The sequence below is a fragment of the Candidatus Nitrospira neuquenensis genome, from assembly GCF_979578155.1.
Genome location: NZ_CEFZDU010000037.1, coordinates 51,354 through 105,976, shown reverse-complemented (window position 1 = coordinate 105,976; position 54,623 = coordinate 51,354). Strand labels below are relative to the sequence as shown.

Below are 54,623 nucleotides of genomic sequence, written 5' to 3'. Positions count from 1 at the left end.
GACCACCCCCTTCACGTACTCCTCGAGGTCCACCTCGTTGACGACCGCCAGGGCTCCGCCTCGCGCCGTGACCGTGACCCGGCCGGCTACCACGACCGGGCCTTCGGGCGGCGGGTGGGCCCCGCCGTTCTTCCCGCCGCCGACGGCGGTCAGGGTCAGCTCGCCGCCCTCCGCGTGCAGCGTCAGGCTGCCCGCCCGCAGGCCGCGGTCCTTCACCTCCACGGCACCGCCCGAGGCCTGGAGCACGAGGGGAGCGGCGGACGTCCGCTCCGTGCCCCCCGCCAGCCGGATCGCGATGCCCCCCTCCGAGGCGACGGTCAGACGACGGGTCTCCTCGAACAGGAGCACGCGGACGTCCTCCCCCGCCAGAGCCGGCGCCGCGGCGGCGACCGCCGTGCAGGCGAGGAGCCACGCCGCCGCCCGTGTTGCCGTCTTCACCATTTCGAGAGCAGGTACAGGATGAGGCTCAACACCACGCTGAGCAGCAGGCTGGTCGCCAGGGGAAAGTACAAGGTGACGTGATCCTGTTTGATGAAGATATCGCCGGGGAGCCGGCCGAGCCAGCCGAGCCCGCCGCTCCCGAGAAACCGCCCGGCCAGCACGAGGAGCAGGCCGATGAGGACGACGAACCCGCCGGCGACGATCAGCGCCTTACCCAGGCCGCTCCAATCCGACATGGTCACCTCGTCAGCAGCTCGGCGATCTGGACGGCGTTCAACGCCGCTCCCTTCCGGAGATTGTCCGCGACGATCCAGAGGTTCAGGCCGTTGGGGATGGACTCGTCCTCCCGGATCCGTCCCACGTAGACCTCGTCCTTCCCCGCCACGTCCAGCGGCATCGGGTAGACCTTGCGCGCGGGATCGTCGTAGAGCTGGACGCCGGGAGCGATCGAGAGGACGGCGCGTGCCTCGTTGGCCGTCAGCGGGCGTTCGGTCTCGATGTTGACCGCCTCCGAGTGCCCCACGTAGACGGGCACCCGCACCGTCGTCGCCGTGACCTGGATCGAGTCGTCACCCATGATCTTCCGCGTCTCGTGGAGGAGCTTCATCTCCTCCTTCGTGTAGCCCGAGGGGAGGAAATCGTCGATGTGCGGGAGGCAGTTGAACGCGATCTGGTAGGGGTAGACCTTGGGCGCCGGCTCGCGGAAGCTGAGCAGGTCCTTGCACTCCTCGAACAGCTCATCCATCGCCTCCTTGCCGGTCCCGGAGACGGACTGGAAGGTGGTCACGACGACCCGCCGGATCTTGGCCCGATCGTGGAGCGGCTTGAGCGCCACGACCATCTGGATCGTCGAGCAGTTGGGGTTGGCGATGATGCCGCGGTGGCGCTCCACGTCGTGCGGGTTGACCTCGGGCACGACCAGGGGCACGTCCTTTTCCATCCGCCAGGCCGCGCTGTTGTCGATGACGACCGCCCCGGCCGTTGCGGCGATGGGCGCGAACTCCCGGCTCACGTCGCTCCCGGCCGAGAACAGCGCGAGGTCCACCCCCTCGAAGGCGTCTTTGGTCAGCACTCGGACGGTCACCTGCGCCCCGCGAAAGGTCACGGTTCCTCCGGCCGAGCGCGAGGAAGCGAGCGGGACGAGGGTCCCGACCGGGAACTTCCGCTCCTCCAGCACCTCGATCATCTCCGCGCCGACCGCGCCCGTGGCCCCCACGACGGCGACGGTGTACGAATCCTTCTTCTGGAACATGATGGCTGTCAGGTCCTCCTTCAGACGGCCGCGATCACGCGAACCCGATGGTTGAACGTATCCGCGACGTAGATGTTCCCCGCCTCGTCCACCGCCACGCCGAAGGGATAGTTCAAGCCTCCGCTCGTCGGCGGCCCTCCATCCCCCGAGAACTGCGCGACGCCGGTCCCCGCCACCAGCGTGATGATTTTCTTCCGACGATCCCAGCGGCGGATGAGGTGGCTGTCCGAGTCGGTGATGAGGAGGTGCCCCTCCCGCTCGATCGCGATGCCGTAGGGCCGGGAGAGGCTCGTCGAGAACTCGCCCGGATGGCCCTGGTACCGATACTCGCTCCCGTCCCCGGCCACGGTGCTGATGAGGCCGGACTCTGGATCGACGCGGCGGATCCGCCCGTTGAAGGTGTCCGCGATGTACAGGGCGCGGTCCGGCCCGACCGCCAGCCCGCTCGGGCCGGCGAGCGAAGCCTCCGTCGCCGACACGCCGTCGCCGGAGTAGCCCGACTCCCCGTTGCCGGCCACCGTCCGGATGGTCCCCGTCGCCAAATCCAGGCGGCGGACCCGGTTGTTGCTCTGGTCGGCAATGTAGAGGCCTCCGCGACCGTCGAGGGCCAGGGCCGAGGGCTCGTTCAACGCGGCCGCCGTTCCCGGTCCCCCGTCGCCCCCGAACCGCCGCTGGCCGGTGCCCGCCACGGTCGTGATGGTCCCCGTCGTCGCGTCCACGCGCCGGACGCGGTGGTTCATGGTGTCGGCGATGTAGAGGTGGCCCTCCGCGTCCACCGCCACCGCCGAGGGAAAGTTGAGCGTCGCCCGCAGCGCCGGACCGCCGTCGCCGTGAAACCGCCCGGCGCCGGCCGTCCCCACGACGAACCGCACGGTCCCGCTCAGGTCCGTCACCTGCACGTAGTGATCCGACTTCCGCGGAACCGGGTCCGCCAACGGATCGTCCTCCGCCTCGGGCGGGGGCCCACCCGGCACCGGCCCCGCGGCCGCCCTCTCCGCGCCGTCGCGCGAGCCGGCCACGGTGACGATCACCCCGGTCGCGAGGTCCACCCGCCGCACGAGATGGTTCTCGGCGTCCGCGATGAACAGGCCGCCCAGGCCGTCGAGGGCGAGGCTCTTGGGCTCGTTCAGCCTCGCAGCGACCGCCGGGCCGCCGTCGCCGGCACATCCCGGCTCGCCGGTCCCGGCCAACGTCCCGATCGTGCCGGCACGGATCATGAACGGCCGGGCGAGCGCCGCCATAGTCAGACCTGCGGCAGGTTCTTGACGATCGCATCGCCCATCTGGGCGGTGCCGACGAGAGTCGTGCCCGGGCCGTGGATGTCCTTCGTGCGGTAGCCCTGCTCCAGCGTCCGCACGATCGCCCGCTCGACGGCCTCGGCCTCCTTGTCCAGCTTGAAGGTGTACGAGAGCATCATGGCGACCGAGGCGATCGTCGCGATGGGATTGGCGATGTTCTTCCCCGCGATGTCCGGGGCGCTCCCGTGGATCGGCTCGTAGAGGCCCGCGTGGGCGCCGAGGCTGGCGGAGGGGAGCATCCCGATTGAGCCCGTCAACATGGCCGCCTCGTCGCTCAAGATGTCGCCGAAGAGGTTGGTCGTCACGAGGACGTCGAACTGCTTCGGGTTGCGGACGAGCTGCATCGCGCAGTTATCCACGTACATGTGGTTGAGCTGGACGTCGGGATAGTCCTTGGCGACCTCGATGACGACCCGCCGCCAGAGCTCCGACGACTCCAGCACGTTCGCCTTGTCCACCGAGGTGACGAGCTTGCGCCGCCTGCGCGCCGCCTCGAAGGCGACCGTGGCGATGCGTCGGATCTCCGCGGTCGTATAGACCTCGGTGTTCACGCCGCGCTCGCCGTCGGGGGTCTTCTCGATGCCCTTCGGCTTGCCGAAGTAAATCCCCCCCGTCAGCTCGCGCACGACGAGCAGGTCGATGCCCTCGATGACCTCGCGCTTGAGCGTGGAGGCGTCGGCGAGCATCGGGTACAGCTTGGCCGGCCGCAGATTGGCAAACAGGCCGAGCTGCTCGCGGAGGCCGAGCAGCGCTCGCTCCGGGCGCACGCTGTAGTCCAGCCCCTCCCACTTCGGCCCCCCCACCGCGCCGAGCAGCACGGCGTCGCTCCGCTTGGCCAGCGCCAGGGTCTCCTGCGGCAGCGGCACGCCGAATTTGTCGATGGCGCGCCCGCCCACGTCGGCCGGCGCACACTCGAAGCGGTGCCCGAACCGCTCCCCCACCGCCCGAAGCGCCTTGATCGCCTCCGGCACGATTTCCTGTCCCACGCCGTCGCCGGCCAGCACCGCAATCGTCGCGTTCACGCTGATCGCTCCTCCCTCTGTGGGGCTCCGCGCCGCGCCACTCTACCCCGCCCCTACTGCCAAATCAAGCCGGCCTTCTGCTCCGGGTCGAAGTGCTTGGAGGCCCAGAACGCCAGCTTGTTCAAGGCGTTGAGGTAGGCCTTGGCCGAGGCCACGATGATGTCCGTGTCGGCCCCATGACCCGTCGTCGTCTTGCCGCCCTCTTCGACCCGGACCGACACCTCGCCCTGCGCCTCCGTGCCGCCGGTGATCGCCTCGACGGCGTACATGAGCAGCCGGCTCTTGGTCTTGGTCATGGCAGCGATGGTGCGGTACACCGCGTCCACCGGCCCGTCGCCGGTGCCAGTCTCGCTGACGGCCTTCCCCTCGATCTCCAACTCCACCCGGGCCGTCGGCACCCGGCTGGTCCCGCTCTCGACGTGGAGGCCCTTGAGCACGAACCGCTCCGGCACCTTGGCGAGCTCCTCCGACACGATCGCCTCCAGGTCCTCTTCGTAGACTTCCTTCTTCTGGTCCGCCAGGCGCTTGAAGCGCTCGAACGCGCGGTTGAGCTCCGCGTCGGTCAGCTTGTACCCGAGCTCCTCCAGCTTCTGCCGGAACGCGTGCCGGCCGGAGAGCTTGCCCATCACGAGCTTGCTCTGCACCAGCCCCACGGACTCTGGCCGCATGATCTCGTAGGTGCTCTTCTCCTTGAGCAGCCCGTCCTGGTGGATGCCGGAGGTGTGCGCGAAGGCGTTGGCGCCGACGATCGCCTTGTTCGGCTGCACGACCATGCCGGTGACCTTGCTCACCAGCCGGCTGGTCTTGATGATCTCCTCGGTCCGGACCCGGGTGTCCGCCCCGTAGAAATCCTTGCGGGTCCGCAGGCCCATCGCGATCTCTTCGAGCGAGGCGTTGCCGGCCCGCTCGCCGATCCCGTTGATCGTGCACTCCACCTGTCCGGCGCCCGCGAGCACGGCCGCCAGCGAGTTGGCAACGGCCAGGCCCAGGTCGTTGTGGCAGTGGACGGAGATCACGGCGCGGTCGATGTTCCGGACCTTCTCGCGAATACCGCGGATCAGGGCGCCGAACTCCTGCGGCGTCGTGTAGCCGACCGTGTCGGGAATGTTGAGCGTCCCGGCGCCGGCCTCGATGACGGCTTCGAGGACCTCACGCATGAAGGCGGGGTCGGAGCGGGTGGCGTCCATCGGCGAGAACTCCACGTCCTCGACGTAGCTGCGGGCGAGCGCCACCATTTCCACGGCTCGCTTGAGCGCCTCCTCCCGGGTCATCCGGAACTGGTGCTTGAGATGGATGTCCGAGGTCGAGAGGAAGGTGTGGATGCGCACCTTCGGCGCGCCCTTGAGCGCCTCCCAGGCCCTGGTGATGTCCTCGGGCCGCGCCCGGGCGAGGCTGCAGACCGTCGGGCCCTCCACCTCCTGCGCGATGCGCCGCACTGCCTCGAAGTCGCCCGGCGAGCTGTAGGCGAACCCCGCCTCGATGATGTCCACGTTGAGGCGGGCCAGCTGCTTGGCGATCATCACCTTTTCTTCGACGTTCATGCTGGCGCCCGGGGACTGCTCCCCGTCACGCAGGGTCGTGTCAAAGATCCGGATCATGCGCGTCATGGCCCCGCCTCCCTCCGAAAAACAAAAAGCCTTCCTCCCGGCCAGGGACGAAGGCTTGCGCGCTCCGTGGTACCACCCTGATTCGGCGACCGGCGCCCCCTCGCGCCGCCGCCCTTCATTCGACCCGTGACGCGGGTCCGGCGGGGTCCGCTACTCGACTTCACGGACCCGGCTCCGAGGCGAGTTCGGCGCTTCGCGGGCTGGCTCGCACCGCGTCCGCCACGGCGGCGGACTCCGCCAGCTCTCTCCATACCGCGATCGACGCCTACTACTCCTCTTCCCAGCCGTTCTGCCGTCGTGCCGTCAGTCCTTCGTCTCCGTCGACGTCTGGTCCACGCCGGACGGTCCTCGTCTGCCGAGGGCCTTCCCCACCAGCGAGACGCCCTTCTCCACCGGCCCGAGCAGCGCGTAGCCGCCGGCCAGCACGAACAACATCACCTGCGGCCAAGCGATCACGAGCATCAGGCCCAGGATGGCCCACACGAGATAGTCGAAGTGTTGTCCCCCGCCGAACTTCAGGTCCTTGAAGCTCCGGTACTTGACCGTGCTGACCATCAAAAAGGCCAGCAGCAGGGTCATGATCAGGAGCGCGACCGGCTTCGTCTGGCCGCCCATGCGCAGGATGTGACGGTCGAAGATCACGAGCGTCGCGACGACGCTGGCCGCGGCCGGAATCGGCAGCCCCGTGAAATACTTGCTCTCCGAGGCCGCCACCGTCACGTTGAAGCGGGCCAGCCGCAAGGCGCCGCAGGCCACGAACGCGAACATGACGGCCGCGCCGGCCATGTCGTTCGCGCTCAGCGCCCAGGAGTAGACGAGCAGCCCCGGCGCGACGCCGAAGGAGACGAGGTCGGCCAGCGAGTCGTACTCCACGCCGAACTGGCTGGTGCTGTTCGTCCACCGCGCCGACTTGCCGTCCAGCATGTCAAAGACGATCGCCACCAGGATCGCGATCGCGGCCGCCTCATAGTTGGCGTTGAACACGGCCAGGATCGCGAACAGTCCACTGAACAGGTTGCCGGTCGTCAGCAGGTTGGGGATGAGATAGACCCCCCGGCGCCGCCGGGGCTCCTTCAGGAACGTTGCGCGCATGTCGCCCCTCCCTCCTGCCGCGGCGGAAGCTCCGCCAACACCGTCTCGCCGCCCTTCACCCGTTCCCCCACCCTGACGCGCACCCGGCTGCCGCGGGGAAGAAAGGTATCCATCCTCGACCCGAAGCGGATCAGCCCGTAGCGCTCCCCCCGGCGCACCGTCTCGCCGGGCCGCGCCCAACACACGATCCGTCGGGCGATCAACCCCGCCACCTGTACGCAGAGGAGCTTGTGGCCCTCCGCGGTGCGGATCATCAGGGCGTTCTGCTCGTTGTGCAGCGTCGCCTCCGGCCGGTTGGCCGCCAGGAAGCGCCCCGGCTGGTAGGCGATGTCCGCCAGCGTGCCGTCGCAGGGAACGCGGTTCACGTGCACGTCGAAGACGTTCAGGAAGATGCTGATCCGGATGCCCCGGTCCTTGAGGAACCGCGGTTCATCCTCTTCCTCGACGGCGATGACGCGGCCGTCCCCCGGCGACACCACCAGGCCGGGTCCGACGGGCGGCACGCGCGCCGGATTCCGGAAAAACCAGGCGGCGAACAGGGTGCCGGTCGCGAGCAGCAACGAGGGAACGCCCCACCCCGCCAGGCCGGCCGCCGCCGCCGCCGCGCCCGCGCCGGCCACGAAGGGCAGGCCCTCCCTGACGATCGGAATGCCCTCTGCACGGTCCGCCATCGCTTCGCGTACCCAGGTCGTCAGTCTTCAGCGCTCACGGGTCGGTCGAAGACGCCCCACTGACGACCGACAACGTCTCTGGCAGGCTGTCGAACAACTCTTTTCAGTCTCGCACAGCCACCACGGCCCAGGATTCCAGACGGAACCGGAATCGCTCGCCGGATGGTCAAAAAGGCCGCCCAGCAAGGCCGCCTGCCCGCCGGCAGGCAACGAGCGAAGAGGCGAGGCGTACTCTTTGCCGTCCGTTGAGCCTCTGAGCGAGGTGAGCACGCCGCTGGCGGACGTTTTCAACATCTTGCCAGTATTGCGTCCCACAAGTTCGTGGCATCGTCATGCCGGCGGAAGCCGCCGTCCAGGACCTTGCCACGTCCCTGGATTCCGGCTCGCGACCGCTCAGCGGCCTTGGCCGGAACGACAAAAGGAATTTCCGGGACCCCCACACTAGTTCTTGCTCTTGTCCACGAGCTTGCCCTGCTTGAGCCATGGCATCATCGCGCGCAGCCTGGCGCCCACTTCCTCGATGGGGTGGGCCTCGCCCTTCTTGAGCAGGGCGTTGTACACGGGCCGATTGGCCTGGTTCTCCAGCACCCACTCCCGTGCGAAGCGGCCGCTCTGGATCTCGTCGAGGATCCGGCGCATCTCCTGCTTGGTCTCCTCGGTGACGATGCGCGGCCCGCGCGTCACGTCGCCGTACTTGGCGGTCGTGCTGATCGAGTACCGCATGTTGGCGATGCCGCCCTCGTAGATCAGGTCCACGATCAGCTTGACCTCGTGCAGGCATTCGAAATAGGCCATCTCCGGCGAATACCCCGCCTCCACCAGCGTCTCGTAGCCGGCCTGGATCAGGGCGGTCAACCCACCACAGAGCACCACCTGCTCGCCGAAGAGGTCGGTTTCGGTCTCCTCGCGGAACGTCGTCTCGATGATGCCGGCCCGGCCCCCGCCGACGGCGCTCGCGTAGGCGAGCCCGACCTGCCGCGTGTTCCCGCCCGGGTCCTGGTGAATCGCGAGCAGCACGGGCACGCCGCTGCCCTTGACGTACTCGGAGCGGACCAGGTGGCCGGGGCCCTTGGGGGCGACCATGAACACGTTGACGGTCGGCCGCGGGACGATCTGGCCGAAGTGGATGTTGAACCCATGGCCGAAGGCCAGGTAGCCGCCGTCCTTGAGGTTCGGAGCGATGTCCGTCCGGTAGATGCCCGCCTGCGCCTCGTCGGGTGCGAGCAGCATCACGACGTCAGCGCCGCGCACCGCGTCGGCCGTCGGCATGACCTTCAGTCCGCTCGCCTCGGCCTTCTTCCACGAGGGCCCCTCGCGCAGGCCGACCACCACATCCACGCCGCTGTCCTTGAGGTTCAGCGCGTGGGCGTGGCCCTGGCTCCCGTACCCGATGATGGCGACCTTCCGGCTCCGAATCTGCTGCAGGTCGGCGTCCTTGTCGTACTGAATCTTCATCATGATGGTCGGCTCCAGTTCGGATTGGGAGGGCGGTGTACGGCGAGGGACCGGGGAACCCGCCGCGGATAGCCGGCCCCGCCTCTTGTCCCGGGTCCCCGGCCCGGGTTCAGTCCTTGGCGACCCGCTTGGGCTGCGAAACCGCCGGGCGGATCGGCTCGCGCGCGATCGCGACCCGTCCGGTCCTGACCAACTCCTTGATCCCGAGCGGCTGCAGCAGGTTGATGATCGCCTCGATCTTCTTGATGTCGCCCGTCACCTCGATCGTGTAGGTGCTCGGCGTCGAGTCGATCACGTTCGCGCGGAAGATGTCGGTGATACGCAACGCCTCGGCGCGGTCCTCCGGCTTCGTGTGAACCTTGATGAGCGCCGTCTCGCGCTCGACGAACTCGCTCTCGTTGAGGTCCACCACCTTGATGACGTCGATCAGCTTGTTGAGCTGCTTGACGATCTGTTCGATGATCCGATCGTCCCCTTTGGTGACGATGGTCATCAACGAGGTCGTGGGGTCGAGCGCCGGGGCGACGGACAGGCTCTCGATGTTGAACCCGCGCCCGCTGAAGAGCCCGGCCACGCGAGAGAGCACGCCGAACTTGTTCTCGACCAGCACCGAGATGATGTGTTCCATGCGTCCAGCGCGCTCCGTCAGGCCGTGAGGACCGTATCCTTGTCTTCGGGCACGACCGGCGCGCCCGCCGCCTGCTTCTTCTTGAGCTCCGGCGGATCCTCCAGGATCATCTCGTGGTTGCACCCGCCGGCCGGGATCATCGGGTAGCAGTTTTCGAACTGGTCCACCGGCACGTCCACCAACACGGGTCCCGGCGCCGCCAGGGCTTCCTTGATGATGTCGTCCACTTCCGACACCTTGGAGGCCCGGAGCCCGACCGCACCGTACGCCTCCGCCAGCTTCACGAAGTCCGGCACCCGGTCCAGGTAGCTGGAGGCGTAGCGTCCTTCGTAGAACAGGTCCTGCCACTGACGGACCATGCCGTGGAAGCGGTTGTTGATGATGAACAGCTTCACGGGGAGCTTGCTCACCACGGCCGTCGCGAGTTCCTGCATGTTCATCTGGACGCTGCCGTCGCCGGCGATGCAGAGCACCAGCTTGTCCCGGAAGGCCGCCTGGGCGCCCCTGGCGGCCGGGAAGCCGAATCCCATCGTGCCGAGCCCGCCGGAGGTCAGCCATCGCCGCGGCTTTGCCAGCTTGAAGTACTGCGCCGACCACATCTGGTGCTGTCCCACGTCGGTGGAGACGACGGGGTCACGGTCCTTGGTCAGCTCGTAGAGGCGCTTGATCACGTGCTGGGGCTTGATCGCGCCGTCGGGGTCCTGGCGGTAGGCCAGGGGATGCGCCTGCTTCCATTCGTTGATCTGGTCCCACCAGGGTTTCCGGAGCGCCTGCTGATCCCCGTTCACCGACGCCTTGAGGATCGTGTTCAGCTCCCGGAGCACGCGCTTGCAGTCACCCACGATCGGGATGTCCACGTGGATGTTCTTGCGGATGGACGTCGGGTCGATGTCGATATGGATGATCTTCGCGTGCGGGCAGAACTCCGACACCTTGCCCGTCACCCGGTCGTCGAACCGTGCGCCCACCGCGATCACGAGGTCGGAGTAGTGCACCGCCATGTTGGCCCAGTAGGTGCCGTGCATACCCATCATGCCGAGGCAGAGCGGGTGCTCGCCGGGGAAGGCCCCCAAGGCCATGAGCGTGAGATCCACCGGGATGTTCGTCAGCTCGGCCAACTCGATCAGTTCCTCCGACGCCCCGGAGAAGACCACGCCACCGCCCACGTAGAGGACCGGCTTCTTCGCCTTCGCGATCGCCTCGGCCGCCTGCTTGATCTGCCACTTGTTCCCGTCGTAGGTCGGGTTGTACCCGCGGATGGACACGGAGCCGGGATACTTGAACTCGGCCTTGTCCATGGACACATCCTTCGGGATATCCACCAGGACGGGGCCCGGGCGTCCCGTCGTGGCGATGTAGAAGGCTTCCTTGATCGTCACGGCCAGGTCGTTGACGTCCTTCACCAAGAAGTTGTACTTGGTGCAGGGGCGGCTCAGGCCGACGTTGTCCGCCTCCTGAAACGCATCGTTGCCGATCAGGCTGGTCGGGACCTGCCCCGAGATGCACACGAGAGGAACCGAATCCATGTAGGCGTCGGCCAGGGCCGTGATGACGTTGGTCATGCCGGGGCCAGAGGTCACGAGCGCCACGCCGGCCTTGCCGGTCGCCTTGGCGTAGCCCTCGGCCATATGGCCGGCCGCCTGCTCGTGCCGGGTCAGGACCACCTCGATGTCCTTCTGCTGGTGCAGCACGTCGAAGATCTTCAGCACGACCCCGCCCGGCAGGGCGAAGATGGTCTTGACCCCTTCCCGCTTCAGACACTCCAGGAAGATTTCGGCGCCGGTGAGTTTCATAGGCCCCTCGTCAGTGCTAGAGTTACGGTCACACCTTGTAATCCCAGGACCCTGTCGGCCGAACACCGCGCGAGAATCGACGGGCCACGGAAGGCGCTGAAAAACAAAGGGATAGGGTTCGCCATCCTACCATCGTGCCTTGCGGCGAGTCAATGGAAAACTCCCGTCCCGGGCCCGGTTGAGCCCGAAGCCGGCCCCTGTCTCCACACCCAGTCAAGTCGGGGAACGGCTTGAGCTGACAGGGAAAATCCAGTACGGTGCGGTCGTTCCGCGCCGCTCCCTCAATGTCCCTGGCCCTCTTTGAGGAGACATGGTCACGGTCACCGTCCTCTCCCGGCCCGGCTGCCACCTGTGCGAAGTGGTCCTCGCGACGGTTCGGCTCGTCAACCTGACGCACCCCTTCGTCCTCGAGCACGTGGATGTCGAGAGCGACCCCCGGCTTGAGGCTCGCTACGGGACGAGAATCCCCGTCATCCTGATCGACGGAGCCGAGGCCCTTTCGGGGCGGGTCACCGACGGGCAGTTGCGGTGGGCGTTGAAAAAGGCGCGCTGGAGCCGGCCTGTAAGCCGGATTCTGTCCCGTCTGAAGGAGACCCTCAGACGGCGGTGATCATTTCTCTGGGACCCGGATTGCTCCGGGCCTCAAGCGACCTACCCGAGGACTTTCGGCCGGGCCAGCCGTTCCTGGACCCGCCCGAGGGCGGGTCCAGGGCGTCCTCCTATTTGGTCTTGCTCCGGGCGACGCTTACCGTGCCGTCTGTGTCGCCACAGACGCGGTGGGCTCTTACCCCGCCGTTTCACCCTTGCCTGATCCGAAGGCGACGCAGATGGGGCCCATGTCACCCCGGCCATCGGCGGTCTGTTCTCTGTGGTGCTGGTGTCGGATCGCTCCGCCTGGGGATTACCCAGCGCCCCGCCCGTGGAGTCCGGACTTTCCTCCCACCGGGGAACCCGATGGGCGACCACCCGACCTGCTCCAGCGCGCGGGATGAGTATACCGGCCGGGGGCGGTCGGTTCAAGGCATTTGACCGCCCGCGGACGCTCTGCTAGAGTGCGCCCCCCAGTGAGCCGCAACCCGCCCCAGTCGCAACGATCACCATGACCCCGCCCGACATCAGCACCGCCCCGAGCCGGATCGGCATCGACGAGTCCGGCAAGGGCGACTATTTCGGCCCCCTCGTGATCGCCGCGGTGTTCGTGGACCGGGCGGCGGAAGGGGACCTCAGAGTCATGGAGGTCCGGGACAGCAAGCGCATCTCCGACGGCCGCATCCTGGAGATGGCCCCGGACATCCGGCAGGTGTGTCCGCACAGCGTGGTCGCCATCGGCCCGCAGCGCTACAACGAGCTGTACGCCAAGATCAAGAACCTGAACCGGCTGCTCGCCTGGGGCCACGCCCGCGCGCTGGAAAACCTGCTGGAGCGGGTGGACTGCGGGCTGGCCATCTCCGACCAGTTCGGCGACGAGCGGCTGATCCTCAACGCGCTCCAGCAGCGGGGCAAGCAGGTCGAGCTGCAGCAACGCCCCAAGGCCGAGTCGGACCTGGCCGTGGCCGCGGCCTCGATCCTGGCGCGCGCCGAATTTCTGCTGCGGCTGAAGCGGCTGTCCGACGAAGTGGGGACGACGCTCCCGAAGGGCGCGTCGAGCGCGGTCGAGCTGGCGGCACGGATGGTGATCAAGAAACACGGGCGGGAGCGGCTCGGCACGGTCGCCAAGCTGCACTTCAAGACCACGCAGGCCGTGCTGGCGGGAATCGAAGCAACCGGGGCGGGTTAATCGTCGGTGCGGCTCGCGGCGGGAGCCGAGGCCGCGCCGACCGCAGGCCGCTCCCCTTCCCAATAGAGCATCCGGTGGCAGTAGCTGCAGGAGAGCAACTCCTGCGCGCGCTTGACCTCCGCCACCAGTTGCGGCGGAAGCTGCAGCCGGCAGCCGGTACAGATGCCGTTCCGCACGGGCACGACCGCCACGTCCTTCCGCATCGCCTTGATCTTGTCGTAGCGCTCCAACTGGGCGGGAGTCAACGTCGCCGCCACCGTGCGGCGCTTCTCTTCGAGCTGGGCCAGCTCGGCGACGAGCTCGGCCGAGAGGGCCCCCAGGCGGTCTCGCTCGCTCGTGAACTGCCGTTCGGCCTCGGCCGCGGCCTCCCGCGCCTGCTTGACGTCCTGCTGCAGCTTCTCCAGCCGCTCCATGAGCAGGAGAATCTGCTCCTCCACCTCGCCCTTCTTCTTGTTGGCGACCTCGATCTCGAACTGGCGGGCCTGGTACTCCTTGTTGCTTTTGAGCTCGCTGAAGTCCCGCAACTTGCGGATGTGCGCCTCCTGCATCTCCAGGTCGCGCTCCTTGTCGCGCCGCTCCTTCGCCAGCGCCTCCGAGGACGACGTCGCCAGCTTGAGCCGGGCCTGGGCCTCCTTGAGGGGCGCCTCGGCGGCCTGCAGCAGCTCCGGCGTTTTGCGTTCCTGGTCCTTGATCTCTGTGATCCGGCGATCGAGAGTCTGGAGTTCGATGAGCGACGCCAGGTGTGCGTTCAATGCGACCTCGGCAACGATAGGAACCGTGGATGGTGGGCCCACCAGGACTTGAACCTGGGACCAACTGATTATGAGTCAGCCGCTCTGACCACCTGAGCTATGGGCCCCCGTGCGATCCAGGGGATCAGCGACACAGCCGGGCCATCAGCGGGCGCGGCATTGTAGGCGGCGGGGCCGCCCCTGTCAACGTCCGGACCGGCCCGGCGCGCGGCCGACTACAGGCTCTCGACGAAGCTGCGCAGTTTCTTGCTCCGGCTGGGGTGGCGGAGCTTGCGCAGGGCCTTGGCCTCGATCTGCCGGATCCGCTCGCGCGTCACCTCGAAGTCCTGCCCCACCTCCTCGAGCGTGTGGTCCGTGCTCTCGCCGATCCCGAACCGCTTCCGCAACACCTTCTCCTCCCGCGGTGTCAGCGTCTCCAGCGCGTTGTTGATCTGCCGCTGCAGGTCGTAGCGGATGGCCGCGTCCAGGGGCGAGATCGCCTTCTTGTCCTCGATGAAGTCTCCCAGGTGGCTGTCCTCCTCCTCGCCGATGGGCGTCTCCAGCGAGATCGGCTCGCGGGCGATCTTCAGGATCTTGCGCACCTTGTCGAGCGGCAGGTCCATCCGCTCGGCGATCTCCTCCGGCGTCGGCTCGCGGCCGAGCTTCTGGACCAGGTGGCGCGAGACGCGGATGAGCTTGTTGATCGTCTCGATCATGTGCACGGGGATCCGGATCGTGCGCGCCTGATCGGCGATGGCCCGCGTGATCGCCTGCCTGATCCACCAGGTGGCGTAGGTGCTGAACTTGTAGCCGCGGCGGTACTCGAACTTGTCCACCGCCTTCATGAGCCCGATGTTGCCCTCCTGGATCAGGTCCAGGAACTGCAGCCCGCGGTTCGTGTACTTCTTCGCGATGCTCACGACGAGCCGGAGATTGGCCTCGACCAGCTCCGCCTTGCCGCGCTTGACCCGCTCCTCCGCCAAGTCGAGACTGCGCACCGCCTCCTTAACTTCCTCCGCGGACACCAGGGCCTGCTCGGTCTCGAGCTGGCGGATCTTCTGGCGCGCGCCCTGGAAGATACGCTTGATCTCCTGGAGCGCTTCCTCCGAGAGACCGGTCTTCCGGCGCACCGCCAGGAAGTCACGGCGCGACCGGCCCAGCTTGCGCAGCAGCTCCAGGCCCGCCTCGCCCGACACGCCCAGCCGGCGCTGGCTTGAGGCCACTTCGCGCTCGGCCTCGCGAATCTCCTGCGCCAGGGCCCGGACCCGCTGCACCAGCCGGTCCTTGAGCGCGGGGTGGAGGTTGATCGCCTCCATCTTCTCGACCACCTCGCGGCGGGCGTCCTTGATCTGGCGCTTGATCTTCGCCTGTTTGGCCGGATCGTTGCCGGTCTTGCGGGCCTTGTCGTACAGGAGCATCAGCGACTTGGACGTCTTGCGCATCCGAGAGAGGGCGTCGAGCGTGCGCGCCTTCAGCTCCTCGTCGTCGTGCTCGACGACCTCCTCGGCGGACTCCTCGAACTCCTCCTCGCTGACCGAGACGATCTCGCGGACGTTGACCTTGCCGAGCTTGAGCTGGTCCCGCAGGGAGAGGACGTACTCGATCGTCATCGGCATGCCGAAGACGGCCGACGCGATGTCCTTCTTGCCCTCCTCGATGCGCTTGGCGATCTCGATCTCGCCCTCGCGGCTCAGCAGCGCCACGCTGCCCATCTCTTTGAGATAGAGCCGGACCGGGTCATCGGTGCGACTGAGGACGCCGGGCGTGAGGTCGATCTCCTTCTCGTTCTCCTCCATCTCCTCGCCGTCTTCGGACTCCTCGGCGGCCTCCTCGGCCTCCGCCTTCTCCTGGTAGCGCTCGCTGTCGGCCGCGTCGATCACCTCGATGTCCATCTCGCCGAAGATGGTCATGAGGTTGCTGAGCTGCTCGGACGACACCATCTCGGCGGGCAGGCTGCTGTTCAGCTCGTCGTAGGTGAGGTACCCCTTCTCCTTGCCGATGGAGATCAGTTTCTTCACTTCCCCGAGCAGTTCTTCTTTCGGCATGGCCGCTCCTAATCGCATCACGACACCCGTACCGTCTGCACGACCGACGTACCCGCGACGGGAGGACGGGCCGATTTGCTGCGGCGCAGCTCGTTCACCTCGACGTTGAGCCGCCGCGCCTCCTCGGTCCGGCCTTCCCGCTCGGCCGACCGCAGCCGGGCGATCAATTCCTCCAGCCGCGCCTCGCGGCGGCGCCGCTCCAGCGTCTCCAGGCAGCCGGCCACGTGGGCCGCCAGGTCGTCGTCGTGGCGTTCGAGCAGGGACAGCTCGGTCGCCAGCGGCCCGCACAGCGGGTCGGGCACCGCCGCCGCGAGGACCTCGCCGACCAGCACCCGTCCGTCGCGGTCCAGCCGGCCGAGCGCAAGTTCCACGATCCGGCGACAGGCCGGGTCGGTGAAGGCGTCCGCTCCCAGCCCCCGGACCTGGGCCGGGTTCAGTTTGCCCTGGAGCAGCAGGTGCACGAGTTCGCGCTCGGCCGGCTGGACCCTGCCGCGCGCGGGAGCCGCCGCGACCGGCGTCGGGCGGGTGGGCCGGGCCCCCGGAGCCTCAGCCAGCGTCGGGTACCGCTCGATCAGCCGCTGCTGGCTCACGCCGAGCCGCTCCGCGACCCGCCGCAGGCATTCTTCCTTTTCCAACCGATCGGAGGCGCGCTGGATGATCCGCAGCACCTCATCCACGCCGCGGATGCGGTCCTCGATGCTCCCGGAGGCCGCGCCGCCCAAGGCGTGCTCGACGGCGAAGTCCAGCAGGCTCGGCGCCGTCTCCTGGAGTCGTTGAAACGCCTCCGCCCCATGCGCCCTGACGAAGTCGTCGGGGTCGAGGCCGTCGGGCAGGGTCACGACCTGCACGCCGAGGCCGCTGCCCACGAAGAGGTCCAGGGTGCGGAGCGCCGCGCGCACGCCGGCCGCGTCCGGGTCGAACAGCAGCACCACCCGGCCGACGAAGCGGCGCAGCAGCTTGAGGTGGTCGGGCGTCAGCGCCGTGCCCAGCGTGGCCGCGACGTGGGTCACGCCAGCCTGATGCAGGGTGATGGCGTCGAAATAACCCTCGACGACGACGAGCGTGCCGAGCCGTGACGCCGACTCACGGGCCCGGTCCAGCGCGTAGAGCGAGCGCCCCTTCTGGAAGAGCGGCGACTCGGAGGAGTTCAGGTACTTGGGCATCCCTTCGCCCATCACCCGCCCGCCGAACCCCATCACCCGCCCCCGCAGGTCCATGATGGGAAACATGAGCCGGCCGCGGAACCGATCGTAGTAGCCGGCGGCCTCCGGCGCGCGACGGCCGGCCGTCTCTCGCGGCACGGCCAGGCCGGCCTGGCCGAGCTCGGCGGGCTTGAACCCCTCGCGGAGGAGGCACGTCATCAAGCCGTCCCAGGCGGGCAGCGACACGCCGAGCCGGAACGCCTCGATCGTCTCCCGCGTGATGCCCCGGCCGGCCAGGTAGGCCCGCGCCTCCCGGCCCGTCGCTTCATCCAGCAGCGTGCGGTGGAAGTAGTCGGCCGCCGCCGCGTTGATCCGCTCCATCCGGTCGCGCACCGCACCCTCGGGGCCCCGCGTCCCCGGGCTCGCCTGCGGCACGGCGATTCCCGCGCGGCGGGCCAGCTCGCGCACGGCCTCGGGGAACTCCTTGCCCTCGATCTTCATCAGGAACGTGATGACGTTGCCCCCGACGCCGCAGCCGAAACAGTGGAAGATCTGCCGCGAGGGGCTCACGTTGAAGGAGGGGGTCTTCTCGGAGTGGAAGGGGCAGAGTCCCTTGAGGTTCTGGCCGGCCCGGCTGAGGGTCACGTAGCCCGACACCACGTCGGCGATGTCGGTCCGTTCTCGAACGAGGTCGATGATGTCGTCGGGAATCAAGCCCTGGCTCACCGCCGATCCGCTCCTGTGATCCCGAGCCCTTTGAACCGAGCCAGCCGAAGTGGAAGGGCTTGAAAAGCCAGAAAAGTTGGCGCTGAACTCTACCAGACGCCCCCGGCGAAGTCAACGGGAGCGGAGGGGCGGACGGCCGCGGGGTCAACTGTTGGAGAAGTCGGAGTCCAGCGGCGGGATGTTGTACAGCAGCTCCAGGTCGAACTCCTCGACCAGCTCGTTGACCGCCGCGGCGCCGAGGTCGGAGCGGACCTCGTTGATCACCAGCTCGATGGCCATGCCGGCCTGCCGGCCGTACTGCGTGATCGCCGACTCGATGCGCTGCCTGGCGTCGTCCAGATTCATCGGCCCCTCATCGGCTCAACCGCCGCGGCTCACCCGAGCGACTGCAGCAGCGCGCGCATCTCCGGGATCAGGTCCACGCCGCCGTTCGAGCGGCCCGACGCCGCCGCGTTGATGCCGGCCGTCAGCACGGCCTTCGCCTCGTCTTTCCGCCCCAGCTTGGCGAGCGCGCGTCCCAAGGCCAGATGCGAGGCCACGTGCAGCGGGTCGAGCTCCACCGCGACCCGCAGGTGCTCGACTGCCTCCTCCAGGCTGCCCCCATCCTGCAGGATTTTGTTCCCGAGCCCGTACCGGCCCAGGAATCCCCGCGGGTTCTTCGCGACCATCTGGCGGAACGCGTCGAGGTCCATGGCGACCGTTATACCATGTTCTCAAGCCAAAAAAACCGGCGACCGACGACGAGGCGCTTGCCCGTGAACAGGGGAAGTGCTAGGCTTTTGCCATGATCATCAAGCGTTCCAGCGACGTGCCGCCGGTGCGCTACGCCGGCGTGCCGGACGGCGTCGAGCTGCGGGAGCTGATCACGGAGCGCGACGGCGCCACGAACTTCTCCATGCGGATCTTCGACATCGAGCCCGGCAAGAGCACCCCGTTCCACACGCACGCCTGGGAACACGAAGTCTTCATCGTCGAGGGGAGCGGTACGGTGCGCACGGAGGGCAAGGAAACGCCCTTCACCAAGGGCGATTCCGTCTTCGTGGCGCCCAACGAGCTCCACTGCTTCGTCGCCGACCCCGCCTCCTCCGTCCGCCTCATCTGCTGCGTCCCGGCCAAGGACCAGTGCAAGTTGTAGGCTGCCCCCCCGCGGGATCCCACCGCCTCGAGGGAATAGGGCAAGGCTCCCTTTCGCATAGGGTACTGGGCGGCGCTTTCCTTGGCCTCGTCGCGGATTCTTCACCTTCCATGCCTTCACCGCCAGCGGACGCTCTATCGCCGATCGCGATCCCGGCGGATGAGCTCGGCGCTGTCACTGAACCGGCGCCCGACCGTTTCAGACGGTTCTAAAATCGCTCGATCCGTCTCCACACCGCAGCGGAGCCCCACGCCGATTCTTTCAGGATCATCGCACTTCGGACTCCACGGATCGGCCATGTTCCTTAGGCCCGTCGCTTCAGCCGCTCCACGACCTTGTCGTCAAGCTGTCGGACGAGAATTTGTGCCATCGGTCGCCTCCCGCTCATCAATGGAGAGCGAAATGCCGGCACCGGCGCCGACCCCTCGTCAATCGGCCTTGCCAGCGCATCCACCGTGGATGCCCGCCGGCGCGCGCGGGGTGCTCAAGGAGGAAGATGGGCCCGACGAGCGGCGGGGGCGGGCGCCCCTCACCCCGGCGGCCAGTGCATGGGGCGGCCGCCGAGGACGTGGAGATGGAGATGGAAGACCGTCTGGCCGCCGTTGCGCCCCGTGTTGACGACCACCCGGTAGCCGGCCTCCGCGATGCCCTTCTGCTTCGCCACGGCCGCGGCTGTCAGCATCAGGTGACCCAGCAGCCCGGCGTCCGCCTCGGCCAGCTCGCTCACCGAGGCGACGTGCCGCTTGGGAATCACCAGGACGTGGGTCGGCGCCTGCGGGTTGATGTCCTCGAAGGCGACGGCCCGCTCGTCCTCGTGGACCAGCTTGGATGGGATGGTTTTCTCGGCGATCTTGCAGAACAGGCAGTCGCTCACGAGGTGGCCCCCTCCCGGCCGTCCTTCCGCAGGCCAGGCTTCCCGAAGCGGCCCGCCAGCTCCCGGTAGACCGCCTCCAGCGTGATCCCGTGGTACCCCAGCACGAGCAGCAGGTGGAAGAGGACGTCGGCCGTTTCGTAGATGACCTCGTCGGGCTTCCCGCCCTTGGACGCCAGGACGACCTCGCCCGCCTCTTCCACGACCTTCTTGAGGATGCGGTCCTCGCCGCCGGCGAAGAGCCGCGCCACGTAGGACTCCGGATTCGGCGCCCGGCGGCGCTCCGCGATCGTCTCCGCGATTCGGTCGAGGATACCGCCCGCGGCGGCCGCCGCCGTGACCGCCTCGGGGGCGCCGCTCGCCGTCAGCCTGGTGAAGAAGCAGGCGCGCTCGCCCGTGTGACAGGTCGGACCGACCGGCTCGGCCTTGACCAGCAGGGCGTCGCCGTCGCAATCCAGGAACAGGTCCTTGACCAGCAGATGATTGCCCGAGGTCTCGCCCTTCGCCCAGAGGCGATTCCGCGAGCGGCTCCAGAAGTGGACGCGGCCGCTCGCGAGCGTGCGGGCGAACGCCTCGCGGTTCATATAGCCCAGCATCAGCACGGTGCCGTCCCGCCAGTCCTGGACGATCGCGGGAATCAGCCCCTGCTCGTCGAACCGCACCTGGCTCGCTTCGACCATGGCCGCCTCATGCGCCGGAGGAGACGCCCGCTCCCGCCGGCCTGACCGGAACGCCCCGCTCCCGCAGGTAGGCCTTGGCCTCCTGGATCGTGTGGGTGCGGTAGTGGAAGATGGACGCGGCGAGCACCGCGTCGGCCTTGCCGCGCACGAACCCGTCGTAGAGGTGCGCGAGCGCCCCTGCGCCGCCCGACGCGATCACGGGGATGGACACGGCCCCGGCGACCGCCGCGGTCAGCGCGAGGTCGTACCCGTCCTGCCGGCCGTCCTGGTCCATGCTGGTCAGGAGGATTTCGCCCGCGCCGAGCGCCTCCATGCGCTTGGCCCAGTCCACCGCGTCCAGCCCGGTCGGGCGCCGGCCGCCGTGCGTGTACACCTCCCAGCCCGGCGCGCCGGCCGCCTGAGCCGCGCGGCGCTTGGCGTCGATCGCGACGACGATGCACTGGGTGCCGAAGCGCTCGGCCGCCTCCTGGACGAACTCCGGCCGCGCGACGGCCGCGGTGTTGATGCTGACCTTGTCCGCCCCGGCCCGGAGCAGCGCCCGGATGTCCTCCAGGGTCCGCACCCCGCCGCCGACGGTCAGGGGCATGAACACCTGCTCGGCCGTGCGGGCCACGACGTCCAGGATGGTCTTGCGTTCCTCGTACGAGGCGGTGATGTCCAGGAAGCAGAGCTCGTCGGCCCCGTCGCGGTCGTAGGCCCGGGCGACCTCGACCGGATCGCCGGCGTCCCGCAGGTTGACGAAAGAGACGCCCTTCACGACACGGCCGTCCTTCACGTCGAGACAGGGGATGATGCGCTTGGTCAACATCGTTCACGCCGCGGCGGCGAGCGCCTCGCGGAAATCCAGCTTCCCGTCGTACAGGGCCTTACCGACGATCGCCCCGGCGATGCCGGGCCCGAGCGCCTTGATGGCCCGGAGGTCCTCCACGCGGCTGATGCCGCCCGAGGCGATCACCGGCCAGGGGCTGTGGGCGGCGACCTCCTTGAGCGCACCGACGTTGGGCCCCTGCAGCATGCCGTCGCGCGCGATGTCCGTGTAGATCACCCCGGCCAGCCCACAGCCGGCCAGGTCGTTGAGCAGCTCGATCGCCGACCGGTCCGACAGGCTGGTCCAGCCTCGGACCGCCACCCTGCCGTCCCGCGCATCCACGCCCAGCAGCACACGGCCGGGGAATTCGGCGCAGGCCCGCTCCACCAGCGGCCGGTCCGTGAGCGCCGCAGTGCCCAGCACCACCCGCTGCACGCCGCCCCCGAGGTAGGCCCGGACCGTGTCGAGCGTCCGGATGCCCCCGCCGACCTGGACCGGGACCGCGACGGCCTCGACGACGGCCCGGATGGCCGGCAGGTTCCGGGGCGTGCCGTCCACCGCGCCGTTCAGGTCCACGACGTGGATGAGCGAGGCGCCGAGCCCCTGCCACTGGCGGGCCGTCGCCGCCGGATCGTCGGAATAGACGGTCTCCTGGGCGAGGTCCCCCTGGCGCAGCCGCACGCAGCGGCCGTCTTTTAGGTCGATGGCGGGGATCACGAGCATCGCCGCGTCCTCACGACAGGTCCTCCGGCGCCACCTTCTCGGGCCGGACGCCGAACGGAAACTTCTCCAGCACGTGGTCCACGCCGTAATGGGCCAGCTCGTCCGCCGTGACGAACACGCCGCCGCGCTCCCAGAAACCGGTGATGTCCTCGGTCATCGGCCGCTGCTTCTCGTAGTAGCTGCCGACCCACAGGGTCGTGCCATCCGCGGCGATCAGCCGCAGCTCGAACCCCACCGTGGCCGGGCTCCCGCCCATCTTGGTCCCGCCCCGCTCCTTGTAGATGAGCACGCGGCCCATCAGGACCGCGTCGGCGGACAGCTTCTCCGCGACGGCCTTCGCCAGTTGCTTGACTGCCTCTTCCGTCTCGGCGGGCGACTGGCCCGGCTTGGACGGCGGGAGCGCGCCCTTGGCGTCCTCCGGCGGGATGACCTTCAGCCCGTCCCACTGCTGGAGCCGCTTGGAGACGAGCCGCGTGACCTTCTCCGGCGCGTAGGTGGGCACGGTCACGGTCGGGGTGTCCAGCCGCTCCGCCTGCAGCGGGATCGTGACCGTGATGTTCGAGCGGATCATACCGGACGGCACGTACAGGTCGGCGGCGCCGGTGTCGATGCTCTGGGGCGTGTGCAGCCCCTCGAAGGGGAGGATGGCCAGCGACCGAACCTTGTACTCGGCGAGCTTGGGGGACTCGTTGATCGTCACCTTGGCGGGCGCGCAGCCGACCGCGCCGAGGAGCCCGACCGCGACGGCCAGCCGGGGGAAGGCCCCGCCTCGCCCGCGAGAGGTTCGGTCTGCCGTCACGACACCCTCATTTCCACTCGCCGAAGTTCCGGATAAGCCGGAGGCCGGCCGCCTGGCTCTTCTCCGGATGGAACTGGCAAGCGAAGACATTGTCCCGCCACACGCTGGACACGAAGGAGACGCCGTACTCGGTCACCGTCGCCGCCACGGCCTCCTCGGCGGGCTCCACGACGTAGGAGTGGACGAAGTAGAAGTGCTCGCCCGACTCGATGTCCTTGAGCGGCGGGGCCCGGCGGCGGACCGCGACCGTGTTCCAGCCCATGTGCGGCACCTTGAGCCCCCCCGCCCCGTCCCCGGCGCCGGGAAGGCCGAAGCGGAACCGCGTGACCCGCCCCGGGACGAGGTCCAGGCCCCCGTGCCGGCCGAACTCCTCGCTCTCGGTGAAGAGGAGCTGAAGCCCCAGGCAGATTCCCAGGAACGGCTTGCCCGCGGCCACCGCCTTGCGGATCGGCTCGATGAGCCCGTAGCGCTCCAGGTTGGCCATGCAGTCGGCGAAGGCGCCGACGCCCGGCAGGACCAGGTGGCTCGCGTCGCCGATCGTCCGCCGGTCACGGGTCACCACCGCGTCGTGCCCCACGGCCTCGAAGGCCTTCTGGACGCTCCGCAGGTTGCCCATGTCGTAGTCGATGATGGCGATCATGCTCGTCGCGTCAACGGGAACACGTCAACGGCGAAGGGGGCGCGGGGGGCACGCCCCGACACCCGCCCCCTCACGCCTCACCTCTGCCCTCTCACCTTTCACGCCTCAGCTTTCACGTCTACAGGCTGCCCTTCGTCGAGAGGACGCCCTGGAGACGCGCGTCGCGGGACACGGCCTGGTCGAGCGCCTTCGCCAACGCCTTGAAGGCCGCCTCCATGATGTGGTGGGGGTTGCGCCCATACATCTGGTTGATGTGCAGGTTCAGCCCGCCGTGCGTCACGAAGGCCTGGAAAAAATCCTCGAACAGGCCGAGGTCGAAGGTCTTGATCCGGCGCTCCGGCAGGTCCACCCGGTAGACGAGGTACGGCCGCCCGCTCAAGTCCACCGTCGCCTGCACGAGCGTCTCGTCGAGCGGCACCGAGGCCCAGCCGAACCGCCGGATGCCCTCCTTCGTCCCCAGCGCCTGGGTCAGGGCCTGCCCCAGCACGATGCCGATGTCCTCGACCGTGTGGTGGTCGTCGATGTCCGTGTCGCCCTCGGCCTGGACCGTGAGATCGAAGAACCCGTGCTTGGCCAGGAGCTCCAGCATGTGGTCGAGGAACGGGATCGTCGTCTCGATCCGGCCCCGGCCGGTCCCCTCCAGGGCCAGTTCCACCGTGATCTGCGTCTCCTTGGTGGCCCGCTCGACCCTCGCCCGCCGCGCGTCCCGCTTCGCCGTCATGACAGCCGGCTCTCCGCGCTCCGGGCGTGCGCGTCGAACCCCTCCATCTGCGCGAGGCGGGCCAGGTGGTCCTTGGCCTTCATCAATTCCTCCTTGCTGTAGGAGATGATGTTGCTCTTCGTCACGTAGTCGTCCAGCGACAGGGGCGAGAAGAACCGCGCCGTTCCGCCGGTCGGCAGCACGTGGTTCGGACCCGCGACATAGTCGGCGACGGCCGGCGCCGTGTACCGCCCCAGGAACAGCGCCCCGGCGTGGCGCACCTTCTCCAGGTAGTCGAAGGGCCGGTCCACGGAGAGCGTCAGGTGCTCGGGCGCGATCTCGTTGGCCAGCTCGATCGCCTCCTCCATGTCGCCCACGACGAAGGCGAGGGCGTGCTGGCCGATGGACTTGGCGAGGATCTTGTCCCGCGTGAGGCGCTTGTGCTGCTCCTCGACCTGGCGGACGACCTCCCGCGCCAACCGCTCCGAGGTCGTGACCAAATAGACGCGCGCCTCCTCGTCGTGCTCGGCCTCGCAGAGCAGGTCGGCCGCGACGTGCGCCGGGTTCGCCTGCTCGTCGGCGATCACCAGCAGCTCGCTGGGGCCGGCCACCATGTCGAGGCCGACCGTGCCGTAGAGCAGGCGCTTGGCCGCCGCGACGTAGACGTTGCCCGGCCCGACGATCTTGTCCACCCGGGCGATGCTCTTCGTCCCGTAGGCCATGGCGCCGACCGCCTGGACGCCGCCGATCCGGTACACCTCGTCCACGCCGGCGATGTCGGCGGCGACGAGCAGGTAGGGGCTGATGCCGGCCTTCTGCGCGGGCGTGCACATGACCACGCGCCGCACGCCGGCCACCTTGGCGGGCACCGCGCACATGAGGACGGTCGAAGGATACACCGCCTTCCCGCCGGGGACGTAGAGCCCGACCGAGTCCAGGGGCAGGATCACCTGGCCCAGCGTCGCGCCCCCGTCCTGGTACATCCAGGTTTTGGCCTGCTGGCGCTCGTGGAAGGACCGGATGCGCTGGGCGGCATAGCGCAGCGCATCTCCTTCCTCCTTGCGAATGTGGTAGTAGGCTTCCTTGACCTGCTCGGGGCTGACGCGGAACTGGGCCGGCTTGAGGGTGACGCGGTCGAACTTTTTGGTGTAGCGGGCGACGGCCTGGTCCCCGCCGCGCTGGACCGCCTTGAGGATGGTCCGCACGGTCGCCTCGACCGCGCGGCCCTGCCGACTCGCCCGGGACACCGCCTTCGCCACGGCCGGCTTGAAGGCCCGATCCGTCCTCGCCACCACCTTCATGGTCGCCCCCTGCGCCGCCCGGCCGGCCTCGCCGCGCCGGGCTCGGTTCACTGCTCCGCGCGGCCGCCGTGCGCGGCCGATCGGGCCCCGCGGCGACGTCCGCGCCCGCCCTCCCGCTCGAGCTGCGCGATGAGGTCCATGATCGGACCCGGCTTGAGCTTCAGGCTGGCCCGGTTGACGATCAGCCGGGCCGTGGATTCCGCGATCACCTCGACCTCCACCAGGTTATGCTCCTTGAGCGTGCGGCCGGTGGACACGAGGTCCACGATGCGGTCGGCCAGCCCGACGACCGGCGCCAGCTCGACGGAGCCGTAGAGCTTGATGATCTCGACGGGGACGCCCTTCTGGTTGAAGTAGCGTTCCGTGATGTTGGGATACTTCGTCGCGACCCTGATCCGGGAGGACAGGCGGTCCTGCCGCGCTGGCCCTTCCAGCGCGGCCACGACGACCCGGCAGTAGCCCAGACCGAGGTCCAGGGGCTCGTAGACGTCCCGATCCTGTTCGAGCAAGACGTCCTTGCCGACCACGCCCACGTCGGCCGCGCCATATTCCACGTAGGTCGGCACGTCGCTCGGCCGCACGATCAGCAGCGTCGCCCCGGCGTCGGGACACTCCAAGACCAGACGGCGGCTGTCCGGCGTCAACTCGCGGCTCGCGTAGCCGGCCCGCTGGAGGCGCGCCAGCGTCGGCTCCAGCAGCTTGCCCTTGGAGAGCGCGATCGTGATCACGGGGTCACCGCGGCGGCCGCCGCGCCCTTGACGCGACGGATGTCGGCCCCGAGGCCGCCAAGCTTCTCTTCGATCCGCTCGTAGCCCCGGTCCAGATGGTATACGCGCGACACCTCGGTCTCACCCTCGGCCGCCAGCCCGGCCAGGATCAGGCCCGCGCTGGCCCGCAGGTCCGAGGCCATGACCGGCGCGCCGGTCAGCCGCTCGATGCCGGTGACCATGGCGTGGCTCCCCTCGACCTTGATGTCGGCCCCCATGCGCCGCAGCTCGGGCACGTGGATGAAACGGCTCTCGAACACCGTCTCCGTGATGACGCTCGCGCCGTCCGCGACCGCCATCAGGGCCATGAACTGGGCCTGCACGTCGGTGGGAAAGCCCGGATAGGCGAAGGTCTTCACGTCCACGCCCTTCGGCCGCCGCCCGCCCTTCACGCGCAGGCTCTCCTTGCCCTCGACGACCTCGGCGCCCGCCTCCTGCAGCTTCAGCACGACCGCCTCCAGGTGACGGGGCCGGCAGCGCTCGACGCTCACGTCCCCGCGCGTGATCGCGGCCGCCACGAGGTGCGTCGCCGCCTCGATGCGGTCCGGGATCACCTCATGGTCGGCGCCCCGCAGCTCGGCCACGCCCTCGATCGTCACGATGTCGGTCCCGGCCCCGTGGATGCGGGCGCCGCGTTTGACGAGGAACTCGGCGAGGTCCACGATCTCCGGCTCCCGCGCCGCGTTCTCGATCACGGTCTCGCCCTCGGCCAGGCAGGCGGCCATCATCAGGTTCTCGGTGCCCGTCACGGTCGGAATGTCCAGATAGATGCGCGCCCCCCGGAGCTTGCGCGCCCGGGCCCGGATATAGCCGTGCTCGATGCTCACCTCCGCGCCGAGCCTGGCGAGCCCGGCCAGGTGCAGGTTGACCGGCCTCGTGCCGATGGCGCAGCCGCCGGGCAGGGACACGGTCGCCTCGCCCCAGCGCGCGAGCAGCGGGCCGAGCACCACGACCGACGCCCGCATCGTCCGCACGAGGTCGTAGGGCGCCTCGGTGGAGGTCAGGGCGTCGGCGCGGGCCGTCACCCGCGAGCCCTCGACGCGGACCGACACCCCCATCAGACTCAGCAGCGTGGCCATGGTCGCCACGTCCACGACCTGGGGGACGTTGCCCAGCACGCACTCCCCGCCGCCGAGGAGCGACGAGGCGAGGATCGGGAGCGCGGCGTTCTTGGCGCCGCTGACCTGCACCCGGCCTTCCAGCCGTCGGCCGCCCCTGATGAGGATCCTGTCCATGGCTAGAAACTCAGTGATCGCTCCGTTGAGTCATTGGATGATCGGGTGATTGATGCATTGTGGAAGTGGGGAGTGCCCCGAGCACTCTCGCAATGAAACGATGACCCGATCACTCAATGTGAAACCGGACCACCCGCTCGATGCCGGCCCCGTCCTTGAGGACCTCGCCGAGCCGATAGCCCCCTTGGGCCGACGCCAGGGCTTGTACCGCATCCGCCTGTCCCGCTGCGACCTCCAGAAGAAGAAGCCCCCCCGGTGCGAGCAGGTCCCTCGCCTCGGCGAGCAGCCGGCGATGGAAGGCCAGCCCGTCGGGTCCGCCGGCCAGCGCCAGCCGCGGTTCGAAGCGCCCGACCTCCGGCTGCAGGCCCTCCACCTCGGCCTCGGGAATGTAGGGGGGGTTGGAGAGGATCGCGCCCAGCCGGCCGCGCAGCCCCTCGGCCTCCAGGGGCCGGCAGAGATCGCCCTCCAGGAACCGGACGCGGCCGGCGACCCCGTGGCGCTCGGCATTGGCCCGCGCCACCCGGAGCGCGCCGGGCGACAGGTCCACGGCGTAGACCAGGATCGCCGGCAGACGATGCGCGGCGGCGACCGCGAGGCAGCCGGAGCCGGTCCCGATGTCGGCGATGAGGGGGTTGGCCTGCGCCGCCTGCGAGGCGGCCAGGGCTTCGACGAGCACTTCGCTCTCGGGGCGGGGAATGAGGACGTCGGGACCGACGAGGAAGTCGAGTCCGCAGAACTCCTGCGTGCCCAGGATGTACTGGAGCGGCTCGCGGGACGCCCGGCGCGCGAAGAGACGCTCGGCGCGGGCCCGCTCGTCCGCGGACAGTCGTCTCGCACTCTCAAGCCGCACCGCCAACGGCGAAGTCCCGAGGGCGGCCTCCAGCAGCCAGCCGGCCTCGCGCTCCGCCCGCTCGATACCGGCGGACCGGAGCAGGGCGACGCCGGCCCGCAGCACTTCGCCGAGCGCGCCCGCGTCGCTCGCTGGCGGGGCGGGCATCCTCATGCGTCGGCCCTCACGTCGTCGGCCCGGGCGGCGCGCAGCGCCTCGACCAGCTCGTCGAGCTCGCCCTCCATCACGCGATCGAGCTTGTGAAGGGTCAGCCCGACCCGATGGTCCGTCACGCGGTTCTGCGGGAAGTTGTAGGTGCGCACCTTCTCGCTGCGCTCGCCGGTCCCGACCTGCGAGCGCCGCGATTGGGCGATCTCGGCTTCCTGCCTGGCCCGCTCGGCTTCGACGATGCGCGCGCGCAGCGTCCGCATGGCCTTGGCGCGGTTCTTGAGCTGGGACCGCTCGTCCTGACAGGTCACGACGACGCCCGTCGGGATATGGGTGATCCTGACCGCCGAATAGGTCGTATTCACGCTCTGGCCGCCGGCGCCGGACGAGCAGAAGGTGTCGATCCGCAGGTCCTTGGGGTCGATCTGGACGTCCACCTCGTCCACCTCCGGCATCACGGCCACGGTGACGGTCGAGGTGTGGATGCGTCCGCTGGCCTCGGTGGCCGGCACCCGCTGGACCCGGTGCACCCCGGCCTCGTCGCGGAAGTGGCCGTAGGCGCCCTTGCCCTCGACGAGCATGACGACTTCCTTGTAGCCCCCGATGCCGGTCTCGCTGGCCTCGACGACCTCGACGCGGAGCCGCTTCTTCTCCGCGTACCTCACGTACATCCGGAAGAGGTCCCCGGCGAACAGCGCCGCCTCGTCGCCGCCCGTACCGGCTCTGATCTCGACGAAGGTGTTCTTCTCGTCGCGGGGGTCCTTGGGTACCAGCAGCTCCAGAGCCCGGGCCTCAATCTCGCGCACCCGCCCGCGCAGGCCCTCGGCCTCCTCCCGGATCAGCCCCGCCATCTCCTCGCCCGCCCCCGGCTCCCCGAGCATCTGCTCGGTCTGGGCGAGCTGGCGGAGCAGGTCACAGCGTTCGTCGTAGAGCTCGGCCAGGGGCGCCAGCTCGGTCCGCTCCTTGTTCAGCTTGTGGAGCAGGGACGGCTGGCTCAGGACGGACGGCTCGCTGAGCTGCCGATTCAGCTCCTGGTAACGGCGCGCCGCCCCCTCCCACTTGGAGAGCCGCAGCGCGTCCCTCCTCTCCAGCCCCGTCGTCTCGGCCATGGCCCGTTACCGGTCCTTAAAAACAAAAAAGCCTGCCCCGGGGGGCAGGGTTCCACACTTCCGCGAGCCCTTCCAGCGACCGACTAGGACTTCTTGGCGTACTTTTTCTTGAACCGCTCGACACGTCCCTCCGTGTCCACGATCTTCTGCGTGCCCGTGAAGAAGGGGTGGCAGCTCGAGCAGATGTCCACCTTGATGTCCCCGACCGTCGTCCGCGTCGTGAACCTCGCCCCACAGGCGCAGCTCACCGTCGCTTCCCTGTAGGCCGGATGAATGCCTTTCTTCATGATGCCTCCAACGTTCTCGGCTCCGAGTTTTCCGATCCGGGGCTGCAGGCCGATGACCGACGACGGCTTTTCGCTACCGGTTCATCGACTGCAGAAACTCCTGGTTGGTCTTCGTTCCCTGGATCTTGTCCATGAGGAACTCCATCGCCTCCATGGTCCCCAGCGGGCTGAGGACCTTCCGCAGGATCCACATCTTGTTGAGGCGGTCCCGATCCACCAGGAGCTCCTCCTTCCGGGTGCCGGACTGGCTGATGTCGATCGCGGGAAAGATGCGCTTGTCGGCCAGTCGGCGGTCCAGGTGCACTTCCATGTTGCCCGTGCCCTTGAACTCCTCGAAGATCACGTCGTCCATGCGGCTGCCCGTGTCCACGAGCGCGGTGGCCATGATGGTGAGGCTGCCGCCGTTCTCGATGTTGCGCGCGGCGCCGAAGAATCGTTTCGGCCGCTGGAGGGCGTTGGAGTCCAGACCGCCCGAGAGCACCTTCCCGCTCGGCGGCGCGATCGTGTTGTAGGCGCGCGCCAGCCGGGTGATGCTGTCCAGCAGGATTACGACGTCCTTCTTGTGCTCGACGAGGCGCTTCGCCTTCTCCAGCACCATCTCCGCGACCTGGGCGTGCCGCTGGGCCGGCTCGTCGAAGGTCGAGCTGATGACTTCGGCCGCCTTCACCTGCCGCTGCCAGTCGGTCACCTCCTCCGGCCGCTCGTCGATCAGCAGGACGATGAGCACCACCTCCGAATGGTTCTTGAGGATGGCGCGCGCGATCGCCTGGAGCAGCATGGTCTTGCCGGTCCGAGGCGCCGCGACGATCAGCCCGCGCTGTCCCTTGCCGATGGGGGTGATGAGGTCCATGATCCGGGTGCAGTACTCCTCCGGGTCGAACTCCAGGTTGATGCGCTCCTCCGGGTACAGCGGGGTCAGGTTGTCGAAAAGGATCTTGTCCCGCGCGACCTCCGGGTCCTCGAAGTTGACCTTCTCGACCTTCAGCAGCGCGAAGTACCGCTCGCTTTCCTTCGGCGGGCGGATCTGTCCGGACACGATGTCGCCCGTCCGCAGGTTGAACCGGCGGATCTGCGAGGGAGAGATGTAGATGTCGTCAGGACCCGGAAGGTAGTTGGAGTCGGGGGCGCGGAGAAACCCGAACCCGTCGGGCAGGGTCTCCAGGACGCCCTCGCCGAAGATCACGCCGTTCTTCTCCGTCTGCGCCTGGAGGATCGCGAAGATCAGCTCCTGCTTGCGCAGATTGGGCGCGCCTTCGATCTTGAGCTCGCGCGCGACCTCGTTCAGGTCGGCGATGCTCTTCTGCTTCAACTCCGCCAGATGCATGGTAATCTCCCTTGACATGATAGCCTTCGCTTTCGTTGGCCGCTAGGGGCGCGCGTTGGGATCGACCGCGGGGATTGATACGTGCCGAGCCATGATGGATGAGCTGTCGAAGGTGGCGCTGAGTCCCGTGAGAGGACGCTCCGCGAAGGGTTCAGGACCGACGCCTTGATCGCCCGTTGATTCGTCGCCGGCCGCCGGATGCAGCGTGGCACGGCATTGAAAACCTGGCTACTGACTTGGTTCGAGACTTGCCCTGGGAAGCTGCACAGGGGTGGAAGTGAGCTCCGACACGATTCGGGAAGCTTGGCGTGTGGATACTATCGGCCCTGGTCGCGTTTGTCAAGGGCTAAAATGCGGGATCGCCGGCCCCCGCCGGACGGCCGCCACGCCGGGAGCGCCGTTGCGTCGCTCCCTTGATTGTGCTACACAGGGGCAGCACCGAACCGACCACAGGCCCGTCCGTCCATGGCACACCGCGAAGAAGGCGAGAACGTCGATCGGATCTTCACCATCTCGGAGGCCAACCGCCTCCTGCCCCAGATCGAGGAACACCTCTGCGCCGTCAAGTCCGGCAAGGCGGTGCTCCTGCGGATCAAGGATGAGATCAAGAAGGCGGCGGCGAACGCGCATCTGGGCGGCGGCAGCCACGCGGGTCGCCATTACATCAACGCCCTGCAGGAGATCAGCACCAACCTCCAGGCCATCCACGAAATGGGCGTGCTGGTCAAGGACGTGGACATGGGGCTGTGCGATTTTCCCTACCTGATGCAGGGGCGCATCGTCTTTCTCTGCTGGAAGCTCGGCGAGCCGGAGATTCGCTGGTGGCACGAAGTCCACACGGGGTTCGCCAGCCGCCAACCGATCGAGGAATGCGGTGAATAGCCCGCCCCAGGCCAGACCCCACCCCGCCCCCCCGCAGGGTAGGCGTCCGTGACGTTCGTGATCCTGGGCTACGACGGCCCGGAGGGCCAGGCGCGCCGGAAGCTCCACCGGCCGGCCCACCTCGCCCGAGTCGAAGCGCTCGCGGCCCAGGGCCGCCTGGTCCTGGCGGGACCGCTGACCGACGGCGTCGGCAGTCTGATCATCATCGAGGCCGACTCGCGGGCGGAGGCGGAGGAGTTCATCAAGAACGACCCCTACGTCCTCCAGGGCGTCTTCCAGCGGTACGAGATCCACCCGTTCCAACAGGTCCTTCCCTAGCTCACCCCCCTTTCGTCGGTCGCGGCTTTCACGGCCCACGCGGCGCGCCGGTCACATGGAAAAAGCTTTGACAACCCTTCCCGGGCATCGCTATACTAGGCAGCCCAACCCTGCGTGACATTTGAAGAATGTCGGTTTTGGTCCGGCCCGAAAGGCCTAGTGCCTTGACGGTTCATAGCCCATCTTTCCAACCGGTTGGGCCTTCTGTCGGCTTGCATTCATGCGGAGAGGCGCCTAGAGTAGGGAACGAAGCTCGCAGCCTATAAGGAAAACTGCTGTTCCTGTCCTTCCAACCCCCGTTGAGGAGTCCCATCGGATGAGCCAGATTGGTGGAGCGGGTCACTATCGAGTGTTGCCGGGGCCTGAGCATTTCCTGCCGCCGGCCGCGGCAGCCATGGGCGTTCGCCTGCCGAACCCGGGTGAAGGCCACATCAACGGAGTGATCGTCTCCGAAGAACAGGCCATGGAGGAAGCCGCACGCCAGTTCCTCATGGCGAAAGTCCCGACGATTTTCCCCGGCCCGCTGGTGCTCTGGGCTTGGAACGAGAAGGCGGCCAAGAAGGCCACGGCGATCAGGCACCTCTTTGAAACCATCAAGGAGTGCGTCACGCCCGAACAGCATCCGATGCTCATCCCCATGCCGGACTACCGGCCGAAGTACCCGAAGATCAACCCGGAAATCGAGATCAATCCGAACCACCCCAACCTCACCATCTGGCACAACAAGATCGATTGCTGCATGTTCGTGGGCGTGCACTGCCACCAGGCGAACCTCTCGCTCAAGATCATCCGCGGCGGCACCTCCTGCTACACGATCGCCATGTGCGCGCAGGCCGGGCACGAGGACGCGATGCTCTCGTTCCGCGACGCCACGGCGGACAAGATCATGCACCTGGCCGACTGGGTGAAGAAGTTGAAGGGCACCGTCAAGGTTTCGGAGAAGGTCATCAAAAGCGGCGCGTCGAACTGAACCCCACTTCCGCGCTCACGTGCTCCCGCACCCCCGCGTGCGAGGCCGGCTGAAAAGGAGGCACGCTCCATGGATGCCAAATCGGTCATCGGCCAGAAGAACAAGAAGGGGCAGACCTATACCGACCCCCGGCACATGATGTTCGAGGCGCCCCGCACGCCCTCCTTCTTCACCGGCAGCGAGGTGATTAAGGAGGCGATCCGCCGGGCGAGCTGCGACGTCATGATCGCCTACCCCATCACCCCGCAGAGCGAGGCCGCCGCGCTGATCGGCGAGCTGTTCGCCGAGGGGTACGTCGGGGACTACTTCCGCGGGGAGAGCGAGTTCGCCGTCATGTCCGAGTGCGCCGGCGCGGCCTTCGGCGGCGCGCGGGTGTTCACGACGACGGCGGGCCCCGGCACGATGCGGGCCATGGAGAACTTCCCGATGTGGGCGGGCGCCAGGCTCCCGATCGAGATGATCGTCACCTGCCGCGGGATCAACTCGCCCCTCTCGATCCAACCGGACACCCTGGAGATCTCCTACCTGCTCAACACGGGCATGCTCGTGTGGCACGCGGAGACGGCCCAGGACTTCTACGACTGGATTCTCAAGGGCTACATGGTGGCGGAGGAGCCCGACGTGCACCTGCCGCTGGCGCTCTGCTGCGACGGCTTCTTCGTGACCCACACGAAGGACGTGGTGAACCTGACGCCGGCGGACATGTGCCTCCCGCCGTACGACCCCTACCGCTCGCCGGTGCCCTGCATGGACATGGAATGCCCGCCGGTCCGGATGATGCGCGATCCCTTCGTGATGAAGAGCAACTACATCAGCTACGCCACCCACGCGAGCTGGCAGCAGGAGGTCTGGGCCGCGGTCGAGCGTTCCCGCAAGCACACGATCGCGTGGCTGGACGGCCTCATCGACACGGAGAACACGGACGCCGACGTCCTCATCGTCACCTCCGGCACCGCGGTGTCCCAGGGCCGCGAGGCGATCCGCATGCTGGAAGACGAGGGCATCCGGGTCGGCCTGGTCAAGATCAAGACCCTGCGGCCGTGGCCGGGCCAGGAGATCCGCGAGGCGACGAAGAACGCGCGGTTCATCTTCGTGCCCGAGTTCAACGTCACGGGCTGGCTGGCGCGGGAGATCAAGGCCAGCATCCCCAACAGCGACCGCGTCATCGCCGCCCCGCACGTCGCCGGCGGGATGACGATGCCGCCCGAGATCATCGTGTCGGAAGTCAAGTCGGCGCTCGGCATCAAGTCCGTCTCGCTGGCGGGACGCGGAAGCTGAGCGCGCGGGGGCGCCCGGGCCGGAGGCAGTTTCACCCACGACGAGCCGCACGCGGAAACGAGGAGGCGTTCATGAGCAAGGAACGGATCAAGATCGCGCCGGAGTTCTTCGAGATCATGCCGCCCGAGTACCAGGACCTGGTCCAGCGGGCGACGTACGGCAAGGACGATCGCGGCTGGAAGGACATCGGGGCGGCGAAGGAGCTCATCGAGGAACACTCGCTCTGCGCCGGCTGTCCGGAGTCCATGGCCTTCCGCTACATCCTGGCCTCGCTGCCCAACCCGGAGGACACGGTCATGGTGGGCTCCACGGGCTGCACCAGCCTGGTGTTTCCCCACGTCGCGGTCCACAACATTCACTCGCTGTTCGGCAACCAGAACGCGATCGCCAGCGGCCTGAAGCGCGCGCTGACGGTGCGGTTCCCGGGCCGGATCAAGGACGTGGTCGTGCTGGCCGGCGACGGCGCGACCGTGGACATCGGGCTGGACATGACGCTCCAGGCCTGGTTCCGGCAGGAAAAGTTCACGACGATCTGCTTCGACAACGAGCTGTACGCCAACACCGGCGGCCAGGAGAGCGGCCTGATGCAGAAGGGCTTCGTGGCCAAGATGGCGCCGGTCGGCAAGACCTTCGAGAAGGTCCGCCTTCCGGAGATCGCCCGGGAGTCCGGCTGCCACTACGTCGTGCAGTGCACGGTGAGCAAGCCCTCCCTCGTCGAGAAGGTGGTCAAGAACGCCGTGTACGTCGCGCGCGAGCTGGGGCCGACCTACATCCAGTTCTACACCCCCTGCATCCTCGAGATCGGCAAGAACAGCATGGAGGGGCTGCAGGAGATGCGCGACTCCGAGAAGCCGACCGAGCGGTTCGCCTACAAGGAATTCGTCACCGACGCCGCCAAGCAGCTCCTGGCCGACATCGCGGCCAAGGAGAAGGAGAAGAAGGCGGCGGCCAAGCAGCTCGCGGCGCAGGAAGCCTGAACGGACGCGCCAATCCACGGGCGGGAGGACCCTTTCCATGATCAAGAAGCGGTTGAACATCCGGATGTCGGGCCTGGGCGGTCAGGGGGCGGTGACGGCCGCGCACGTCATGGCCATGGCCGCGTCCCGGGACGGCAAGTTCGCCATCTCCAACCCCTTCTTCGGCGCGGAGAAGCGGATGGCGCCGGCGGAGAGCTATTGTCGGATCGGCATCGAGCGGATCTACGACCGGGGGGAGCTGGTCTTTCCCGACGTGATCGAAGTGTTCCACCCCCAGGTGATCACGATGGGGAAGAGCTACACGATGCCCTTCTACTCCGGCATCAAGGAGGGCGGCCTGGTCATTATCAACTCCGACGTCCCCCTGCTCTCCGAGGAGGACATCCAGCGCCTGAAGGACCTGCACGTAGGCGTCTTCTACATCAAGGGGACGCAGATCGCGCTGGAGGTCGCGGGCACCGAGCTGTCCACGAACATGACGATGATCGGGTCCGTGGCCGGGATCACGAAATGCGTATCCATGGAAGCCCTGGACCAGGCGCTCCAGGAGCGGTTCGGCAAAAAGTTCGTCGCCTCCGGCGGCACGGCCACCCTGGACGAGGCGATCAAGAAGAAGTTCGCCAAGAAAGAGATGCTGTTACAGAAGAACCTGGCCACGGTGAAGCGGGCCTACGAGATCGCCGCCGAATGGGCGGAGCAGAACCATTTCGAGCTGCGCGTGGGCATGCCGGTGGCGGCCTAGGCGAGGAAGGAACCCCCTACGCATGTACAATGTCGCTCAAGTCATCGAGGAGAAGTGCGTCGCCAAGAAGGGCTGCCGCCTCTGCATCATGTACTGTCCCGAGGCCAACTGTCTCGACCTGAACGTCGAGAAGATGGTAGCGCAGGTCAACATCTCCCGCTGCAAGGGCTGTGAGCTCTGCGTGGTGGTCTGCAACGCCGCGAAACACCAGGCCATCGAGATGGTGGCGGTCAGCGCCGACGGGTCGCTCATGGCGAAGAAGGGAGAGTCCGCCGCGCTCGGCCAGGCCTATCAAGGCTGACCGCCTCGGCGGACACGGAAAGACCCCACGGCCCCGGCGCTGTGGGGTTTTTTGTTGGGGCGCCGCCCCGAGGAGCAGGGATGGAAGCCGAAGACAACGTGGTCAGCGAGCTGCTCGCGGAGATCAACACCCTCCTGCACGAATTCCCCAAGGCCCTCGAGCGGCGCGCGGCGGAGATCCGGTTGACCGGGAAGGATCCGGACCTGGTCGGCAAGCTGGTCAAGGGCGCGGACGCCATGCGTGACAGCGGCAACATCTACCTGTCCTGGGCCCGTCACTACGCGGGGCTCGCGCAGGGCAACCCGGAGGCCGCGGTCGAGGAGGACGAATCGGATTTCGACGTGTGACGGGCGAGGCGGAGAGAAAACCGGCCACGGCCGACCCCGACTGTGCTAGAATGCGCTCCGTTGACCGTTGAAGCGCGCGGCATCGTTCACCACACCCCATCAGGTTGCGTTCCCCGGTAGCTCAGTTGGTAGAGCGACCGGCTGTTAACCGGTTGGTCGCAGGTTCGAGTCCTGCCCGGGGAGCCACCGTCCACACCGGCGGGGGCGTTGCCCTTGCCGGTGTCCACGCAGCGCCCTCCACCGCCCGTCGGCCACGATGATCCCTACTGCGCGCCGGTCGAGCCGGCCGGCTTCGCCGCCTGCGCCGGCTCGGACTTCGTCCCCCCACCGGGCTCCCAGCCCCCGCCCAGCGCCTTGTAGAGCTGCATGACCGCCACGAGCTGGTTGCGCCTCGTATGGGCCAGGGCCAGCTCGGCCTCGAAGAGCGTGCGCTGCGCCGTCAGGACGTCCAGGTAGCTCGCGCGGCCGCCGCGATACCGCTGGTCGGCCAGGGAGAGCGCGGACTGGAGGGCCGCGACCTGGGCGTCCTGCGCCTCGCGCTGCTCCCGCGCCTTCTGCACGGCGATGAGCGAGTCCTCCACCTCCTTCAAGGCCGTCAGGATCGCCTTCTCGTAGAGCGCCAGCGCCTCCTTGGTCTTGGCCTCGGCCACGGCGACCTGGTAGCCCAGCGCGGAGGCGTTGAGAATCGGTCCGGCGACGGTACCCATCGCCGACTGGATGAACATCGGCCCCACGGAGAGCGAGGACAACTGGGTGCTCGCCACGCCGAGCCCGCCCGTGAGCGCGAACTGCGGGAAGCGCATCGCCTGGGCGACCCCGACATTGGCGGTCGCCGCCGCCAGGTTCTGCTCGGCCTGCAAGATGTCCGGGCGGCGCTGCAGGAGGGCGGAGGGCAGCCCGGGCGGCACCTCGGGCGGCAGGTGCTGCTCCAGCAGGCTCTGGCCCCTTGTGATCATCGAGGGCCGGCGCCCGAGCAGGAGGCTGAGCTGGTTCTCCTTCTGCACCATCTGCCGCTCCAGGTCGGCGAGCTGGGCGGCCGTGCTCATCCGCTCGGCCTCGAACCGGTCGAGGTCCAGCTTGGAGATGTAGCCCTTGTCCAGGCGCACCCGCGACAGCCGGACCGACTCGTCCCACGACTGGAGCGTCCGGCGGGCGATCTCGATCTGCAAGTCGAGCTGTCGCAGGTCGAAGTAGGCCTCGGCCACGTTGGCCACCAGGCCCAGGATCACCGCCCGCTGGTTTTCCTCCCTGGCCAGCATCTGGGCCTTGGTCGCCTCCACCGACCGCCGGAGCCGTCCCCAGACGTCCGCCTCCCATTTCACGCCGACGATCCCCATCTCGTTGGAGAGGGTCCTCGAGTCGCCCCCGCCGACCCCCGGCAGGAAAATGCCGCCGCCGTCCGTCCCGGTCGGGATCGCCACGGCGCTGCCCTGGACGTGGTAGTCGAAGCCCCGGCCCAGGTAGGCCACCGAGGGCACCAGGTCGAACCGCGAGATCGCGAGCTGGGCCTGGTACTCCTCCACATGGGCCGCCGCGACCCGGACATCCTGGTTCTCCTTGAGCGCGATCCTGATCAGGCCCTGCAGCTCCTCGTCCCGGAGCAGGTCCCACCAGGGCAGGTTGGCGAAGGACTCGGCGGTCGTCGGCGCCACCCGCCAGGCGTCGTCGCCCGGAGGCGCGGGCGGCCGCTGATAGTCCGGGCCCATCTTGCAGGAGGCCAGGAGCAGGAGCAGCGGGAGCCAAGCCGCACGCGACCGGCCGCCCATGTCAGGCCCCTTCCCCTGCGCGCCCCGCCTCGACCGGCGCGAGGAGGCCGGCGGGCTCGGGCTGTCCGTTCCCGGAGGCGGCCGGTCCCGCCGGACCCGGCGCGGCGGGACCACGGCCGCGCCGCTTCAGCCGCTCGACGACGGAGAACGTGACGGGGATCAGGAAGATCGCGATGACGGAGGCGGCCGTCATGCCGCCGATCACGGCGATCCCCAGGATGTGCCGGGCGTTGGCCCCCGCCCCGCCGGACAGCACGAGGGGCACGACGCCCAGGATGAACGCCATGGCGGTCATCAGGATCGGCCGGAGCCTCAGGCGGGCCGCGGCCAGCGCCGCCTCCGGGATCGATTTCCCGGCCTCGCACTCCGCCTTGGCGAACTCCACGATCAGGATCGCGTTCTTCGCCGCGAGCCCGATGAGCAGCACGAGCCCGATCTGGACGTACACGTCGTTCTCCGCCCCGACCAGCCAGAGCGCCCCCAACGCGCCGAAGACGGCGACCGGCGTCCCCAGGAGCACGCTGAACGGGAGGGCCCAGCTCTCGAACTGGGCCGCGAGGATCAGGAAGACGAACAGGAGCGAGAGCCCGAAGATGGCGCTCGGCGGCACCCCCCGCCTTGCGACCTGCTCCTGGAAGGACATGCCCATGTAGTCGTACCCCATCTCGCGGGGCATCGTCGCGGCGAAGACGTCCTCCAGGGCCTGCATGGCCTGGCCGGAGGTGTAGCCGGGGGCCGCCGAGGCGATGATCTGCGCGGCGCGGTACTGGTTGTAGCGCATCGTGAACTCCGGGCCCTCGACCGACTCCATCGTCACGAGGGCCGACAGCGGCACCATGTCGCCCGCGCCGTTGCGGACGTAGAAGCGGCCGACGTTCTCGGCCTGCGTCCGGAACTCGCCCTCCGCCTGGACGTACACCTGCCAGACACGCCCAAATCGGTTGAAGTAGTTCACGAACTTGCCGCCCATGAAGGTCTGGAGCGTCTGGTACACGTCGTCGAGGCTCACGTCCTGCTTGAGCGCCTTGTCCCGGTCCACGCGCGCGAAGACCTGGGGGACGCCGGGAATGAACGTGGTGTCCACGCGGGCCAGCTCCGGACGCTTCCGGGCCTCCTCCAGGAACGCACGGGTCTGTTCGGCGAGGAAGCCCACGTCGCGGCCGGACCGGTCCTCGAGGATAAAGGTGACGCCGCCCGATGTCCCGACGCCGGGAATGGCGGGCGGGGGAAACACGAAGGCCTGAGCCTCGGGCAGGCGGGCCAGCTCCCCGTTCACGTGCGTCGCGATGGCCCGGATCTGCTCCTCGGGCGCCCGGCGCTCCTCCCAGGGCGCGAGCGTGATGAAGTAGAAGGCGTTGTAGGTCGTGTTCACCGTGCTCAGCAGGCTGAACCCCACGACCGTCGTGTAGTACCGGATGCCCGGCGTCGCCTTGAGGATGGCCTCGACCTTCCGGCAGACCTCGTCCGTGCGCTGCAGCGAGGCGGCGACCGGCAACTGCACGTGCACGTAGAGGTAGCCCTGGTCCTCCGGCGGCAGGAACGCCGGCGGCAGCCGGGCGCCGAAGTACCCCGCTGCGACGGCGAGGACGGCCAGGAGCACCAGCGCCCGCCCCGCCTTGCGGATGAGCAGCCCGCAGAGGCCGACGTAGCCGTCGGTCAGCCGCCCGAACGCGCGGTTGAACCACCCGAAGAACAGGCCCAGCGGCCCCCGCGCCGGCCGGCGGGGCCGGAGCAGCAGCGCCGAGAGCGCGGGACTGAGCGTGAGGGCGTTGAAGGCGGAGATGACGACCGACAGGGCGATCGTGACCGCGAACTGCTGGTAGAGCCGACCCGTGACGCCGGGGATGAAGGCCGTCGGCACGAACACGGCCGCCAGGATCAGGGCGATGGCCACGACCGGCCCGGACACCTCCTCCATGGCCCTGAGCGTCGCGTCCTTGGGCGACATCCCCTGTTCGATGTGGTGCTCGACCGCCTCCACCACGACGATCGCGTCGTCCACGACCAGCCCGATCGCCAGCACCAGCCCGAACAGCGAGAGCGTGTTGATCGAGAACCCGAGCAGGGGAAAGAGCATGAAGGTCCCGACCAGCGACACGGGCACCGCCAGCATGGGGATCAGCGTCGCGCGCCAGCCCTGCAGGAAGACGAAGACGACGAGCGCCACGAGCCCCAGCGCCTCCCAGAGCGTCTCGACGATCTCCGTGATACCCTCCCGGACCGCGAGCGTCGTGTCGAGCGACACGACGTAGTCGAGATCCTCCGGGAACCGCTGCTTCATCTCCTCCATCAGGGCCTTGGCCCGGTCCACCGTCTCGATAGCGTTCGAGCCGGGAAGCTGGTAGACGGCGACGATCGCGGCTGGCGTCCCGTTCAGCCGCCCCCGCATGGCGTAGGTCTGGGCCCCCAGCTCGATGCGCGCCACGTCCCGCAGCCGCACGAGCGAGCCGTCGGGATTCGCCCGGACGACGATGTCCGCGAACTCCGCCTCGCTCAGCAGACGGCCCTGCGCGCGCACCGTGTAGGTGAATTCCTGCCCGGGCGGGACCGGCTCGGCGCCGATCTGGCCGGCCGGGTTCACCGTGTTCTGCTTCTTGATCGCATCCAGGATCTCGGTGACCGTGATCCCGAGCTTGGCCAGGTGGTCCGGCCGGATCCAGAACCGCATCGCGTACTGGCCGGCGCCGAAGATCATGACCTGCCCGACGCCCGGCACCCGCGTCATCGGGTCGTTGATGTTGATGTACGCGTAGTTGGCCAGGAAGGTCGCGTCGTAGGTGCCCTTGGGCGAGTAGAGGGAGAACAGGGCGAGCGGGCTCGTCGTGGACTTCTTGATCGTGACGCCGTAGTTCCTCACGTCGGTCGGCAGTTGCGATTCCGCCTGCGAGTACCGCATCTGCGCCAGGATCTGGTCGTCGTTGGGGACGGTCGTGATGTCGAAGTCCACCCGCAGGGTCATCTGCCCGCTCGAGGCGTTCACGGAGTACATGTAGAGCATGTTGTCCACGCCGCTCATCTGCTGCTCGATCGGCGTGGCGACCGACTGCTCCAGCGTGACCGCGTCCGCGCCCACGTACGTGGCCTGGACGAGGATCTCGGGCGGGGCGATGTCGGGGAACTGGGCGACGGGGAGCTGCACCATGGCCACCAGGCCCACGATGACCATCACGATGGAGATCACCATCGCGACGATCGGGCGGTTGATGAAGAATCGGGCCATGGGGACTCTTGCGGCCGGCCGGCGGATGGAGCGGGCCCGCGGCGCGGACTAGGTCTTCGGCTTCGGCTTGGCCTTCTCCTCGGCTGGGGCGGAGACGTACGGCCTGGGGTCCACGACCATCCCGGCCCTCACCTTCTGGAGGCCCTCGACGATCACCCGATCCCCGGCCGCGACGCCCTGCTCGACGATCCAGTTGCCGCCCGTGCGCGCCCCGACCGTGACCGGCCTGATCTCCACCTCGTTGCCGGGACCGACGACGGCGACCTGATGCCCGCCCTGCAGCTCAGTCACGGCCCGCTGGGGCACGAGCACCGCCCCCCGCCTCGTGTCGGTGAGCGCGCGCACCCGCGCGAACTGGCCCGGGCGGAGGACGTTGCCGGGGTTGGGGAAGACGGCCGCGACCCGGATGGTCCCGGTCTTCACGTCCACCTGACGGTCCACCAGCAGGAACCGGCCCCGGTGCGGGTAGGTCGAGCCGTCGCTCAGGACCATCTCCAGCCTGTCCTCATGGACCGTCCCGGGATTCCGGTAGGCCTCCTGCACGCGGTCCGCCGCGCGCAGGTACTCCTGCTCGCTGATGGGAAAGTAGACCTTGATCGGGTCGAGCGTGGACATGGCCGTCAGCTCCTCGCCGGTCGGCCCCACCAGGTCGCCGATCTGGGCCTTGGCGATCCCGACGACGCCGTCGATCGGCGCCGTGATCCGGGTCCACTCCAAGTTGAGCCGCGCCTGCTCGAGCGTCGCCCTGGCGGAGTCCACGGAGGCCTTGGCCGCCTCGTAGGCCTGGATCGAGTCGTCCAGTTCCTTTTCGCTGATGGCCTTGACCCTGGCGAGGGGGGTGTCGCGCTTGACGTCGAGCTCGGTCTTGACGAGCTGGGCCTGGGCCTTGCCGAGTTCCGCCTTGGCTTTCAGGTAAGCGGCCTGGAAGGGGCGCGGGTCGATCTCGAACAGCAGGGTGCCGCGCTTGACGAAGGCGCCTTCGCCGTAGTGCCGCCGGATCAGATAGCCGGAGACCTGCGCCCGGATCTTGGCGGTCACCAGGCCGTCGGTGGTGCCGATCCACTCGGAGTAGAGGGGGACATCCGCCTGGGTCGCGGCCACGACCCCGACCTGCAGGGGGGCCTGGGGCGCCGTCGAGCCGCCTTCCGGCGTACAGCCCGACGCCACGGCCGCCCAGAGCACGGCGGCCAGGCCCCCCCACCGCATCTGGAGCCGACACGATCTCCGCAAGCCGACCGATCCCCCGTCGCGTGGACCCGTATTCTCCCCGATTTGGGTGGGAGGCGCAAGCGGGAACTCCGCCCGGCGCGCGGCGACGGGCGCGGTCGAGAGCCCGGCCGAGGCCGCCGAGGCGGACGACCGCCCGTCCGCCGGGCTTGCGTCCTGGCGGACGGATTGCCTAGACTGCCGCATGGCTCCGGCATCGGCGCGCGACCGGATGGAGGGGGGCTGACCGATGGATTGGCCGTCCTTCCGCCCCCATCCCCTCTGCCCCAACGGCCACCTGATGACCGTGGTGCCGCGGTTCCTCCCGCGGCGGGGCCTCCTGGCCGGCGTCCCGACGGAGTCGCGCCTGTTCGCCGTCGCCCCGCACACGCAGGTCCTGGCGCAGTGCCACTGGCAGCCCGACCGGACGAGCCGCCGCACCCTCCTCCTCCTGCACGGGTTTGAAGGCTGCGCCGACTCCCACTACATGCGGGGCATCGCGGACCGGGGCTGGCGGGCCAGCCTGAACGTCGTCCGGCTCAACCAGCGCAACTGCGGCGGCACCGAGCACCTGACGCCGACCCTCTACCACTCGGGGCTCAGCGGGGACGCGGCCGCGGTCGCGACCGAGCTGGCGGAGAAGGACGGGTTGCGGGCGATCTGGGCGGCCGGCTACTCGATGGGGGGCAATCTGCTGCTCAAGATGGCGGGAGAGGTCGGCGCGGGGCTGCCGGCCCTGCGCGGCGTCCTGGCCGTCTGTCCGAACATCGACCCCGCCGCCTGCGTCGAGGCCCTGGAGCGCCCCGCCAACCGGCTCTACCGGCACTATTTCCTGACGAGGGTGAAGGCGCGCCTGCGGCGCAAGGCCGCCCACTTTCCCGGGCGCTACGACCTCGCGCGGCTGCCGCGCATCAGAACGCTGCGCGCCTTCGACGACGCCTACACGGCCCCGGACGGCGGGTTCCGCGACGCGGCCGACTACTACGAGCGGGTCGGCGCCCGCCACGTCCTCGACGGCATCGCGGTGCCGACCGTGATCCTCGCCGCGCAGGACGACCCCTTCATCCCACGACGGATCTTCGAGACGCCGGCGCTGCGGCGCAACCCCCGCCTCCGCCTGGTGATGACGAAGGCGGGCGGGCACTGCGGGTTCCTCGAGCGGCCCCGGCCGCGGGAGGACGGCTATTGGGCGGAACAGCGCGTGGTGGAGTGGGTGCGCGCGGCGCCGGGCTAGCGCGCCTCACTCGACGGCCTGGAGGGTGGCCGTCACCGATCGGCGCCGCCCGTCCCGCAGGACCTCGAAGGTCACCCGGTCGCCGACCTTGTGGCGGTCCAGGATCCGGAGCAGGTCGTCGGAGGTCCTGATCGGCTCGCCGTCCGCGCCGGTGATCACGTCGCCCAGCTCGAGGCGTCCCCCGCGCTGCTCCTTCACGCCCCGCAGCCCGGCCCGCTCCGCCGCGCTGCCGGGCACCACCCGGCCGACGACGACGCCCTCCACCCTCCACCGCCGCGCGATGGCGTCGGGGATCATGGCGATGCCCAGGCCCGGGCGGATCGGCTTGCCGTAGCGGATCAGCTCCGGCACGATCCGGTTGATCGTGTCCACCGGCACGGCGAAGCCGATCCCGGCGTAGGCCCCGCTCGGGCTGTAGATCTGCGTATTGACCCCGATCAGCCGCCCGAAGCTGTCCAGGAGCGGCCCGCCGGAGTTCCCAGGGTTGATCGCGGCGTCCGTCTGGATCACGCCCTCGATCGTGCGGTCGGTGAGGGACTTGATCGTGCGTCCCAGCGCGCTCACGACCCCGGTCGTCAGCGTGTGGTCGAGCCCGAAGGGATTGCCGATCGCCAGCACCTTCTGCCCGACCCGCAGGTCGCGGGAGCTGCCGACCGGCAGGGGCACCAGCGCCTCGGCCGGCGCCTGGATCTGCAGCACGGCGAGGTCGTGGTCCGGGTCCGCCCCGACCACCTTGGCCGGATGGTCCGCGCCGTCCGCGAGGACGACGTTGATCGCGTCGGCGCCGTACACGACGTGGAAGTTCGTCACGATGTGGCCGGCCTTGTTCCAGACGAAGCCCGACCCCGACCCCTGCGGCACCTCGAAGAGGTCCAGCGAGAAGGGCCCGCGGCGGAGGGCGGTGTTGGTGATGAAGACGACCGACCGGGCGGCCTTCTCGAAGACCGCGATCGTGGCGAGCTCCTCCGCGCCGAGCTCGCCGGGCGCCTTGGCGAGGGGGCGGGGCTGGACTTCGGGGCCGTCGTAGGCCGGCCCGAGCGGACGGCCCCACTCCGAACGGGCGACGCCGACGGAGGCGAGCAGCAGCACGAGCGCCGGGAGCGCACCGAGGGCGAGGCGGAGACGGTCGGTCCTCATCACGCCGGGCCTACTCGCCGAGCACCTGCACCACCAGCTCGCGGCGGCGGGCACGCGTGTCGAAGTCCACCACGACGACCTGCTGCCAGGTGCCCAGCTCCAGCCGGCCATCGTTGAAGGGGATCGTCACCGAGCAGCCCTGCAGGTGCGCGCGGAGGTGGCTGTGGCCGTTGTCTTCGCCGGCGTTGCGGACGTTGTGCTGCCAAGCCGGATCGGCCGGGACCAGCCGCTCCCACAGGGCCTTCGTGTCGGCCCGGATGCCGGGCTCGTCCTCGATGATCAGGACCGAGGCCGTCGTGTGCCGGATGAACACCGTGGCGAGGCCCGCCCGCAGGCCCGTGCCCTCCAGCGCCTTTCGGACGAGGTCGGTGACGTTCTCGACCTGCGTGTCGCCCTTCATCTCCAGCGTGAGGGGGACGCGCTTCACTGGCATGAGACGGCCCCCGTGCCGAGCGAGCGCAGCGCCCGGACCTCCCGCCGGGGCAGCGGGCCCCCCTGGGCCTCCGCGAGCAGGCGGTCGAAGGCGCCCTCCGCGGCGAGGTCCCGGAGCGCCTTCACGACCGGGTCGCTGAGGATGCCCTCCACCCGGAGCTTCTCCAGGTAGGCGGAGGCGTCCGCCACGCTTTCCCCCGTCCGCGTGTAGTAGTCCCGGCCGCGCCGGCGGTTGCAGTAGGCCTCGAACTGCTCGCAGGCCACGAGCACCTCCGCGAGCTGCCGGACCCACCCGGGCGCCCCGCTCAGTTTCTCCGGATAGTAGTAATAGAGCATGACCCGGCCCATCCACGCCCCCCAGCGCACCCCCATCGCGGCCAGGCGCGGCTTCACCTCGCGGAGGCGGCGGGCGAGGCGGCGAGCGTACCCGAGCCGCATCTCGACCTGCTCCTTCGTCCAGCCGTCGAGGGCGATCCCCATCGCCGCCAGCTCGTGCCCGTACCGGGCGAGGAAGGCCTCCGTTTCCTTCCCGTACGGCGTCTCCGGATGGACCGCGCGCCACTCCCGCGGCCTGGTGGGGATGCCGCGATGCCGGGCCCAGGACCAGATCCGCCCGAACAGCGGGCTGTCCAGGCCGGCGCGGCCGAGGTCATGGAGCAGGCAGGCGATCTGATAGCGTACGACCCGCTCAGGCGGATGCCCGAGCCGGAGCGCGACGCTCGCGCACATCCGCGCGGTGCGCAGCGCATGGGGCCGGTCGTAGCCGCGGATCAGCCGGCCGGGCCGGCGGGGGTCCGGATAGTCGTAGAGGCCGAGCAGCGCCCTCGCGAGCGGCCCGGGCACGAGCAGGGGCGCGGACGGTCCCGGTCCCGGCGGGGCCGGGGCGCCGTTGCGACGGGCCGGCACGCCCGCCTGAGCCGTTCGCTTCACACGCATCCTCCTCGGAAATCGGGGCGAGGATAGCCCTCGGTCGGACGGAGTGTCAAGCGCGGGGCAGCGGGCGGGATCGGGCAAAGGGACCAGCGGTGGGCCGCCTAGCCGACTTCCTTCATGGCGGGGCGATCCTCGGCGTCCATCGAGGCCATGCGCTCGAATCGGAGCGCCTGGTCGGTGATCGAGAAGTCGCAGCCCGCACAGGTCCAGAAGGCCCCCGTATGCCCCAGGGCGCCCTCGCAACGCGGACAGGTTGGCAACCGCTTGCCGATCATCGGCGCGTCCGGCGGACCCGACGACCCGCGCGCCTCACGGACGCTGGGGCGGATCGTGGCGTCGCTCGGCCAATTCGGGATAGAGATCCGGGTACCACTTCTCGACGCAGCGCGGGCAGATGCTGTGCGAGAGGATCGCGTTCGAGAGCGCCTCCAGGTACCGATCGACGGGCTGCCAGGTCCCGTTGACCAGGCGCAGATTCTTGCAGGAGGCGCAGATCGGGAGCAGGCCCCGCAGCGCATGGACCTCCCCTCGCGCCTGCATGTCCCGCAGGGAGAGGACCACCGTGATCCAGATGGCCGCCGCGCTCAGGAAGCGGTTGCTCACCCCCACCCACGGCGCTGCGCCGACCGGCGACAGGAGGAACCCCACGGGCAGGAGCAGCGTGCAGACCGCCGCCACGGCCAGGCTCACCGCCCGCCGGCCCGCGTACAGGGCCAGCAGCACCGGCCCGACGTACAGCACCCCGACCGCGATCCCCGCCGGCAGCATCACGTCCACCGCCAGGATGGCCGCGACGAGCACCGGCACCGCCGCCAGAGCCGCCCCCCGCCGCGCTGCGGTGCCTCCGCCTCCGGTCATGTCGCCCCTCCTCTGAGCTCCGGCGCCGGCCCCGTCGGCCCGTAGGGTACCACAGGTACGGAAAGAACGGGAGGGGGAAACCCCCCGGCCCGGCGAGGTGCCCGCACTCCCCCTCCTGCTCGCCGCGGCGCTCGCCCTCGCCGCCCTGTCCACCTGCAGCGATCTCAAGCCCCTCCTCAAACAGGTCACCGGCCGGGTCGAGCGCCTGCCGGAATAGCCGCCGCGAAGAAAGGCGGGCGCGTAGCGCGGAAGTCGGGCATCGGAGCAGCGCCGGCGGCGATCCGGCCGTCTCATCACACTGACATGACGTCGAGGATGACCCGATCCCCAGCACGAACCGATAGGAGCGCGGAAAGTCAATCACGCGAGGAAGGAGCCAGCAGGCCAGGAAGAACCAAGGGCTCAAGGGTCCAAGGACCAAGGGCTCGGGGAGTCTTCGCGCACCGGCAGCCGAGGCCGCCGTGCCGTTCCACCGGAGGGGCGCTGACCCGGATCGGGAATTCTCCGAACATGAAGTACCGGATCGAGCCAACCAGCAGAGTGCCCCAGCCGCTGCCCCGCAACAGGCGAGTTTGACCTTCGGCAGGTCCGGTCGGATTGCGTTGAGGGCTCCGCCCGTAGGAGTCCGCGCCGTACCAGTCCGCCGTCCACTCCCCCACATTCCCCGTCGTATCGTAGAGCCCGAAGGGATTCGGCTCGAACGAGCCCACCGGGGCGGTCCGCGCGTAGCCGTCGTCGTAGCCGGTCATGGTCGGCCAGCGGAGAACTGCCGCTTCGCCGTCTCATCCGCGAGGTTCGCCACCCGCCGCGTGCCGGGACGCCCGTTCCCCCACCAGGTCCGCGTCTGCGTCCCCGCCCGCCCCCCACCCTTGTAGCTGATTTTGTAACCGGAAAAGCTGGCTCGCAGAACCCGTTGATTTATGGAGCCGGCGAGTGGGATTGAACCACCGACCTGCTGATTACGAATCAGCTGCTCTGCCACTGAGCTACGCCGGCTTCCGGAGGGAACGAGGCCCGCGACGGAGGGCCGGGCACCGGCGGCGATGATACTCAGGAGCCGGAGGGCCTGTCAACCGGCGGGCCGGGTGAAGCCGTTCGTTCTAGCAAAGGGGGGGAGTTGCATTCTAACCGGGGGAAATGACTGGGATCGAAGTTGAGGTTTTGGAGGAAAACTGGAGGAGAGTGAAATCGAATTGCATCTCTGCTACGCCGGCGCCGCAGAAAAGTGCAATGGAAGCGGCTTGCCAATCGCACCTGGCTTAGCCGCGGTCGAGGGGGCCGTCCGGACAGACGGCACACTGGCCGGCGAGATACCAGACCTCATGCCAGGGACAGAAGCGGCCCTTCGGGCTCACGCGCGGCGTCAGCCCGCCGCCTTGGTGCGTGCACCGGCCGCTTCGCTGCGGCCCCCTTTATGCTCCTGCTCGACCAGCTCGATCGTGTCGAGCATCGCCTTCAACTGCGCGGCCACCAGTTGATGGGTCTTGCTGCTGCCCGTGCGGAGGCACAACAAGAGCCGTCGCACGGCCTGTTGGTCTTCTTCCGGCGCCTCCTTGATAAACTGCAGGGCCGCCGCCGTCAACGGCAGCTTCGTGATCGGCATCTCTAGCAGCAGCTCTTGCACTTGGCGGGCTACTTTGTTCGTCGCCGCAATCGCTTCCATCCGGTAGGCCAGATCCTTGAACATTTGGGTGGCCGGTCCTTCCTGGCCAGTCGCGAGCCATTCGAACGATCTCCCCGTCTTCTGAGACACCTGAAAGACCCACTTGGTCGGGATCTGCTTCCGTCTCAGTGCCGCGTTGATCGCCTGTGGGGTCACGTCGAGTGCACGGGCCAGAGCTGCGAGCGTTTGGGCACCCAGCGCTTCCATCAGACGATCAAGAATCTCGTGAGGATGTAGGGCCATAAACTTTTTAGCTTGACACTTATAAATGAATTAGTTTATATCCGCTCCCATGGAGCATTCCCGTACAACATGCATCGACCGACAGCGCCGCCGAGTACGCCGCGCACCAACGGTGCCCGTTGCCACGCGGGCCCGGTTCGCCCTGATGGAACACGGGTTCACCTACAGCGCGGCGGCCACGCGACTCGGAGTCACCAGACAGATGGTCTTCCATGTGGTCCGGGGTAACTGCCGGACGCCGTGGCTCCGTGAAGCCCTGGCCCGCTTGGTGAATCGGCCCGTTGCCGAGCTGTGGCCGGATGAGGCCGGGCCGCCCAGCGCGGCGTAAGCGGGAGGACACGCATGGCTGAGACACTGCCTGTCCCTGTTATCCCGCACGCCCCTCAGATTCTCTCCCACCTGCTGGGCAACCGCCGGGTGGCCGTCATCCCGGTCGTGGATGCGGCTCAGCTGATCGGATACTCCCGCCAGGCAGTGTGGCAGATTCTTAAACGCAACGCCCCCCTGTTTGAGGGTTTAACCGTCAACGTTACGTTGACGGTTAAACGGTCCCGTTTTCGAGTCGTCAGACGCAACCCAAAGCTCTTCGATGGATGGCTTGAACCGGTTACCGTAACGGTAACCGGTTCTCACCGTCGGAACCAGCAGATCCTCTGTGCGACCCGCGAAGGCATCATCGCCTCACTCGTGAAAGTCTCTTACGACCGGATCAAGGACCCGGCGGCCCAGGAGCGGATCATTGCCTTCCAGCGGTGGGCGATCCGGACCCTGACCGCGATCATCGACCGGCGCTGCCCCGAGCAGCCGTTCGATTTCACCGACTGTCTCTCGCTCCCAGCGGGGCGGCTGCGGGCCCGCGCAATCCAGCGGCTCGCGCTCGATGCCGGGATCAGTAAGACCACCGCCTATAAGCAGCTCCAGCTCGCGCGCCTGGCGGCCGGGTTGCCGCCCTCGACCAGGCTCCAACGGTCCGATGCCGGCCAGCCCAAGGACCCGGCAGCGTACCAGACCGTCGAGGCCTACTGGCGCGCGCATCCGCAAGAGTCGTATCGGACCATCCACCGCGCGACCGGCGTCCCGGTAGGTTTGTGCACCGTGGCCCGCTGGGTCCGGGCCTGGCGGCGCGCCGCTCCGGCGCAGCATCGCCCGGCCGAAGTGTTGTCGTGAACCTCAACCATAAGGAGGGACCATGTCCTTCAACTCATTCAACGCGGAACATGCCCGTCAACGCATCATCACCGACCAACTCCGGTCCATCCGGGACTCCCTCGAGCTGATCGAGGAGGCGCTGACTTCGCAATGGTTCAAGGTCTGCCCAGAATGCGGGCAGGCCGATCTTGCGACGGACCTGCACGCTATCTATTGCATCCTCTGTGGCGCCCCCTTGGCGCACGTGACCCTCGCCAACGATCCCAAGGCCCACACGGCCTGTGACGAGACCTGCACGCGCGTCGGGTGCGGGTACGATCCGCGGCGCGCGCCCGCAGTGCCGCCAGGATCTGATCAAGCTCCATCGCCAGCGCGCCCTTCGGCCAGCGCCGCCTCACCCAGCGATTCTCTTCGCGAGTGAGGGGCCGATGCAGCGCGTCGGCCAGCTCCCCCAACAGCGACATGCAGGTCAGCCGGGTGGGCGCGGCAGCCGCCGCGCCCCAGGCCTCCGCCCGGCGCAACGGCTGATGGCAGCGCTTGCAGGCGGTCGCGCGGGGCGACGTGATCGACTCCTCGCAGCCGGGGCATCGAGCGAGTGCCGGCGCCCAACAGTCCTCGCAGATGTAGTCCGGCTGGGGATTGGCGTCGCGGGGCCATTCAATCGCCCAACAGCATTGAGGATTCGAGCACACCATCCAGTGCCGCTGCGCCATCGAGGCCCCCTCCTCCAGGGCGTCGGTAGCCTAGCAAATGCAAGAGACTTTCACAATGTCTAAATGCCCACGACCGGCAGATATCCGGCAGCTCCCGCTGGACTTCGAGGCGGCCCTGGACGCGGCGGAGCAGGCGCGGGCGCTGGCCGTCCCCGGCGGGTATGCGATCGAGCGGCAGTTCCTGGGGCTGCTCAACGAGGCCATGCGCCGGGCATTGGTCAGGGGAAAGAAGGCCGAGGCCGTGGCGGCCGAGATGCGGGAGCTGTTGGGCTTTGCCGAGGGGGACAAGCACTGCTCGATCCACATGCTGCGGAACTACCTCGGCCAATCATCGGACAAGGAGCCGTACCGGTTCCCGGCCGCGTGGCTCCCCGCCTTCTGCACGGTCACCGACGACGACGAACCCCTGCGGTACCTGGCGCGCGTCCGGGGCTATGAGCTGGTGCCGGCCGAGATCCTCGCGCTGGCGAAGATCGGGGAGATCCGGATGAAGCGCAACGAGCTGACGGCGGAGGAACGGAGCTGGAAGAAGAAGCTCGAATCCATGGGAGGGGGACGATGAGCAAGGCGGTGGAGAGCGCGATTTTGTTGATCGAGGCGGTGGCGGAGGCCGGACCCGGCGGGCTCAGCCAAGCGGATCTGGCGAAGTCGTTGGGTGTGTCCGAGGCCTCGGTGTCGCGGCTGTGCACCGTCTGGGAGGCGCACGGGTATCTGGAGGAGACCGCGCGGGGCGTGCGGCTGGGGCGCCGCTGCGGGGAACTCTGGCGGGCCTACCGGCGCGGGCTCAAGCTCACCATCCATGAGGCCGAGGCGGCGCTCCGGGCGACGGCGGTGGAGGAGGATGGCGATGGGCTACCGCAAACTTGATGCGCTCTCACACCAGATCGACTCACCGAGTTCAGGAGCCTTCACCGACGTTCAAGGATCTATTTCTTGCTGGGTGAGCTGCACCGGTTGACCGAGTGGACGAGCACGGACGAGGAGCTGGCGGAATGGTTTCGTCGCGTGACCCGCGAGAAGGGCGCGGGCATACCAAAAGGCCCTCGATCGTCAACGTCGGGTGTTGGCCCGGATGTTTGATCTGATGGATTCCATCCTGCAGGACATGGCTACGCTGGAGGTCGCCGCCCACCATGAGCCGGACATTGTGTCCGGCTTGCCAAAACCGAACCCGTTGAAAATTCAGGCAACACGAAAACCGAGCCGGACAAATGTCCGGCGGGAACCAGGAGGCCAGGGCCGATGAGCAAATCTGCCAGAGACGAGCGACGGACTGCACAGATGACGGCGGCGACCACGCGCGCACTCACAGTAGCCGAGCCGCATGGAAGCGTTGTGGAGCAGTTGCCTGGCCACCTTCGTGAGGTCCTGGGCGAACTCCGAGCCCTGGTGGCGGTCAGCGATCTCTGCCGGCTCAGCGCGATCAAGCGGCTGCAGGATCTCAAGGCCTGGTGCCTCAGCAATCGGCTGAACTGGGAGCAGCTCTGCGACGAGGCGCTGCCCAAATGCCGCCGCACCATCGATCGGTACTTAGAGACCCTGGAAACCTTCGGCGATGGCACCTACGAAACCGTGATCGAATTGACCACGGCCGCTGAGCGTGTGGCCGCCCGCCGGCTGCTGAAGGCCGGCACAATCCGCCACGAAGGCGGGTGCATCGTAATCGGCAAGAAGAAGATCCCGAACGACCCCGGTCACGCGCACCAGATCCTTGAAGTCCTCCGGGAAGCCATCGCGCAGCGGGATGCAGCCGAGGCGGAAGCCGACACCGAACGCAAACTCCGGAAGACGGACCAGGACAAGGCGCGGGAGGAGGCCAAGACCCTCCAGGCCGCGCTGCAACAGGCTCAGGACGAACTGCAGAAGTGGACAGGCGCGAAGGTCCCGGACGGGATCGTCTCCGAGCCGGAGCGGCAGCTCTGGGCGTCGCTCTCCATCTGGTGGCAGCAGTTCCACGCCGCCCTGATCGTCTTTGCCCATCATCGGGACCAGGAGCAGGTGTCCGACGCGGCGCTCGCGGCCTTCGGCGGCCTGCTCCGCGCCATGCGGGACGAGCTCGCCGACACCGTCCAGCAGATCGAGGCGGATCTGCAGCTCGAACGGCCGACGTTGCGGCGGGTGCGCTGATGGCGACGGATCCCGACGTGCGGCGCGCGGTGGTGGAGAGCCTGGCCGGCCTGACCGGGCGGGCCCGGGCGGCGACGGTGCGGCAGCTGGCGGCGACCTACGCGGTGAGCCCGCAGACCATCAACGCCTGGGCCCGCGCCGCCGGGCCGCGGGTGCGCGCGCCGCGCGCCGATCGGGGCCGCAGCGGGGTGCCGACGCCGGAGCTGCTGACGGTGGCCGCCACGGTGGCCACCAGCAAACGGCTGGACGGGGACGTGATCCTGCCCGTCTGTGACGCGCTCGAGCTCCTGCGCGAGAGCGGGCGGCTCACCGCCCCGGTGTCCCGCTCGACGGTCTATCGCCACCTCCGCGCCCAGGCCCTCTCCGTGCGCCACTTGCGGCGGCCGACGCCCTTCCGCTACCGCGCCTCCGCCCATCCGAACGCCGAATGGCAGCTCGATGCCTCCAACTGCGTCCAGTACTTCCTCGACGACCAGGGGCTGGGGGAGCGGGACATCGCGCTGCAGCTGCACCGGAACCACCCGGCCGAGTTTCGCACCATCAAGCGGGAGCTGCTCCGGTATCTCGTCGTGGATCACGCCAGCGGCATGTTCTACCTGCAGTATCGGTATGCCGCCGGCGAGACGGCGGCGGACACCCTGGACGTGCTGACCGAGGCCATCCTGCCGAAGGCCCATCCCAGCTATCAGTTCCATGGCGTGCCGTTCCGGCTCCTCGTGGACCAAGGCTCTCTCGCGCGGGCGAAGCTCTCCCAGCAGTGGCTCGCGCTCCTCCAGATTGAGCTGGTGACGCATCTGCCCGGCAATCCGCGCGCGAAGGGCCTCGTCGAGTGGGGCCACAAGTTCGGCCTGCGCTTCGAGGCCCGGCTGAAACTCCAGCGGCCGCGGGACCTCGCGGAGCTGAACCGGTGGGCCTATGACTGGAGCGTGAAGGTCTGCACCACGTGGCCCTATCGGGTGAAGACGAGCGAGGGGCTGACCCGCCAGCAACGGTGGCTCACGATCCCGCCCGCGCAGCTCCGGATTCCGCGCGACGCCGTCACGGGCCAGGTGCTGGATGCGGCGGCCCTGC

General features: G+C 68.6%; 57 protein-coding genes, 3 tRNA genes, 1 other RNA gene and 1 pseudogene (2 of these 62 cut by a window edge). 19 read left to right on the top strand and 43 right to left on the bottom strand.

The genetic code is table 11. The features are described from left to right. The 11 genes from AC1U7O_RS15725 to ilvB all read right to left on the bottom strand — a co-directional run. Window positions 1–441: the 5' end (the start) of a SpoIID/LytB domain-containing protein gene (locus tag AC1U7O_RS15725; RefSeq protein WP_479895814.1), read on the bottom strand. 759 nt of this gene lie to the left of the window's left edge; the window shows 441 of its 1,200 coding nt (coding positions 1–441); the start codon lies at window positions 439–441; its stop codon lies beyond the left edge, outside the window. Beyond that, complete coding sequence (locus tag AC1U7O_RS15720) at window positions 435–677, bottom strand: DUF2905 family protein (protein ID WP_479895813.1); 243 nt, start codon at window positions 675–677, stop codon at window positions 435–437. The genes AC1U7O_RS15725 and AC1U7O_RS15720 overlap by 7 nt, the downstream gene beginning before the upstream one ends. Window positions 678–679: 2 nt before the next feature. After that, a complete protein-coding gene (locus tag AC1U7O_RS15715; RefSeq protein ID WP_479895811.1) occupies window positions 680–1,693 on the bottom strand; it encodes an aspartate-semialdehyde dehydrogenase in 1,014 nt (337 codons plus the stop codon). 20 nt (window positions 1,694–1,713) lie between these two features. Then, the gene (locus tag AC1U7O_RS15710) at window positions 1,714–2,934 is read right to left on the bottom strand and encodes an NHL domain-containing protein (RefSeq protein WP_479895810.1); all 1,221 of its coding nucleotides are present in this window, start codon (window positions 2,932–2,934) and stop codon (window positions 1,714–1,716) included. Between the two features lie 2 nt (window positions 2,935–2,936). Next, on the bottom strand, window positions 2,937–4,013 hold the full coding sequence (leuB, locus tag AC1U7O_RS15705; protein WP_479895809.1) for a 3-isopropylmalate dehydrogenase: 1,077 nt from the start codon (window positions 4,011–4,013) through the stop codon (window positions 2,937–2,939). Window positions 4,014–4,066: 53 nt separating this feature from the next. After that, window positions 4,067–5,620 (bottom strand): 2-isopropylmalate synthase, encoded by a 1,554-nt coding sequence (locus AC1U7O_RS15700; protein WP_479895808.1) that lies wholly within the window; start codon window positions 5,618–5,620, stop codon window positions 4,067–4,069. 303 nt (window positions 5,621–5,923) lie between these two features. Then, on the bottom strand, window positions 5,924–6,712 hold the full coding sequence (pssA, locus tag AC1U7O_RS15695; RefSeq protein WP_479895807.1) for a CDP-diacylglycerol--serine O-phosphatidyltransferase: 789 nt from the start codon (window positions 6,710–6,712) through the stop codon (window positions 5,924–5,926). After that, on the bottom strand, window positions 6,694–7,383 hold the full coding sequence (locus AC1U7O_RS15690; RefSeq protein ID WP_479895806.1) for a phosphatidylserine decarboxylase family protein: 690 nt from the start codon (window positions 7,381–7,383) through the stop codon (window positions 6,694–6,696). Before AC1U7O_RS15690 ends, pssA begins: the two co-directional genes overlap by 19 nt. Before the next feature lie 441 nt (window positions 7,384–7,824). Next, a complete protein-coding gene (gene ilvC / locus AC1U7O_RS15685) occupies window positions 7,825–8,838 on the bottom strand; it encodes a ketol-acid reductoisomerase (protein WP_479895900.1) in 1,014 nt (337 codons plus the stop codon). Window positions 8,839–8,947: 109 nt separating this feature from the next. Beyond that, a complete protein-coding gene (ilvN, locus tag AC1U7O_RS15680) occupies window positions 8,948–9,466 on the bottom strand; it encodes an acetolactate synthase small subunit (protein WP_479895804.1) in 519 nt (172 codons plus the stop codon). Between the two features lie 17 nt (window positions 9,467–9,483). After that, entirely contained in the window at window positions 9,484–11,259 is a 1,776-nt protein-coding gene (ilvB, locus tag AC1U7O_RS15675) for a biosynthetic-type acetolactate synthase large subunit (RefSeq protein ID WP_479895802.1), read from the bottom strand. Window positions 11,260–11,569: 310 nt separating this feature from the next. Here ilvB and AC1U7O_RS15670 point away from each other — a divergent pair. Then, window positions 11,570–11,785: pseudogene (locus AC1U7O_RS15670) on the top strand (glutaredoxin family protein); the annotation flags it as partial. Between the two features lie 21 nt (window positions 11,786–11,806). Here AC1U7O_RS15670 and rnpB read toward each other — a convergent pair. Further along, an RNA gene (gene rnpB / locus AC1U7O_RS15665) (RNase P RNA component class A) lies at window positions 11,807–12,237 on the bottom strand. A 121-nt stretch (window positions 12,238–12,358) separates the two neighbouring features. Here rnpB and rnhC point away from each other — a divergent pair. Further along, window positions 12,359–13,036 (top strand): ribonuclease HIII, encoded by a 678-nt coding sequence (gene rnhC / locus AC1U7O_RS15660; RefSeq protein WP_479895800.1) that lies wholly within the window; start codon window positions 12,359–12,361, stop codon window positions 13,034–13,036. Here the strand turns inward: rnhC and AC1U7O_RS15655 are convergent. The 6 genes from AC1U7O_RS15655 to AC1U7O_RS15630 form a co-directional block, all read right to left on the bottom strand. Continuing rightward, on the bottom strand, window positions 13,033–13,788 hold the full coding sequence (locus AC1U7O_RS15655) for a zinc ribbon domain-containing protein (RefSeq protein WP_479895799.1): 756 nt from the start codon (window positions 13,786–13,788) through the stop codon (window positions 13,033–13,035). The genes rnhC and AC1U7O_RS15655 overlap by 4 nt on opposite strands. A gap of 30 nt (window positions 13,789–13,818) precedes the next feature. Then, window positions 13,819–13,895, bottom strand: a tRNA-Ile gene (locus AC1U7O_RS15650). 108 nt (window positions 13,896–14,003) lie between these two features. Continuing rightward, on the bottom strand, window positions 14,004–15,812 hold the full coding sequence (gene rpoD / locus AC1U7O_RS15645) for an RNA polymerase sigma factor RpoD (RefSeq protein ID WP_479895798.1): 1,809 nt from the start codon (window positions 15,810–15,812) through the stop codon (window positions 14,004–14,006). A 17-nt stretch (window positions 15,813–15,829) separates the two neighbouring features. Continuing rightward, complete coding sequence (gene dnaG / locus AC1U7O_RS15640; RefSeq protein ID WP_479895797.1) at window positions 15,830–17,680, bottom strand: DNA primase; 1,851 nt, start codon at window positions 17,678–17,680, stop codon at window positions 15,830–15,832. A 144-nt stretch (window positions 17,681–17,824) separates the two neighbouring features. After that, window positions 17,825–18,025 (bottom strand): hypothetical protein, encoded by a 201-nt coding sequence (locus tag AC1U7O_RS15635; RefSeq protein ID WP_479895796.1) that lies wholly within the window; start codon window positions 18,023–18,025, stop codon window positions 17,825–17,827. 29 nt (window positions 18,026–18,054) lie between these two features. Beyond that, window positions 18,055–18,372 carry a tetratricopeptide repeat protein gene (locus AC1U7O_RS15630; RefSeq protein WP_479895795.1) on the bottom strand — a complete coding sequence of 106 codons (318 nt, stop codon included), beginning with the start codon at window positions 18,370–18,372 and terminating at the stop codon, window positions 18,055–18,057. A gap of 92 nt (window positions 18,373–18,464) precedes the next feature. Here AC1U7O_RS15630 and AC1U7O_RS15625 point away from each other — a divergent pair, with 92 nt between their 5' ends. Further along, window positions 18,465–18,815 carry a cupin domain-containing protein gene (locus AC1U7O_RS15625; protein ID WP_479895794.1) on the top strand — a complete coding sequence of 117 codons (351 nt, stop codon included), beginning with the start codon at window positions 18,465–18,467 and terminating at the stop codon, window positions 18,813–18,815. Window positions 18,816–19,344: 529 nt separating this feature from the next. Here the strand turns inward: AC1U7O_RS15625 and AC1U7O_RS15620 are convergent. From AC1U7O_RS15620 to rho, 14 genes are all read right to left on the bottom strand, one after another. Next, entirely contained in the window at window positions 19,345–19,689 is a 345-nt protein-coding gene (locus AC1U7O_RS15620) for a histidine triad nucleotide-binding protein (protein ID WP_479895792.1), read from the bottom strand. Then, on the bottom strand, window positions 19,686–20,366 hold the full coding sequence (gene hisIE, locus AC1U7O_RS15615) for a bifunctional phosphoribosyl-AMP cyclohydrolase/phosphoribosyl-ATP diphosphatase HisIE (RefSeq protein WP_479895791.1): 681 nt from the start codon (window positions 20,364–20,366) through the stop codon (window positions 19,686–19,688). The genes AC1U7O_RS15620 and hisIE overlap by 4 nt, the downstream gene beginning before the upstream one ends. 7 nt (window positions 20,367–20,373) lie before the next feature. Then, a complete protein-coding gene (hisF, locus tag AC1U7O_RS15610) occupies window positions 20,374–21,174 on the bottom strand; it encodes an imidazole glycerol phosphate synthase subunit HisF (RefSeq protein ID WP_479895789.1) in 801 nt (266 codons plus the stop codon). Window positions 21,175–21,177: 3 nt separating this feature from the next. Continuing rightward, window positions 21,178–21,897, bottom strand: coding sequence for a 1-(5-phosphoribosyl)-5-[(5-phosphoribosylamino)methylideneamino]imidazole-4-carboxamide isomerase (gene hisA, locus AC1U7O_RS15605; RefSeq protein ID WP_479895788.1), 720 nt, complete (start codon window positions 21,895–21,897; stop codon window positions 21,178–21,180). Between the two features lie 10 nt (window positions 21,898–21,907). Then, on the bottom strand, window positions 21,908–22,696 hold the full coding sequence (locus AC1U7O_RS15600; RefSeq protein WP_479895787.1) for a hypothetical protein: 789 nt from the start codon (window positions 22,694–22,696) through the stop codon (window positions 21,908–21,910). 7 nt (window positions 22,697–22,703) lie between these two features. Continuing rightward, window positions 22,704–23,336, bottom strand: coding sequence for an imidazole glycerol phosphate synthase subunit HisH (hisH, locus tag AC1U7O_RS15595; RefSeq protein WP_479895786.1), 633 nt, complete (start codon window positions 23,334–23,336; stop codon window positions 22,704–22,706). Between the two features lie 118 nt (window positions 23,337–23,454). Continuing rightward, window positions 23,455–24,057, bottom strand: a complete 603-nt coding sequence (gene hisB, locus AC1U7O_RS15590; protein WP_479895784.1) for an imidazoleglycerol-phosphate dehydratase HisB — start codon at window positions 24,055–24,057, stop codon at window positions 23,455–23,457. After that, complete coding sequence (hisD, locus tag AC1U7O_RS15585) at window positions 24,054–25,337, bottom strand: histidinol dehydrogenase (RefSeq protein ID WP_479895783.1); 1,284 nt, start codon at window positions 25,335–25,337, stop codon at window positions 24,054–24,056. The genes hisB and hisD overlap by 4 nt, the downstream gene beginning before the upstream one ends. Window positions 25,338–25,384: 47 nt before the next feature. Continuing rightward, the gene (gene hisG, locus AC1U7O_RS15580; RefSeq protein ID WP_479895782.1) at window positions 25,385–26,065 is read right to left on the bottom strand and encodes an ATP phosphoribosyltransferase; all 681 of its coding nucleotides are present in this window, start codon (window positions 26,063–26,065) and stop codon (window positions 25,385–25,387) included. Further along, on the bottom strand, window positions 26,062–27,339 hold the full coding sequence (murA, locus tag AC1U7O_RS15575; RefSeq protein ID WP_479895781.1) for a UDP-N-acetylglucosamine 1-carboxyvinyltransferase: 1,278 nt from the start codon (window positions 27,337–27,339) through the stop codon (window positions 26,062–26,064). The genes hisG and murA overlap by 4 nt, the downstream gene beginning before the upstream one ends. 109 nt (window positions 27,340–27,448) lie before the next feature. Continuing rightward, entirely contained in the window at window positions 27,449–28,342 is an 894-nt protein-coding gene (gene prmC, locus AC1U7O_RS15570) for a peptide chain release factor N(5)-glutamine methyltransferase (RefSeq protein WP_479895780.1), read from the bottom strand. Then, window positions 28,339–29,445, bottom strand: coding sequence for a peptide chain release factor 1 (prfA, locus tag AC1U7O_RS15565; RefSeq protein WP_479895779.1), 1,107 nt, complete (start codon window positions 29,443–29,445; stop codon window positions 28,339–28,341). Before prfA ends, prmC begins: the two co-directional genes overlap by 4 nt. An 83-nt stretch (window positions 29,446–29,528) precedes the next feature. Further along, a complete protein-coding gene (rpmE, locus tag AC1U7O_RS15560) occupies window positions 29,529–29,732 on the bottom strand; it encodes a 50S ribosomal protein L31 (protein ID WP_479895776.1) in 204 nt (67 codons plus the stop codon). A 73-nt stretch (window positions 29,733–29,805) separates the two neighbouring features. Further along, window positions 29,806–31,056 carry a transcription termination factor Rho gene (gene rho / locus AC1U7O_RS15555; protein ID WP_479895899.1) on the bottom strand — a complete coding sequence of 417 codons (1,251 nt, stop codon included), beginning with the start codon at window positions 31,054–31,056 and terminating at the stop codon, window positions 29,806–29,808. 465 nt (window positions 31,057–31,521) lie between these two features. Between rho and AC1U7O_RS15550 the strand changes: the two genes are divergently transcribed. From AC1U7O_RS15550 to AC1U7O_RS15510, 9 genes are all read left to right on the top strand, one after another. Then, window positions 31,522–31,938, top strand: a complete 417-nt coding sequence (locus tag AC1U7O_RS15550; protein ID WP_479895774.1) for a DUF2203 domain-containing protein — start codon at window positions 31,522–31,524, stop codon at window positions 31,936–31,938. Window positions 31,939–31,986: 48 nt separating this feature from the next. Next, the gene (locus AC1U7O_RS15545; protein ID WP_479895773.1) at window positions 31,987–32,256 is read left to right on the top strand and encodes a YciI family protein; all 270 of its coding nucleotides are present in this window, start codon (window positions 31,987–31,989) and stop codon (window positions 32,254–32,256) included. Between the two features lie 316 nt (window positions 32,257–32,572). Next, window positions 32,573–33,226: a carbon monoxide dehydrogenase beta subunit family protein gene (locus tag AC1U7O_RS15540; protein WP_479895771.1), complete on the top strand. Its 654-nt coding sequence runs from the start codon at window positions 32,573–32,575 to the stop codon at window positions 33,224–33,226. Window positions 33,227–33,295: 69 nt separating this feature from the next. Further along, complete coding sequence (locus AC1U7O_RS15535; protein WP_479895769.1) at window positions 33,296–34,504, top strand: transketolase C-terminal domain-containing protein; 1,209 nt, start codon at window positions 33,296–33,298, stop codon at window positions 34,502–34,504. 71 nt (window positions 34,505–34,575) lie between these two features. Beyond that, window positions 34,576–35,481, top strand: coding sequence for a thiamine pyrophosphate-dependent enzyme (locus AC1U7O_RS15530; RefSeq protein ID WP_479895767.1), 906 nt, complete (start codon window positions 34,576–34,578; stop codon window positions 35,479–35,481). 37 nt (window positions 35,482–35,518) lie between these two features. After that, complete coding sequence (locus AC1U7O_RS15525) at window positions 35,519–36,223, top strand: 2-oxoacid:acceptor oxidoreductase family protein (RefSeq protein ID WP_479895766.1); 705 nt, start codon at window positions 35,519–35,521, stop codon at window positions 36,221–36,223. Between the two features lie 22 nt (window positions 36,224–36,245). Then, a complete protein-coding gene (locus AC1U7O_RS15520) occupies window positions 36,246–36,524 on the top strand; it encodes a pyruvate ferredoxin oxidoreductase (RefSeq protein ID WP_479895765.1) in 279 nt (92 codons plus the stop codon). Between the two features lie 80 nt (window positions 36,525–36,604). Continuing rightward, on the top strand, window positions 36,605–36,871 hold the full coding sequence (locus AC1U7O_RS15515) for a hypothetical protein (RefSeq protein ID WP_479895764.1): 267 nt from the start codon (window positions 36,605–36,607) through the stop codon (window positions 36,869–36,871). A gap of 110 nt (window positions 36,872–36,981) precedes the next feature. Beyond that, window positions 36,982–37,057 (top strand) — tRNA-Asn (locus AC1U7O_RS15510). Between the two features lie 77 nt (window positions 37,058–37,134). Here AC1U7O_RS15510 and AC1U7O_RS15505 read toward each other — a convergent pair. The 3 genes from AC1U7O_RS15505 to AC1U7O_RS15495 are packed head-to-tail and all read right to left on the bottom strand — an operon-like array spanning window position 37,135 to window position 43,087. Continuing rightward, window positions 37,135–38,637, bottom strand: a complete 1,503-nt coding sequence (locus AC1U7O_RS15505; RefSeq protein WP_479895763.1) for an efflux transporter outer membrane subunit — start codon at window positions 38,635–38,637, stop codon at window positions 37,135–37,137. A gap of 1 nt (window position 38,638) precedes the next feature. Next, window positions 38,639–41,857 carry an efflux RND transporter permease subunit gene (locus AC1U7O_RS15500; protein WP_479895761.1) on the bottom strand — a complete coding sequence of 1,073 codons (3,219 nt, stop codon included), beginning with the start codon at window positions 41,855–41,857 and terminating at the stop codon, window positions 38,639–38,641. A 48-nt stretch (window positions 41,858–41,905) separates the two neighbouring features. Next, window positions 41,906–43,087 carry an efflux RND transporter periplasmic adaptor subunit gene (locus tag AC1U7O_RS15495; RefSeq protein WP_479895760.1) on the bottom strand — a complete coding sequence of 394 codons (1,182 nt, stop codon included), beginning with the start codon at window positions 43,085–43,087 and terminating at the stop codon, window positions 41,906–41,908. 226 nt (window positions 43,088–43,313) lie between these two features. Between AC1U7O_RS15495 and AC1U7O_RS15490 the strand changes: the two genes are divergently transcribed. Beyond that, on the top strand, window positions 43,314–44,297 hold the full coding sequence (locus tag AC1U7O_RS15490) for a YheT family hydrolase (protein WP_479895759.1): 984 nt from the start codon (window positions 43,314–43,316) through the stop codon (window positions 44,295–44,297). A 6-nt stretch (window positions 44,298–44,303) separates the two neighbouring features. Here AC1U7O_RS15490 and AC1U7O_RS15485 read toward each other — a convergent pair whose 3' ends face one another. From AC1U7O_RS15485 to AC1U7O_RS15450, 8 genes are all read right to left on the bottom strand, one after another. Further along, window positions 44,304–45,434 carry a S1C family serine protease gene (locus tag AC1U7O_RS15485; RefSeq protein ID WP_479895758.1) on the bottom strand — a complete coding sequence of 377 codons (1,131 nt, stop codon included), beginning with the start codon at window positions 45,432–45,434 and terminating at the stop codon, window positions 44,304–44,306. A gap of 10 nt (window positions 45,435–45,444) precedes the next feature. Continuing rightward, complete coding sequence (locus AC1U7O_RS15480) at window positions 45,445–45,867, bottom strand: secondary thiamine-phosphate synthase enzyme YjbQ (RefSeq protein WP_479895757.1); 423 nt, start codon at window positions 45,865–45,867, stop codon at window positions 45,445–45,447. After that, on the bottom strand, window positions 45,858–46,796 hold the full coding sequence (locus AC1U7O_RS15475) for a hypothetical protein (RefSeq protein WP_479895756.1): 939 nt from the start codon (window positions 46,794–46,796) through the stop codon (window positions 45,858–45,860). Before AC1U7O_RS15475 ends, AC1U7O_RS15480 begins: the two co-directional genes overlap by 10 nt. A 104-nt stretch (window positions 46,797–46,900) precedes the next feature. Continuing rightward, a complete protein-coding gene (locus tag AC1U7O_RS15470; RefSeq protein WP_479895755.1) occupies window positions 46,901–47,074 on the bottom strand; it encodes a hypothetical protein in 174 nt (57 codons plus the stop codon). 34 nt (window positions 47,075–47,108) lie between these two features. Further along, on the bottom strand, window positions 47,109–47,657 hold the full coding sequence (locus AC1U7O_RS15465) for a hypothetical protein (RefSeq protein ID WP_479895754.1): 549 nt from the start codon (window positions 47,655–47,657) through the stop codon (window positions 47,109–47,111). A 356-nt stretch (window positions 47,658–48,013) separates the two neighbouring features. Continuing rightward, the gene (locus AC1U7O_RS15460; protein ID WP_479895753.1) at window positions 48,014–48,406 is read right to left on the bottom strand and encodes a formylglycine-generating enzyme family protein; all 393 of its coding nucleotides are present in this window, start codon (window positions 48,404–48,406) and stop codon (window positions 48,014–48,016) included. 172 nt (window positions 48,407–48,578) lie between these two features. Then, a tRNA-Thr gene (locus AC1U7O_RS15455) sits at window positions 48,579–48,653 on the bottom strand. A gap of 367 nt (window positions 48,654–49,020) precedes the next feature. After that, entirely contained in the window at window positions 49,021–49,563 is a 543-nt protein-coding gene (locus tag AC1U7O_RS15450) for a helix-turn-helix domain-containing protein (protein WP_479895751.1), read from the bottom strand. Between the two features lie 342 nt (window positions 49,564–49,905). Here AC1U7O_RS15450 and AC1U7O_RS15445 point away from each other — a divergent pair, with 342 nt between their 5' ends. From AC1U7O_RS15445 to AC1U7O_RS15420, 6 genes are all read left to right on the top strand, one after another. Beyond that, on the top strand, window positions 49,906–50,730 hold the full coding sequence (locus tag AC1U7O_RS15445; protein ID WP_479895749.1) for a hypothetical protein: 825 nt from the start codon (window positions 49,906–49,908) through the stop codon (window positions 50,728–50,730). 22 nt (window positions 50,731–50,752) lie between these two features. Further along, the gene (locus AC1U7O_RS15440) at window positions 50,753–51,133 is read left to right on the top strand and encodes a hypothetical protein (RefSeq protein WP_479895748.1); all 381 of its coding nucleotides are present in this window, start codon (window positions 50,753–50,755) and stop codon (window positions 51,131–51,133) included. A 347-nt stretch (window positions 51,134–51,480) separates the two neighbouring features. Next, complete coding sequence (locus tag AC1U7O_RS15435) at window positions 51,481–51,987, top strand: hypothetical protein (RefSeq protein WP_479895747.1); 507 nt, start codon at window positions 51,481–51,483, stop codon at window positions 51,985–51,987. Next, on the top strand, window positions 51,984–52,292 hold the full coding sequence (locus tag AC1U7O_RS15430) for a MarR family transcriptional regulator (protein WP_479895746.1): 309 nt from the start codon (window positions 51,984–51,986) through the stop codon (window positions 52,290–52,292). The genes AC1U7O_RS15435 and AC1U7O_RS15430 overlap by 4 nt, the downstream gene beginning before the upstream one ends. 375 nt (window positions 52,293–52,667) lie before the next feature. Continuing rightward, a complete protein-coding gene (locus AC1U7O_RS15425; protein WP_479895745.1) occupies window positions 52,668–53,552 on the top strand; it encodes a hypothetical protein in 885 nt (294 codons plus the stop codon). Continuing rightward, window positions 53,552–54,623: the 5' portion of a transposase family protein gene (locus tag AC1U7O_RS15420; RefSeq protein ID WP_479895744.1), read on the top strand. The gene runs 689 nt beyond the window's last position; only the first 1,072 of its 1,761 coding nucleotides appear in the window; it begins with the start codon at window positions 53,552–53,554; its stop codon lies off the right edge, out of view. Before AC1U7O_RS15425 ends, AC1U7O_RS15420 begins: the two co-directional genes overlap by 1 nt.

Bases quoted from the DNA above. Each gene is read 5' to 3' on its own strand.
- AC1U7O_RS15720 (WP_479895813.1), bottom strand. From the start codon at position 677: ATGTCGGATTGGAGCGGCCTGGGTAAGGCGCTGATCGTCGCCGGCGGG.
- AC1U7O_RS15715 (WP_479895811.1), bottom strand. From the start codon at position 1,693: ATGTTCCAGAAGAAGGATTCGTACACCGTCGCCGTCGTGGGGGCCACG.
- AC1U7O_RS15710 (WP_479895810.1), bottom strand. From the start codon at position 2,934: ATGGCGGCGCTCGCCCGGCCGTTCATGATCCGTGCCGGCACGATCGGG.
- AC1U7O_RS15700 (WP_479895808.1), bottom strand. From the start codon at position 5,620: ATGACGCGCATGATCCGGATCTTTGACACGACCCTGCGTGACGGGGAG.
- pssA (WP_479895807.1), bottom strand. From the start codon at position 6,712: ATGCGCGCAACGTTCCTGAAGGAGCCCCGGCGGCGCCGGGGGGTCTAT.
- AC1U7O_RS15690 (WP_479895806.1), bottom strand. From the start codon at position 7,383: ATGGCGGACCGTGCAGAGGGCATTCCGATCGTCAGGGAGGGCCTGCCC.
- ilvC (WP_479895900.1), bottom strand. From the start codon at position 8,838: ATGAAGATTCAGTACGACAAGGACGCCGACCTGCAGCAGATTCGGAGC.
- ilvN (WP_479895804.1), bottom strand. From the start codon at position 9,466: ATGGAACACATCATCTCGGTGCTGGTCGAGAACAAGTTCGGCGTGCTC.
- ilvB (WP_479895802.1), bottom strand. From the start codon at position 11,259: ATGAAACTCACCGGCGCCGAAATCTTCCTGGAGTGTCTGAAGCGGGAA.
- rnhC (WP_479895800.1), top strand. From the start codon at position 12,359: ATGACCCCGCCCGACATCAGCACCGCCCCGAGCCGGATCGGCATCGAC.
- rpoD (WP_479895798.1), bottom strand. From the start codon at position 15,812: ATGCCGAAAGAAGAACTGCTCGGGGAAGTGAAGAAACTGATCTCCATC.
- AC1U7O_RS15635 (WP_479895796.1), bottom strand. From the start codon at position 18,025: ATGAATCTGGACGACGCCAGGCAGCGCATCGAGTCGGCGATCACGCAG.
- AC1U7O_RS15630 (WP_479895795.1), bottom strand. From the start codon at position 18,372: ATGGACCTCGACGCGTTCCGCCAGATGGTCGCGAAGAACCCGCGGGGA.
- AC1U7O_RS15625 (WP_479895794.1), top strand. From the start codon at position 18,465: ATGATCATCAAGCGTTCCAGCGACGTGCCGCCGGTGCGCTACGCCGGC.
- hisIE (WP_479895791.1), bottom strand. From the start codon at position 20,366: ATGGTCGAAGCGAGCCAGGTGCGGTTCGACGAGCAGGGGCTGATTCCC.
- hisF (WP_479895789.1), bottom strand. From the start codon at position 21,174: ATGTTGACCAAGCGCATCATCCCCTGTCTCGACGTGAAGGACGGCCGT.
- hisA (WP_479895788.1), bottom strand. From the start codon at position 21,897: ATGCTCGTGATCCCCGCCATCGACCTAAAAGACGGCCGCTGCGTGCGG.
- hisH (WP_479895786.1), bottom strand. From the start codon at position 23,336: ATGATCGCCATCATCGACTACGACATGGGCAACCTGCGGAGCGTCCAG.
- hisB (WP_479895784.1), bottom strand. From the start codon at position 24,057: ATGACGGCGAAGCGGGACGCGCGGCGGGCGAGGGTCGAGCGGGCCACC.
- hisD (WP_479895783.1), bottom strand. From the start codon at position 25,337: ATGAAGGTGGTGGCGAGGACGGATCGGGCCTTCAAGCCGGCCGTGGCG.
- murA (WP_479895781.1), bottom strand. From the start codon at position 27,339: ATGGACAGGATCCTCATCAGGGGCGGCCGACGGCTGGAAGGCCGGGTG.
- prmC (WP_479895780.1), bottom strand. From the start codon at position 28,342: ATGAGGATGCCCGCCCCGCCAGCGAGCGACGCGGGCGCGCTCGGCGAA.
- prfA (WP_479895779.1), bottom strand. From the start codon at position 29,445: ATGGCCGAGACGACGGGGCTGGAGAGGAGGGACGCGCTGCGGCTCTCC.
- rpmE (WP_479895776.1), bottom strand. From the start codon at position 29,732: ATGAAGAAAGGCATTCATCCGGCCTACAGGGAAGCGACGGTGAGCTGC.
- rho (WP_479895899.1), bottom strand. From the start codon at position 31,056: ATGCATCTGGCGGAGTTGAAGCAGAAGAGCATCGCCGACCTGAACGAG.
- AC1U7O_RS15550 (WP_479895774.1), top strand. From the start codon at position 31,522: ATGGCACACCGCGAAGAAGGCGAGAACGTCGATCGGATCTTCACCATC.
- AC1U7O_RS15540 (WP_479895771.1), top strand. From the start codon at position 32,573: ATGAGCCAGATTGGTGGAGCGGGTCACTATCGAGTGTTGCCGGGGCCT.
- AC1U7O_RS15535 (WP_479895769.1), top strand. From the start codon at position 33,296: ATGGATGCCAAATCGGTCATCGGCCAGAAGAACAAGAAGGGGCAGACC.
- AC1U7O_RS15530 (WP_479895767.1), top strand. From the start codon at position 34,576: ATGAGCAAGGAACGGATCAAGATCGCGCCGGAGTTCTTCGAGATCATG.
- AC1U7O_RS15525 (WP_479895766.1), top strand. From the start codon at position 35,519: ATGATCAAGAAGCGGTTGAACATCCGGATGTCGGGCCTGGGCGGTCAG.
- AC1U7O_RS15520 (WP_479895765.1), top strand. From the start codon at position 36,246: ATGTACAATGTCGCTCAAGTCATCGAGGAGAAGTGCGTCGCCAAGAAG.
- AC1U7O_RS15515 (WP_479895764.1), top strand. From the start codon at position 36,605: ATGGAAGCCGAAGACAACGTGGTCAGCGAGCTGCTCGCGGAGATCAAC.
- AC1U7O_RS15505 (WP_479895763.1), bottom strand. From the start codon at position 38,637: ATGGGCGGCCGGTCGCGTGCGGCTTGGCTCCCGCTGCTCCTGCTCCTG.
- AC1U7O_RS15500 (WP_479895761.1), bottom strand. From the start codon at position 41,857: ATGGCCCGATTCTTCATCAACCGCCCGATCGTCGCGATGGTGATCTCC.
- AC1U7O_RS15490 (WP_479895759.1), top strand. From the start codon at position 43,314: ATGGATTGGCCGTCCTTCCGCCCCCATCCCCTCTGCCCCAACGGCCAC.
- AC1U7O_RS15485 (WP_479895758.1), bottom strand. From the start codon at position 45,434: ATGAGGACCGACCGTCTCCGCCTCGCCCTCGGTGCGCTCCCGGCGCTC.
- AC1U7O_RS15480 (WP_479895757.1), bottom strand. From the start codon at position 45,867: ATGCCAGTGAAGCGCGTCCCCCTCACGCTGGAGATGAAGGGCGACACG.
- AC1U7O_RS15470 (WP_479895755.1), bottom strand. From the start codon at position 47,074: ATGATCGGCAAGCGGTTGCCAACCTGTCCGCGTTGCGAGGGCGCCCTG.
- AC1U7O_RS15465 (WP_479895754.1), bottom strand. From the start codon at position 47,657: ATGACCGGAGGCGGAGGCACCGCAGCGCGGCGGGGGGCGGCTCTGGCG.
- AC1U7O_RS15460 (WP_479895753.1), bottom strand. From the start codon at position 48,406: ATGACCGGCTACGACGACGGCTACGCGCGGACCGCCCCGGTGGGCTCG.
- AC1U7O_RS15450 (WP_479895751.1), bottom strand. From the start codon at position 49,563: ATGGCCCTACATCCTCACGAGATTCTTGATCGTCTGATGGAAGCGCTG.
- AC1U7O_RS15445 (WP_479895749.1), top strand. From the start codon at position 49,906: ATGGCTGAGACACTGCCTGTCCCTGTTATCCCGCACGCCCCTCAGATT.
- AC1U7O_RS15440 (WP_479895748.1), top strand. From the start codon at position 50,753: ATGTCCTTCAACTCATTCAACGCGGAACATGCCCGTCAACGCATCATC.
- AC1U7O_RS15435 (WP_479895747.1), top strand. From the start codon at position 51,481: ATGTCTAAATGCCCACGACCGGCAGATATCCGGCAGCTCCCGCTGGAC.
- AC1U7O_RS15430 (WP_479895746.1), top strand. From the start codon at position 51,984: ATGAGCAAGGCGGTGGAGAGCGCGATTTTGTTGATCGAGGCGGTGGCG.
- AC1U7O_RS15425 (WP_479895745.1), top strand. From the start codon at position 52,668: ATGAGCAAATCTGCCAGAGACGAGCGACGGACTGCACAGATGACGGCG.